The 57,671-nt window shown below is 74.1% G+C and carries 46 protein-coding genes; 30 read left to right on the forward strand and 16 right to left on the reverse strand.

The genetic code is table 11. The features are described 5' to 3' along the window. The coding region (locus ACWERV_RS16305) for a DUF3027 domain-containing protein (protein ID WP_452933307.1) at nucleotides 1–549 on the forward strand (549 nt) is incomplete at its 5' end. Between the two features lie 419 nt (nucleotides 550–968). Then, nucleotides 969–4,172: a sacsin N-terminal ATP-binding-like domain-containing protein gene (locus ACWERV_RS16310; RefSeq protein ID WP_452933309.1), complete on the forward strand. Its 3,204-nt coding sequence runs from the start codon at nucleotides 969–971 to the stop codon at nucleotides 4,170–4,172. A 102-nt stretch (nucleotides 4,173–4,274) separates the two neighbouring features. Here ACWERV_RS16310 and ACWERV_RS16315 read toward each other — a convergent pair whose 3' ends face one another. Both ACWERV_RS16315 and ACWERV_RS16320 read right to left on the reverse strand, forming a co-directional pair. Further along, a complete protein-coding gene (locus ACWERV_RS16315; RefSeq protein WP_452933310.1) occupies nucleotides 4,275–6,686 on the reverse strand; it encodes an HAD-IC family P-type ATPase in 2,412 nt (803 codons plus the stop codon). Nucleotides 6,687–6,746: 60 nt separating this feature from the next. After that, complete coding sequence (locus ACWERV_RS16320; RefSeq protein ID WP_452933312.1) at nucleotides 6,747–7,046, reverse strand: DUF2530 domain-containing protein; 300 nt, start codon at nucleotides 7,044–7,046, stop codon at nucleotides 6,747–6,749. A gap of 190 nt (nucleotides 7,047–7,236) precedes the next feature. On the opposite strand from ACWERV_RS16320, the gene ACWERV_RS16325 reads away from it, so the two are divergent. After that, complete coding sequence (locus tag ACWERV_RS16325) at nucleotides 7,237–8,691, forward strand: NCS2 family permease (protein WP_452933314.1); 1,455 nt, start codon at nucleotides 7,237–7,239, stop codon at nucleotides 8,689–8,691. On the opposite strand, the gene ACWERV_RS16330 is transcribed toward ACWERV_RS16325, so the two are convergent. Continuing rightward, nucleotides 8,661–8,924 (reverse strand): hypothetical protein, encoded by a 264-nt coding sequence (locus ACWERV_RS16330; protein WP_398176762.1) that lies wholly within the window; start codon nucleotides 8,922–8,924, stop codon nucleotides 8,661–8,663. The two genes, ACWERV_RS16325 and ACWERV_RS16330, sit on opposite strands and share 31 nt — an antisense overlap. A gap of 272 nt (nucleotides 8,925–9,196) precedes the next feature. On the opposite strand from ACWERV_RS16330, the gene ACWERV_RS16335 reads away from it, so the two are divergent. Genes ACWERV_RS16335 through thpR form a run of 3 tightly spaced genes read left to right on the forward strand, consistent with a single transcriptional unit; the run spans nucleotide 9,197 to nucleotide 11,757 of the window. After that, on the forward strand, nucleotides 9,197–9,574 hold the full coding sequence (locus ACWERV_RS16335) for a MarR family winged helix-turn-helix transcriptional regulator (protein WP_398177605.1): 378 nt from the start codon (nucleotides 9,197–9,199) through the stop codon (nucleotides 9,572–9,574). Nucleotides 9,575–9,613: 39 nt separating this feature from the next. Then, nucleotides 9,614–11,143: an MFS transporter gene (locus ACWERV_RS16340; protein ID WP_452933316.1), complete on the forward strand. Its 1,530-nt coding sequence runs from the start codon at nucleotides 9,614–9,616 to the stop codon at nucleotides 11,141–11,143. Continuing rightward, nucleotides 11,140–11,757 carry an RNA 2',3'-cyclic phosphodiesterase gene (gene thpR / locus ACWERV_RS16345; protein WP_452933318.1) on the forward strand — a complete coding sequence of 206 codons (618 nt, stop codon included), beginning with the start codon at nucleotides 11,140–11,142 and terminating at the stop codon, nucleotides 11,755–11,757. The genes ACWERV_RS16340 and thpR overlap by 4 nt, the downstream gene beginning before the upstream one ends. Before the next feature lie 136 nt (nucleotides 11,758–11,893). Here the strand turns inward: thpR and ACWERV_RS16350 are convergent, their stop codons facing one another. Further along, nucleotides 11,894–12,889, reverse strand: coding sequence for an aldo/keto reductase (locus tag ACWERV_RS16350; protein WP_452933320.1), 996 nt, complete (start codon nucleotides 12,887–12,889; stop codon nucleotides 11,894–11,896). 112 nt (nucleotides 12,890–13,001) lie between these two features. Next, nucleotides 13,002–13,682 carry a GDSL-type esterase/lipase family protein gene (locus ACWERV_RS16355; protein ID WP_452933322.1) on the reverse strand — a complete coding sequence of 227 codons (681 nt, stop codon included), beginning with the start codon at nucleotides 13,680–13,682 and terminating at the stop codon, nucleotides 13,002–13,004. A 47-nt stretch (nucleotides 13,683–13,729) separates the two neighbouring features. Between ACWERV_RS16355 and ACWERV_RS16360 the strand changes: the two genes are divergently transcribed. Further along, on the forward strand, nucleotides 13,730–14,785 hold the full coding sequence (locus ACWERV_RS16360; protein WP_452933324.1) for a hypothetical protein: 1,056 nt from the start codon (nucleotides 13,730–13,732) through the stop codon (nucleotides 14,783–14,785). Nucleotides 14,786–14,818: 33 nt separating this feature from the next. Here ACWERV_RS16360 and serC read toward each other — a convergent pair whose 3' ends face one another. Further along, on the reverse strand, nucleotides 14,819–15,937 hold the full coding sequence (gene serC, locus ACWERV_RS16365) for a phosphoserine transaminase (protein WP_398176774.1): 1,119 nt from the start codon (nucleotides 15,935–15,937) through the stop codon (nucleotides 14,819–14,821). Nucleotides 15,938–16,079: 142 nt separating this feature from the next. Between serC and ACWERV_RS16370 the strand changes: the two genes are divergently transcribed. Next, complete coding sequence (locus tag ACWERV_RS16370) at nucleotides 16,080–18,980, forward strand: FAD-binding and (Fe-S)-binding domain-containing protein (RefSeq protein WP_452933325.1); 2,901 nt, start codon at nucleotides 16,080–16,082, stop codon at nucleotides 18,978–18,980. A 65-nt stretch (nucleotides 18,981–19,045) separates the two neighbouring features. Here the strand turns inward: ACWERV_RS16370 and ACWERV_RS16375 are convergent, their stop codons facing one another. After that, entirely contained in the window at nucleotides 19,046–20,146 is a 1,101-nt protein-coding gene (locus ACWERV_RS16375; RefSeq protein ID WP_452933327.1) for a citrate synthase 2, read from the reverse strand. 247 nt (nucleotides 20,147–20,393) lie between these two features. On the opposite strand from ACWERV_RS16375, the gene pdxH reads away from it, so the two are divergent. Continuing rightward, nucleotides 20,394–21,032, forward strand: a complete 639-nt coding sequence (pdxH, locus tag ACWERV_RS16380) for a pyridoxamine 5'-phosphate oxidase (RefSeq protein WP_452933467.1) — start codon at nucleotides 20,394–20,396, stop codon at nucleotides 21,030–21,032. 399 nt (nucleotides 21,033–21,431) lie between these two features. Further along, complete coding sequence (locus ACWERV_RS16385; protein WP_452933329.1) at nucleotides 21,432–22,889, forward strand: PAS domain-containing protein; 1,458 nt, start codon at nucleotides 21,432–21,434, stop codon at nucleotides 22,887–22,889. 80 nt (nucleotides 22,890–22,969) lie between these two features. Here the strand turns inward: ACWERV_RS16385 and ACWERV_RS16390 are convergent, their stop codons facing one another. Beyond that, a complete protein-coding gene (locus ACWERV_RS16390; protein ID WP_452933330.1) occupies nucleotides 22,970–23,731 on the reverse strand; it encodes an SIS domain-containing protein in 762 nt (253 codons plus the stop codon). Between the two features lie 137 nt (nucleotides 23,732–23,868). On the opposite strand from ACWERV_RS16390, the gene ACWERV_RS16395 reads away from it, so the two are divergent. The 4 genes from ACWERV_RS16395 to ACWERV_RS16410 all read left to right on the forward strand — a co-directional run bounded on the left by ACWERV_RS16395 (nucleotide 23,869) and on the right by ACWERV_RS16410 (nucleotide 27,419). Continuing rightward, a complete protein-coding gene (locus ACWERV_RS16395; protein ID WP_452933332.1) occupies nucleotides 23,869–24,561 on the forward strand; it encodes a metal-dependent transcriptional regulator in 693 nt (230 codons plus the stop codon). 471 nt (nucleotides 24,562–25,032) lie between these two features. Then, nucleotides 25,033–26,109, forward strand: coding sequence for an alpha/beta fold hydrolase (locus ACWERV_RS16400; RefSeq protein WP_452933334.1), 1,077 nt, complete (start codon nucleotides 25,033–25,035; stop codon nucleotides 26,107–26,109). A gap of 321 nt (nucleotides 26,110–26,430) precedes the next feature. After that, complete coding sequence (locus tag ACWERV_RS16405) at nucleotides 26,431–26,904, forward strand: hypothetical protein (protein ID WP_452933336.1); 474 nt, start codon at nucleotides 26,431–26,433, stop codon at nucleotides 26,902–26,904. A 248-nt stretch (nucleotides 26,905–27,152) separates the two neighbouring features. Then, entirely contained in the window at nucleotides 27,153–27,419 is a 267-nt protein-coding gene (locus ACWERV_RS16410; RefSeq protein ID WP_031514107.1) for a WXG100 family type VII secretion target, read from the forward strand. Between the two features lie 212 nt (nucleotides 27,420–27,631). Here ACWERV_RS16410 and ACWERV_RS16415 read toward each other — a convergent pair whose 3' ends face one another. Beyond that, nucleotides 27,632–32,128: an FtsK/SpoIIIE domain-containing protein gene (locus tag ACWERV_RS16415; protein ID WP_452933338.1), complete on the reverse strand. Its 4,497-nt coding sequence runs from the start codon at nucleotides 32,126–32,128 to the stop codon at nucleotides 27,632–27,634. Between the two features lie 433 nt (nucleotides 32,129–32,561). Between ACWERV_RS16415 and ACWERV_RS16420 the strand changes: the two genes are divergently transcribed. The 10 genes from ACWERV_RS16420 to ACWERV_RS16465 all read left to right on the forward strand — a co-directional run bounded on the left by ACWERV_RS16420 (nucleotide 32,562) and on the right by ACWERV_RS16465 (nucleotide 42,416). Beyond that, nucleotides 32,562–33,329 (forward strand): hypothetical protein, encoded by a 768-nt coding sequence (locus ACWERV_RS16420; protein ID WP_452933340.1) that lies wholly within the window; start codon nucleotides 32,562–32,564, stop codon nucleotides 33,327–33,329. 21 nt (nucleotides 33,330–33,350) lie between these two features. Continuing rightward, nucleotides 33,351–34,151 carry a hypothetical protein gene (locus tag ACWERV_RS16425; protein WP_398176796.1) on the forward strand — a complete coding sequence of 267 codons (801 nt, stop codon included), beginning with the start codon at nucleotides 33,351–33,353 and terminating at the stop codon, nucleotides 34,149–34,151. Beyond that, a complete protein-coding gene (locus ACWERV_RS16430; RefSeq protein WP_398176798.1) occupies nucleotides 34,148–35,455 on the forward strand; it encodes a CpaF family protein in 1,308 nt (435 codons plus the stop codon). The genes ACWERV_RS16425 and ACWERV_RS16430 overlap by 4 nt, the downstream gene beginning before the upstream one ends. Continuing rightward, the gene (locus ACWERV_RS16435) at nucleotides 35,455–36,360 is read left to right on the forward strand and encodes a type II secretion system F family protein (RefSeq protein ID WP_452933343.1); all 906 of its coding nucleotides are present in this window, start codon (nucleotides 35,455–35,457) and stop codon (nucleotides 36,358–36,360) included. The genes ACWERV_RS16430 and ACWERV_RS16435 overlap by 1 nt, the downstream gene beginning before the upstream one ends. A 2-nt stretch (nucleotides 36,361–36,362) precedes the next feature. Beyond that, nucleotides 36,363–37,262 (forward strand): type II secretion system F family protein, encoded by a 900-nt coding sequence (locus tag ACWERV_RS16440; RefSeq protein WP_452933469.1) that lies wholly within the window; start codon nucleotides 36,363–36,365, stop codon nucleotides 37,260–37,262. Between the two features lie 178 nt (nucleotides 37,263–37,440). Continuing rightward, nucleotides 37,441–37,686, forward strand: coding sequence for a hypothetical protein (locus ACWERV_RS16445; RefSeq protein ID WP_398176802.1), 246 nt, complete (start codon nucleotides 37,441–37,443; stop codon nucleotides 37,684–37,686). Between the two features lie 52 nt (nucleotides 37,687–37,738). Next, nucleotides 37,739–38,206, forward strand: coding sequence for a TadE/TadG family type IV pilus assembly protein (locus ACWERV_RS16450; RefSeq protein WP_452933345.1), 468 nt, complete (start codon nucleotides 37,739–37,741; stop codon nucleotides 38,204–38,206). A gap of 158 nt (nucleotides 38,207–38,364) precedes the next feature. Further along, nucleotides 38,365–38,814: a TadE/TadG family type IV pilus assembly protein gene (locus tag ACWERV_RS16455; protein ID WP_452933347.1), complete on the forward strand. Its 450-nt coding sequence runs from the start codon at nucleotides 38,365–38,367 to the stop codon at nucleotides 38,812–38,814. After that, complete coding sequence (locus ACWERV_RS16460) at nucleotides 38,811–39,296, forward strand: pilus assembly protein TadG-related protein (protein WP_452933348.1); 486 nt, start codon at nucleotides 38,811–38,813, stop codon at nucleotides 39,294–39,296. Before ACWERV_RS16455 ends, ACWERV_RS16460 begins: the two co-directional genes overlap by 4 nt. Nucleotides 39,297–39,410: 114 nt before the next feature. Continuing rightward, nucleotides 39,411–42,416 (forward strand): BTAD domain-containing putative transcriptional regulator, encoded by a 3,006-nt coding sequence (locus tag ACWERV_RS16465; protein ID WP_452933350.1) that lies wholly within the window; start codon nucleotides 39,411–39,413, stop codon nucleotides 42,414–42,416. 569 nt (nucleotides 42,417–42,985) lie between these two features. Here the strand turns inward: ACWERV_RS16465 and ACWERV_RS16470 are convergent. After that, nucleotides 42,986–43,570, reverse strand: coding sequence for a CGNR zinc finger domain-containing protein (locus ACWERV_RS16470; protein ID WP_452933352.1), 585 nt, complete (start codon nucleotides 43,568–43,570; stop codon nucleotides 42,986–42,988). A gap of 90 nt (nucleotides 43,571–43,660) precedes the next feature. On the opposite strand from ACWERV_RS16470, the gene ACWERV_RS16475 reads away from it, so the two are divergent. Further along, nucleotides 43,661–44,899 carry an MFS transporter gene (locus ACWERV_RS16475; RefSeq protein ID WP_452933354.1) on the forward strand — a complete coding sequence of 413 codons (1,239 nt, stop codon included), beginning with the start codon at nucleotides 43,661–43,663 and terminating at the stop codon, nucleotides 44,897–44,899. Between the two features lie 221 nt (nucleotides 44,900–45,120). On the opposite strand, the gene ACWERV_RS16480 is transcribed toward ACWERV_RS16475, so the two are convergent. The 3 genes from ACWERV_RS16480 to ACWERV_RS16490 form a co-directional block, all read right to left on the reverse strand. Then, a complete protein-coding gene (locus tag ACWERV_RS16480) occupies nucleotides 45,121–46,761 on the reverse strand; it encodes a transporter (protein ID WP_452933356.1) in 1,641 nt (546 codons plus the stop codon). After that, a complete protein-coding gene (locus tag ACWERV_RS16485) occupies nucleotides 46,758–47,615 on the reverse strand; it encodes an ABC transporter ATP-binding protein (protein WP_452933359.1) in 858 nt (285 codons plus the stop codon). Before ACWERV_RS16485 ends, ACWERV_RS16480 begins: the two co-directional genes overlap by 4 nt. Nucleotides 47,616–47,781: 166 nt before the next feature. After that, nucleotides 47,782–48,504 (reverse strand): bifunctional DNA primase/polymerase, encoded by a 723-nt coding sequence (locus tag ACWERV_RS16490; protein WP_452933360.1) that lies wholly within the window; start codon nucleotides 48,502–48,504, stop codon nucleotides 47,782–47,784. Nucleotides 48,505–48,855: 351 nt separating this feature from the next. On the opposite strand from ACWERV_RS16490, the gene ACWERV_RS16495 reads away from it, so the two are divergent. Together ACWERV_RS16495 and ACWERV_RS16500 are read left to right on the forward strand one after the other, a co-directional pair. Further along, on the forward strand, nucleotides 48,856–50,235 hold the full coding sequence (locus ACWERV_RS16495; RefSeq protein WP_452933362.1) for a transcriptional regulator: 1,380 nt from the start codon (nucleotides 48,856–48,858) through the stop codon (nucleotides 50,233–50,235). 352 nt (nucleotides 50,236–50,587) lie between these two features. Then, entirely contained in the window at nucleotides 50,588–51,991 is a 1,404-nt protein-coding gene (locus tag ACWERV_RS16500) for a hypothetical protein (RefSeq protein WP_452933364.1), read from the forward strand. Nucleotides 51,992–52,045: 54 nt separating this feature from the next. Here the strand turns inward: ACWERV_RS16500 and ACWERV_RS16505 are convergent, their stop codons facing one another. Then, nucleotides 52,046–53,179 (reverse strand): ABC transporter substrate-binding protein, encoded by a 1,134-nt coding sequence (locus ACWERV_RS16505; RefSeq protein WP_452933366.1) that lies wholly within the window; start codon nucleotides 53,177–53,179, stop codon nucleotides 52,046–52,048. Nucleotides 53,180–53,465: 286 nt separating this feature from the next. Here ACWERV_RS16505 and ACWERV_RS16510 point away from each other — a divergent pair, with 286 nt between their 5' ends. Then, the gene (locus tag ACWERV_RS16510) at nucleotides 53,466–53,912 is read left to right on the forward strand and encodes an SCO4402 family protein (RefSeq protein WP_452933368.1); all 447 of its coding nucleotides are present in this window, start codon (nucleotides 53,466–53,468) and stop codon (nucleotides 53,910–53,912) included. Between the two features lie 45 nt (nucleotides 53,913–53,957). Beyond that, nucleotides 53,958–54,836 carry a formyltetrahydrofolate deformylase gene (purU, locus tag ACWERV_RS16515; RefSeq protein WP_452933369.1) on the forward strand — a complete coding sequence of 293 codons (879 nt, stop codon included), beginning with the start codon at nucleotides 53,958–53,960 and terminating at the stop codon, nucleotides 54,834–54,836. Between the two features lie 67 nt (nucleotides 54,837–54,903). Here the strand turns inward: purU and ACWERV_RS16520 are convergent, their stop codons facing one another. Next, entirely contained in the window at nucleotides 54,904–56,253 is a 1,350-nt protein-coding gene (locus tag ACWERV_RS16520) for a maleylpyruvate isomerase N-terminal domain-containing protein (RefSeq protein WP_452933371.1), read from the reverse strand. After that, nucleotides 56,250–56,861, reverse strand: coding sequence for a sigma-70 family RNA polymerase sigma factor (locus ACWERV_RS16525; protein WP_452933373.1), 612 nt, complete (start codon nucleotides 56,859–56,861; stop codon nucleotides 56,250–56,252). The genes ACWERV_RS16520 and ACWERV_RS16525 overlap by 4 nt, the downstream gene beginning before the upstream one ends. Nucleotides 56,862–57,153: 292 nt before the next feature. Here ACWERV_RS16525 and ACWERV_RS16530 point away from each other — a divergent pair, with 292 nt between their 5' ends. Beyond that, nucleotides 57,154–57,528 carry an STAS domain-containing protein gene (locus ACWERV_RS16530; RefSeq protein WP_452933375.1) on the forward strand — a complete coding sequence of 125 codons (375 nt, stop codon included), beginning with the start codon at nucleotides 57,154–57,156 and terminating at the stop codon, nucleotides 57,526–57,528. Nucleotides 57,529–57,671: the final 143 nt, after the last annotated feature.

The following is a 57,671-nucleotide window of genomic DNA, read 5'->3' on the forward strand; positions in this document are numbered from 1 at the left end:
GGGCCGGGCGACCTGCTGCCGACCGAGGCCGACGACCTGCGCCTGGAACCGGGCTGGACGGGCGAGGACGAGCCGCGCGGCGCCGTCGCCGAGCAGGAGTTCCCGGCGGACGGCGAGGACGCCGTCGTGCCGTCCGTGGCCACGATCGCCGCGCTCGCCGGGCAGCTCGGGATGGGCCGCCCGCGGGTGCTGTCCCGCTACGGGCTGCACACCGCCGCCGACCGCTGGGACGAGCAGTTCGGCCCCAAGACGGCGATGGCGCAGGCCGCCCCCGCCAACTGCGCCAGCTGCGGCTTCCTGGTGCCGATCAGCGGCTCGCTGAGCCAGGCCTTCGGGGTGTGCGCCAACGAGTTCTCCCCGGCCGACGGCCGCCTGGTGTCGCTCGGCTACGGCTGCGGCGGCCACTCCGAGGCCGCGGTCATGCCCAAGCCCCCGCAGCCCGCGCCGATGGTCCTCGACGAATTCCACGACACCGACCCGCTCCCGCTGGGCCAGCCGGTCCGGACCGACGCGGGCGACGACGACGGCGAGGCTCCGACGACCTCCTGAGCCCCCGGACCGGCCTCCCGGCGCCGGAGACCGGAGCCGGGCCGCTGAGGGCCCCCGGTGCGCCTCCTGCGGCCTCCTGACCGGTCCCGTGCCGGGCACGCTGCCGCGGGGAGGGCGAGCGTTCCCAGGGGCGCGTGGGGGTCCCTCCCGGGCGAAGCTCCGGGGCAGACTGGAGCGACGAGCCACGGCGGCGGGACGGCCGCGACGCCTGCCGCACCAGGCACCCCGGAGCGCGAAGGGCGCGGCGCCGCCTCCCGCAGACGCGCACGGGAGGGCCCCCGGCGGAGCCCGAGCGCGTCCCGGGCCGCCCGTTCCGGCGGGGCCGTGCGCGGGATGAAGGGCACGCCGAATGGCGGTACGGTCACCGTGCACAGCGCACAGCCCCTGACGGGGCGATCCGGCGAGCGAAGGACCGTACGTTGACCCGCGCAGGCGTAATCCGCACGCCCCTGGAAGGCCACCCCGACCCCTTCCGCACCGCGGACCTGCGCCGGGCGGTCCTGACCGCCTGGACCGCCTCCGCCGCCCGCTTCCGCGAGGACGCCAACGCCGAGGAGGACCTCGCGCTCGGCGGCCACCGCGACCGGCTCGTCGTCGAGCTGGCCCAGAACGCCGCCGACGCCGCCACCCGCGCGGGCGTGCCGGGACGGCTGCGGCTGACCTACCACGAGGCCACCGGCGACGCCCCCGCCGTGCTCGCCGCCGCGAACACCGGCGCCGCCCTGGACGCCGCCGCCGTCGAGTCGCTGTCCACGCTGCGCGCTTCCGCCAAGCGCGACGACGGGCCCGGCGCGGTCGGCCGCTTCGGTGTCGGCTTCGCCGCCGTGCTCGCCGTCAGCGACGAACCGGCTGTCGTCGGGCGCGGCGGCGGGGTGCGCTGGTCACTGGCCGAGGCGCGGGAGATGGCCGCCGCCGTGCCGGGCCTCGACGACGAGCTGCGCCGTCGCGAGGGCCATGTGCCGCTGCTGCGGCTGCCGATGCCCGCGGAGGGCACCGCGCCCGACACGTACGACACCGTCGTGGTGCTGCCGCTGCGCGACGGCGCCGCCGAGGACCTGGCCGGGCGGCTGCTGGCCGCCGTCGACGACGCGCTGCTGCTGGCCTTGCCGGGCCTCGCCGAGGTCGTCGTCGAGACCCCGGAGGGCGTGCGCACCCTCACCCGTACCGCCGTGGACGGCGGTGACGTCGTCGTCGCGGACAGCGCCGCGGCCGCGCCCACCCGCTGGCGGGTGGTGAGCGACGGCGGGGCCCTGACCGCCGACCTGCTCGCCGACCGGCCCGTCGAGGAGCGGCTGCGCCCGGTGTGGTCGGTGACCTGGGCGGTGCCCGTCGCCGCCGACGGCTCGCCCGCCGCGCCGCGCACCGCGGCCGTCGTGCACGCCCCGACGCCGACCGACGAACCGCTCGGCCTCCCCGCCCTGCTGCTGGCCTCGCTGCCGCTCGACCCGACCCGGCGGCACGCCGCCCCCGGCCCGCTCACCGACTTCCTGGTGGCGCGGGCCGCCGAGGCGTACGTGGCTCTGCTCGCCGCCTGGCGCCCGGTGGGGACCGGCGTCGTCGACCTGGTGCCCGGCCCGCTCGGCAAGGGCGAGCTGGACGCCGAGCTGCGCCGCCGCGTCCTGGACCGGCTGCCGCGCACACCGTTCCTGCCGCGGGCCGCGCCCCCGGCCGCCGACGAGGCCGCGGCGCCCGCCGTGGACGCCGACGCGTGGGACGGCGGCGGCCCGCTCGCGGGGGACGGCAAGGCGCTGCGCCCGGTCGAGGCCGAGGTCGTCGAGGGCGCGGGCGCCGAGGCGGTCCGGGTGCTGGCCGAGGTGCTGCCGACGCTGGTCCCGTCCGCGCTGGAGCGCCGCCCGGCGCTGCGGCAGCTCGGTGTCGCCCGGCTGTCGCTCGGCGAGGCCGTGGACCGACTCGCGGGCACCGAACGCCCCGCACAGTGGTGGTGGCGGCTCTACGACGCGCTCGCCGGCACCGACGCCGACGTGCTCAGCGGCCTGCCCGTGCCGCTCGCCGACGGCCGCACCGTGGTCGGCCCGCGGCAGGTGCTGCTGCCCGTGCCGGGCTCGGCGGAGGGCGCCGACGCGCCCGACCCGGCGCTGCTCGCCCGCCTCGGGCTGCGGCTGGCCCACCCGGACGCCGCGCACCCGCTGCTGGAGAAACTCGGCGCCGCGCCCGCGACCCCGCGGGCGATCCTCACCTCGCCGCAGGTACGCGCCGCCGTCGCCGCCTCGCTCGACGAGGACACTGCGTGGGACGTCGAGGAATCCGGACTGGACGCCGACGAGCTGGCCGACACCGTGCTGACGCTCGCCCGCGCCGCCGCCCTCGCCCCCGGCGACGAGCCGTGGCTCGCGGCCCTCGCGCTGCCCGACGACGAGGGCGAGCCGACGCCCGCCGGTGAGCTGGTGCTGCCCGGCAGCGAGCTGGAGGCCGTGCTGCGCGAGGGCGAGCTGGGCACCCTCGACCCGGACCTGGCCGAGCGCTGGGGCGAGCAGCCGCTCACCGCGGTCGGCGTGCTCGCGACCTTCGCGCTGGTGCGCGCCGCCGACGTCGTCCTCGACCCGGACGACCTGGAGCCGCGCGACAGCGACTGGGCCGAGCCGGACGACGTCGGGCTGCTGGACGCCGTCGACGTGTGGTGCGAGGACGTCCTCGACCAGCTGCCGGAGACCGACGTGCCGCCGGTCGCCACCGAGGTCGTCGGCGTCCGCGACCTCGACCTCGTCGACGACGACGCCTGGCCGCAGGCCCTCGCGCTGCTCTCCCGCCCGCCGCTGCGGGACGCCGTGACCGCGCCCGTGCGGGTGCTGCTGCCGGACGGCACCACCGAGTCCGTCCGCCCGTACGCCGCCTGGTGGCTGCGCGACCACCCCGTGCTGGACGGCCGCACCCCGGTGGGCCTGCGGACGGCGGGCGGCGACCGGCTGCTCGCCGGGCTCTACGACGAGGCCGAGACCGACTCCGGCGTGGACGAGCAGGTGCTGCGCGCGCTCGGGGTGCGCACCACGGTCAGCGCGCTGCTGGACGAGCCGGGCGGCGCCGCGGAACTCCTCGCCCGGCTCGCCGACCCCGGCCGGCCCGTCACCCCCGCGCAGCTGCACGCCCTCTACGCCGCCCTCGCACTCCTCGACCCCGACCAGGTCACGCTCCCGGACGAGCTGCGGGCCGTCGTGGACGGCGAGACGGTCGTGGTGGACGCCGCGGACGCGCTGGTCGCCGACGCCCCCGACCTGCTGCCGCTGGCCGCCGGGCTGCCGCTGCTGCCCGTACCGCCGCGGCTGGCCGCCGAACTTGCCGACCTCTTCCAGGTCCGCAGGCTCAGCGAGGCCGTGGAGGCCGCCGTCGTCTCGCAGGGCGAGCCGCACGACGTGCTGCCCGCCGTCCACGACCTGCTGCCGGGCGCGCCCACCTCGTACGTCGAGCACGAGGAACTGCTGCTCAACGGCGACATCGAGGTGGACTGGCGCTACGCCGAGGGAGTCCTGCACGCCGCGACCGTCGAGGGCGTGGCCGCCGGTCTCGCCTGGGCGGCGGGCCGCTGGGAGCGCCGCTTCGAGCTGGCCGCGCTGCTGGAGGACCCGTCCCGTACGCAGGAGCTGGCCCGCGACCGCTGGTTCGACTGACCCGCCTGCCGTACGCGCCGCCCCGGCACATTGCCGGGGGCTCGGCATACTGCCACGCGCTGCACCTATGCCACGCGCTCGGCATACTGCCGAGCCCCCCGGTCAGCCCTCCGTCCGCTCCCGGCGCCGCACCACCGCCCAGCTGACCTCCAGCAGCACCGCGCCCGCCGCCGCGATCCCCACCGCGGCCCAGGGCACCTCGTCCCCGACGAGCTTCAGCGCGAAGAAGTTCTGCAGCCACGGGACGGCGAGCACGAGCGCGAAACCCAGCACCATGGCCAGCACCAGCAGGATCCGCCACCAGGTGTACGGCCGGGCGATGATCGCCAGCACCCACAGCTCCAGCAGGAAGAGCGTCAGCGTCGCCGCGCTGGTCTCCGCGTCCAGCGCGCCGCGGCCGGTGTAGTGGTGACGGGCCACCAGGTAGGCGACGAAGGACGCCGCTCCGCAGATGATCCCGGCGGGTGTGGAGTACCGCATGACCCGGCGGACGAAGTTCGGCCGGGCCCGCTCCTTGTTCGGCGCGAGCGCCAGGAAGAAGGCGGGCACCCCGATGGTCAGCGTCGACAGCAGCGTCAGATGCCGCGGCAGGAACGGGTACGGCACCTGCCAGCACACCACCAGCACCGCGAGCAGCACCGAGTAGACGGTCTTGGTGAGGAAGAGCGTCGCGACCCGGGTGATGTTGCCGATCACCCGGCGCCCCTCGGCCACCACCGAGGGCAGCGTGGCGAAGCTGTTGTCCAGCAGCACGATCTGCGCGACCGCCCGGGTGGCCTCCGAACCCGAGCCCATGGACACGCCGATGTCGGCGTCCTTGAGCGCGAGCACGTCGTTGACCCCGTCACCGGTCATCGCCACGTTGTGGCCGCGTGACTGGAGGGCGCCGACCATGTCCCGCTTCTGCTGCGGGGTGACCCGGCCGAAGACCGCGCCCTCGTCCAGCACCTCGGCCATCGCGTCCCGCTCGGGCGGCAGCCGCCGCGCGTCCACCGGCGCCTGCGCGCCCGGCAGCCCGAGCTTCCCGGCGACCGCGCCCACCGAGACCGCGTTGTCCCCCGAGATCACCTTGACGTGCACGCCCTGCTCGGCGAAATACCGCAGCGTGTCGCCCGCGTCGGGCCGCAGCCGCTGCTCCAGGACGACGAGTGCGACGGGTGTGACGTCCCGCGCGATCTCGGGGTCGTCCAGCGGGCGACCGGTGCGGGCCAGCAGCAGCACCCGCAAGCCCTGGTCGTTCAGCCGGTCCACCTCGCCGAGCGCCGCGTGCCCCGCCGGGAGCAGCACGTCCGGCGCGCCGAGCAGCCAGGCGCTCTCCGTGCCGTCCGGCTCGGTGAAGGCGGCGCCGCTGTACTTGCGCGCCGAGCTGAAGGGCAGCACACCCCGGCCGCGCCAGTCCGCGGCGCCGGACGGGGGGTAGGCGTCGATGATCGCCTGGAGGCTGGCGTTGGGCCGCGGGTCGGAGCCGCCGAGCGCGGCGAGCGCCCGAGCCGCGTACCCGTTGTCCGCGCCGTCCGCGCGGCTCGTGCCGTTTCCGCCGTCCAGCGGGCGCAACTCGGTGACGTCCATGCCGCCCTCGGTCAGGGTGCCGGTCTTGTCCAGGCACACCACGTCGACCCGGGCCAGCCCCTCGATCGCGGGCAGCTCCTGCACCAGGCACTGCTTGCGGCCGAGCCGGACCACGCCGATCGCGAAGGCCACCGAGGTCAGCAGCACCAGGCCCTCGGGCACCATGGGCACGATGCCGCCGACCGTCCGGCGCACCGCCTCGCGCGCGTCATGGCTCTCCACCGTGAACTGGCTGATGATCAGCCCGATCGCGGTCGGCACCATCGCCCAGGTGATGTACTTCAGGATCCGGCTGATGCCGCCGCGCAGCTCGGAGTTGACCAGCGTGAAGCGCGACGCCTCCTCGGCGAGCTGGGTGGCGTAGGCGTCGCGGCCCACCTTGGTGGCGGTGAAGGCGCCGCCGCCCGCGACGACGAAGCTGCCGGACATCACCGGGTCGCCGGGGTGCTTGAGCACCGGGTCGGCCTCGCCGGTCAGCAGCGACTCGTCGATCTCCAGCCCGTCGGCCTCGGCGACCTCGCCGTCCACCACGACCTTGTCGCCCGAGCCCAGCTCGACCAGGTCGCCGAGCACGATCGCGGCGGTGGGGATCTCGACCGTCTCGCCGTCCCTGCGCACCTCCGGGCGGGCCTCGCCGATGACCGCGAGGCTGTCCAGGGTGTGCTTGGCCCGCAGCTCCTGGAAGATGCCGATCGCGGTGTTGGCGACGATGACGAAGCCGAACAGGCCGTCCTGGATCGGGCCGACGACCAGGATGACCAGGAAGAGCCCGCCGATGATCGCGTTGAAGCGGGTCAGGACGTTGGCCCGGACGATCTCCGGCACCGAGCGCGAGGACCGTACGGGGACGTCGTTGACCTGCCCCGCCGCCGTCCGCCGCGCCACCTCGGCGCTGCTCAGCCCCGGCAGCCGCGCCGCCACGTCCGTGAGGTTGCCTTCCGCCATGAGCCGACGGTACGTGCCGCGGACGGCTTTCACCCGTTTCCGGGCGTTTTACGCGCCCGGTTACGCGTCCGGCGCGCTGTCCCCGCCGGATCCGGCCGCGGCGGCGGCGCGGTGCCGGGCGATGGCGTCGCGCCGGGCCCGGACGTACTTCAGGCCGACCAGGCCGAGGCCGGCGCCCGCCGCGCAGGACCAGATGAACCACGTGTGCCCGTGGTCGGAGTACCAGCCGTAGAAGGGGAGCTGCACCACGAAGAGCGCGGCCCAGACGATCGTCCCGACCGTGACGGTCATGACGTCGTTGGCCTCCAGGGGCTCGGGGGCCTCGCGCAGGGGTCCTGGCTGCTTGCTCATGGCGCCCATCGTATGCGGCCGGGGGCTGCCGGACGCGGGCGGGCGGCGGGGGCGCCCGGGGCGCGGAACCCCGGGTGTCTACGCGCGGAGATGGCTTTTTGGGTGGTTGTGTATTCATACTGAAACCAGTCAGTGTTGACTGAAATCATTCGTATGATCGCCCATATGAGGGCGAGCCCCCGCCCCCATGAGGTTTCACATGCCCGCCTCGGCCCCCGCTCCGGTCGACATGGGCCGGTCGTCCGGTCACCCGTCCAGCAACCCGCTGGACCGCTATTTCCGCATCTCAGAGCGCGGTTCCACGATCGCGCGGGAGATCCGCGGCGGTCTCGCGACCTTCTTCGCGATGGCCTACATCATCGTGCTGAACCCGATCATCCTCGGCTCGGCAGTGGACAAGTTCGGCCACCACCTCAACGGTGGCCAGCTCGTCACCGCGACGGTGATCACCGCGGCCTTCACCACGCTGCTGATGGGCGTCATCGGCAACGTGCCGATCGCGCTCGCCGCCGGTCTCGGCGTCAACACCGTCGTCGCCCTCCAGCTCGCGCCCAAGATGAGCTGGCCGGACGCGATGGGCATGGTGGTGCTCGCCGGTATCGCGATCATGCTCATGGTCGCCACCGGCCTGCGCGAGCGCGTCATGACGGCGGTGCCGCTGGGGCTGCGCAAGGGCATCGCGATCGGTATCGGCCTGTTCATCCTGCTGATCGGCCTGGTCGACTCCGGCTTCGTCAGCCGCATCCCGGACGCCGCGCACACCACGGTCCCGCTGCAGCTCGGCGCCGACGGCCACCTCACCGGCTGGCCCGTGCTGATCTTCATCCTGGGCACGCTGCTCACGCTGGGCCTGATCATCCGCAAGGTCGCGGGCGCGATCCTGATCTCCATCGTCACCATGACCGTGCTCGCGGTGATCATCGACGCCGTGGCCGACATCCCGGCGGGGAACTGGGGCCTGACCGTTCCCAAGTGGCCCGGCAACCCGGTCGCCACCCCGGACTTCGGCCTGGTCGGCAAGGTCAGCCTGTTCGGCGGCTTCCACGAGGTCGGCATCCTCACCGGCGTGCTGTTCGTCTTCACCGTGCTGCTGTCGTGCTTCTTCGACGCGATGGGCACGATCCTCGGCGTGAGCGACGAGGCCGGTCTGCTGGACAAGAAGGGCGACCTGCCGGGCATCAACAAGGTCCTGATGATCGACGGTGTCGCCACCGCGGTCGGCGGCGCCACCTCGTCGTCGGCGAACACCTGCTTCGTGGAGTCCACCGCCGGTGTCGGCGAGGGCGCGCGGACCGGCCTCGCCAGCGTCGTCACCGGCCTGATGTTCGTGCTCGCGCTGTTCCTCACGCCGCTGGCCACCATGGTGCCCGCGCAGGCGGCCACGCCCGCGCTGATCGCGGTGGGCTTCCTGATCCTCGCCGGGTCGATCCGGGAGATCGACTGGAGCGACTTCACCATCGCCATCCCGGCGTTCCTGACGATGGTGCTGATGCCGTTCACCTACTCGATCACCAACGGCATCGGGATCGGCTTCCTGACCTTCTGCGTGCTGCGGATCGTCGCCGGGCGGGGCAAGGAGGTCCCGATCGCCCTCTACGCGGTCTCGGCCGTCTTCGCCTTCTACTACCTGATGCCGGCGCTGGGGCTGCTGTAGGGCGGCTGCGGCGGGACGGCGGGCGCCGGAGGAGCCGCGGACGGCGGCTCCTCGCGGCGGCCGTAGAAGCGGTCGGTCTCCTCGACCGCGGCCTTGAAGCGCTCGTCGAAGTCCTCACGGACCAGGGTCGCGACGACGTAGTCCTGTGCGGTCATCCCGCGTCGGGCGGCATGCTCGCAGATCCGGTCCCACAACTGCGCGTCTATGCGCAGACTGAACACTCTCGATGCCATACGCCCACGGTCGCGGGCGAGGGCGGCCGACGGGGCCGCTTTCGCCCGCGACCTCATCCGTTCGGGTGAGATGTGGGCGAGTGGCGCGTAAACGAACCGGGCGGGTCCGGTCGTGCGCCGCCGGAATCCGGCGGGTGCGGCCGGGCCCGCCCGGCCGCGTGGCCCATGTGCGTGCAGATTGTACTTAGGTTAACTAATGAGCTAACCTAAACACCGTGACCGAACTGTCCGAGGACGACCGCGCTGCTGTCAACGAACTGCGCGGCGCCGTGATGCGGCTGTCCCGCCGGCTGCGCAACCAGCGCGTCGACGAGACGCTGAGCCCTACCGAGATGTCGGTGCTGGGCACCCTCGCCCGCTGCGGCTCCGCCACACCCGGCGAGCTGGCCCGCAAGGAGCACGTCCAGCCCCCGTCGATGACCCGCATCGTGGCGATGCTGGAGGCCAAGGGCCTGGTCCGGCGGGAGCCGCACCCCGAGGACCGCCGCCAGGTCGTGGTCAGCCGTACCGAGCAGGCCGACTCGATGCTGGCCGAGAGCCGCAGCAAGCGCAACGCGTGGCTGGCCTCGCTCGCCGAGCGGCTGACCGAGGAGGAGCTGGCGATCATGCGCCAGGCCGCGCCCGTCCTGGAGAAGCTCGCTCACCTGTGACCGAACCGGAAGACCCGAAGAGGGGGAGGCGAGTACCGATTGAGTTCGGCAGCCGGACCACACACCGCAACCGAACCTGACCGTCCCGCGGAGACGAAGACGGGCACCTTCAGCTCGCTCAGGATCCGCAACTACCGGCTTTTCGCGACCGGCGCCGTGGTGTCCAACACCGGCACCTGGATGTCGCGGATCGCCCAGGACTGGCTGGTGCTCAGCATCACCGGCTCCTCCTTCGCGGTCGGCATCACCACCGCGATGCAGTTCCTGCCGATGCTGCTTTTCGGCCTGTACGGCGGAGTGATCGCCGACCGCTACCCCAAGCGGAAGATCCTGCTGTGCACCCAGGCCGCGCTCGGCATCCTCGGCCTGCTGCTCGCCGGCCTCACCCTGGGCGGTGTGGTCCAGGTCTGGCACGTGTACACGATCGCCTTCCTGCTCGGCGTGGTGACCGTCGTCGACAACCCCACCCGGCAGACCTTCGTCGTCGAGATGGTCGGCCCCGACGTGGTCCGCAACGCCGTCTCGCTCAACGCCGCGAACTTCCAGGCCGCCCGGCTCGTCGGTCCGGCCGTCGCCGGTGTGCTGATCACCGCGGTCGGCAGCGGCTGGGCCTTCCTGATCAACGGCCTGTCCTTCCTCGCCCCGCTCACCGGCCTGCTGCTCATGCGCACCGCCGAGCTGCACACGATCGAGAAGGCGCCGCGCGGCCGCAAGGGGCAACTGCGCGAGGGGCTGCACTACGTCGCCGGGCGGCCCGAGCTGATCTGGCCCATCGTGCTGGTCGGCTTCATCGGCACCTTCGGCTTCAACTTCCCGATCTGGCTGTCGGCCTTCGCCAACAAGGTCTTCGACAGCGGCGCCGGCACCTACGGCATCCTCAACTCGCTGATGGCCGGCGGCTCCCTCATCGGCGCCCTGCTCGCCGCCCGCCGCACCCGCACCCGGCTGCGGATGCTGGTCGCCGCCGCCGCGGTCTTCGGCCTGCTGGAGGCCGCCGCCTCGCTCGCCCCGGCCTTCTGGGTCTTCGCGGTGCTGCTGGTGCCGATCGGCGCCTTCGGACTCACCTTCAACACCACCGCCAACGCCAGCGTCCAGCTCGCCACCGACCCCGTCATGCGCGGCCGGGTGATGAGCCTGTACATGATGGTCTTCGTCGGCGGCACCCCGATCGGCGGCCCGGTCATGGGCTGGGTCACCGACACCTACGGCGCCCGCGTCGGCTTCATGAGCGGCGGCCTGATCTCCGCGCTCGCCGCCGCCGGTGTCGGCCTGGTCCTCGCCCGCGCGGCGGGCCTGCGCCCCCAGGTCGACCTGCGGCGCGGCAGCGGCCGTCCGCTCGTCGCCTTCGTGCCCCGCGACCCGGCCGGTGTGCCGGGCGCCCCGGCCGTCCAGCCCGCATCCGCCGTGCAGTCGGTGACGCCCGTGCCCGCCGAAGCGCCGGTGAAGGCCGTCCGGCCCGCGCCGCCCGCGCCCGCCACCTCCGCCGCGCCTGCCGCGTGCGACAACGTGCCCGCCGCTCCCGACGAGGCCGCGCGGCGCGCCAGCAACGCGCCCAGTCCGGCACTGTGAGGCTCTTCGCGGCGCTGCTGCCGCCGCCCGGGGCTGCCGCCGAGCTGACGGCGGCCCTCGGCCCGCTGCACGCGCTGCCGGGGGCCCGTGACCTGCGCTGGACCGCGCCGGACGGCTGGCACTACACGCTGGCCTTCCTCGGCGAGGTGCCCGACACCCTGCGCCCCGACCTCGACGAGCGCCTCGCCCGCGCCGCCCGCCGCCACGAGCCCTGCGCCCTGCGCATCTCGGGCGGCGGGCGGTTCGGCGACCGGGCGCTGTGGGCCGGGGCCGAGGGCGACGTACGGGCCGCGGGCGCGCTCGCGGCCACCGTACGGGCGGCGGCGCGCCGGGCCGGGGTCCCGGCCGACGAGGAGCACGGCTTCCGAGCCCACCTCACGCTCGCCCGCGCCTCCCGGGGCGCCCGCACCGACCTGCGCCCCTTCGCCGCCGCGCTCGACGGCTTCCGGGGCAGCCGGTGGACGGCGGCCGAGCTCAGCCTCGTCGCGAGCCTGCTGCCGCGCTCCGGTATTCCCGGCGAGCGCTCGCACTACACGGTCGTCGGCGCGTGGCCGCTCGGCGGGGGCGCTGCCGCACCGCCGCCCGCGCGCGGGGCGGACGGCGGCGCCGGTTAACCTCGAAGGGTGGACCCCAAGACCCGTACCCGTGTGATGACCGCCGCCCTTTTCCTGATGCTCGTGGTGGTCGCGGTCGCCGCCGCGGTGCGCTGACCGCGGCGGCGTACCGGCGTACCGCCGGGGTGCCGCCCGCCTACCAGGCGAAGGCCTCCGGGGACGGTCCCGGGCCCGGGAAGACCTCGTCCAGCGCCGCGAGGAACTCCGCGGACAGCTCCAGGTCCACCGCCCGCAGCGCCGACTCCAGCTGCTCCGTGGTGCGCGGGCCGACGATCGGCCCGGTGACGCCCGGCCGGGTCAGCAGCCAGGCCAGGCCCACGTCTCCCGGGTTCAGCCCGTGCTTGCCGCACAGGTCCTCGTACGCCTGGATCTGCGCGCGCTGCGCCGGGTCGGCCAGCGAGTCGGCCGCCCGCCCGCCGGTCGAGCGGGACGCGCCGCCCTCGGCCTGCTTGCGTAGCACCCCGCCGAGCAGCCCGCCGTGCAGCGGCGACCACGGGATCACGCCGAGGCCGTAGCCCTGGGCCGCGGGGATGACCTCCATCTCCGCGCGCCGCTCCATCAGGTTGTACAGGCACTGCTCGGACGTCAGACCGAGCGAGCCGCGCCGCCGGGCCGCCTCGTTGGCCTGCGCGATGTGCCAGCCGGCGAAGTTGCTCGACCCGGCGTAGAGGATCTTGCCCTGGGTCACCAGGACGTCGATGGCCTGCCAGATCTCGTCCCACGGCGTGGCCCGGTCGACGTGGTGGAACTGGTAGAGGTCGATGTAGTCGGTGCCCAGCCGCTGGAGGCTGGCGTCCACCGCGCGGCGGATGTTCAGGGCCGACAGCTTGTCGTGGTTGGGCCAGGCCTCGCCGTCCGCGCCCATGTTGCCGTAGACCTTGGTGGCCAGCACCGTCCGGTCCCGGCGGCCGCCGCCCTTGGCGAACCAGGAGCCGACGATCTCCTCGGTCCTGCCCTTGTTCTCACCCCAGCCGTAGACGTTGGCGGTGTCGAAGAAGTTGACCCCGGCGTCGAGGGCCGCGTCCATGATCGTGTGGCTGTCCGCCTCGGTGGTCTGCGGACCGAAGTTCATCGTGCCGAGGACCAGGCGGCTGACCTTGAGACCGGTGCGTCCGAGCTGTGTGTACTCCATGACCTCCAGCCAAGCCCTTGGAGTGCGCTCGAATCAAGGGACCGTCCGGGAGCTGGACCGGACGGCGTACGGCCAGGTGGGGCGCTGCCGGGCGCAGCGGGCACGGCAGGGCTCAGTGCCCGGAGTAGGGCGCTCCGAGGCCCCACGCCTGGTGCATGGCGTCGGCGAAGGCGGCCGCCAGCTTGTGCTCGCCGGCCGCGTTGGGGTGGGTGCCGTCGTAGGTGTCGAGGAGTATGTCGTAGCCGTCCGGGCGGGAGGCCAGCAGCAGCGGCGAGGCGGGCGAGTCGTGCTCGGCGACGGCCTTGGCCAGCAGCGTGTTCAGCTCCGCGCACTGCACGGCGAAGTCCGGGTCCAGGTCGGCGCGGGTGTTGGGTATCACCGGCAGCAGCACCATGCGGATCCCGGGCGCCGCGGCGCGCGCCCCGCTGATGAAGCGCTCGACGTTGGCGAGGGTCTGCCCCGCGTCGGTGTAGAAGCCGAGGTCGATCAGGCCGAGGGAGACCAGCAGCACGTCGGGCCGGTGCTCGCGGACGACGTCCCCTATCAGCGGCGCCAGGTGCAGCCAGCCCTCGCCCCAGCCCGCCAGGTGCCGCCGGGCGTGCGGCGGGAAGGCCGGGTCGGCGTAGTCGGCGGAGACCGCGGCGTCCGCCGCCCGGTCGTACAGCCCGTCGCGCGGCCCGACCACGGCGAAGGGCTCGCCCTGCGCGACCAGGTGACGCCACATGCGGTAACGCCACGTGTAGTCGCCGGAGGCGCCGATGGTCATGGAGTCGCCGACGAAGAGGTAACGCATGCCGGGCATCATCCTCGACCCCCGCGCGACCGGGGACACTGGGGTGCATGCGCGCGTACCTCCCGACGGCCGCCGCCTGCGCCGCCCTCGCCCTGGCGTGGGCGGGCACGCCCGCCGCGGCCCTCGGCAACGGCCCCACCGTGGCCTTCACGATCTCCGACCCGCGGATCGCGGAGGCCAGCGGGCTGGCGGCCAGCCGCCTGCACCCGGGGATCTACTGGACGCACAACGACAGCGGCGACGGCCCCTACGTCTACGCGGTCGACTCGGCCACCGGCAAAACCGTGGCCCGGGTGACGATGCGCGGGATCCACCCCAGGGACGTCGAGGCGATATCGATCGGCCCGGACGGCGACCTGTACGTCGGCGACATCGGCGACAACCTCGACGGCGCCTGGAAGGAGGTGTGGATCTACCGCTTCCCCGAGCCGCAGAAGCTGCGCGACCAGAGCGTCGGCGTCACCCGCTACACCGTCCGCTACGACCAGGGCCCGCGTAACGCCGAGGCCCTGATGGTCCAGCCGAAGACCGGCCGGGTCTACATCGCCAGCAAGAAGCAGTCCGGCGGCGGCCTCTACCAGGGCCCGGCCGAACTCTCCGCCCACCGCGTCAACACCTTCCGGCGCATCGCCGACGTGCCGTGGGTGACCGACGGGGCCTTCTCCCCCGACGGCAGCCGCCTGGTGCTGCGCGGCTACTTCTGGTCGGCGGAGTACCGCTGGACGGGCGGTGTGCCGAGCAAGATCGCCGACCTCGACGTCCCCATGCAGGCACAGGGCGAGGGCGTCACCTTCACCCCGGACGGCCGGGCGCTGATGTACGGCAGCGAGGGCCGCAACAGCCAGGTGTGGCGTGCCCCCCTGACGGACTCCCAGCTGCCCGACAGCGTGCCCCCGCTGCCCCCGAAGCAGACGCCCGGGAGCGGGACGGCGGGCAAGGGCGCGACGACGGCGCCCGGCGCGCGGACGGGCGGTGCCGGGGCGGAGGCGGCCGGGCAGGGATCCGGCGGCGCGGGCGGCCGGACGGTGGGCCTCGGAGCGCTGGCCGTGGCCGTCGCGCTGGGCCTGGGGCTGCGCGCGGTGCTGCGCCGCCGCCGGGGCTGAGCCCCGGCGGCGGGATGCCGTGCGGTCAGCCGGTCAGAGCTTGCCGATGACGTAGTCGATGCACGCCGTCAGCGCCTCGACGTCCGACGGCTCGACGGCCGGGAACATCGCCACGCGCAGCTGGTTGCGGCCCAGCTTGCGGTAGGGCTCGGTGTCGACGATGCCGTTGGCCCGGAGCACCTTGGCCACGGCCGCCGCGTCCACACCGTCGGCGAAGTCGATGGTGCCGACGACCTGCGAACGCTTCGCCGGATCGGTGACGAACGGCGTGGCGTAGGAGGACTTCTCGGCCCACCCGTACAGCCGCGACGAGGAGTCGGCGGTGCGCTCGGTGGCCCACTTCAGGCCGCCCTGCCCGTTGATCCACTCCAGCTGCTCCTTGAGCAGGAAGAGCGTGCCGACCGCGGGGGTGTTGTACGTCTGGTTCTTCACCGAGTTGTCGATGGCCGTCGGCAGGTCGAAGAACGCCGGGATGTGCCGGCTGCTCGCGGCGATGGTGGCGGCGCGCTCCAGGGCGGCCGGGGAGAACGCCGCGATCCACAGGCCGCCGTCGGCGGCGAAGGACTTCTGCGGCGCGAAGTAGTAGACGTCCGTCTCGGTGATGTCGACCGGCAGGCCGCCGGCGCCCGAGGTGGCGTCCACCAGGACCAGCGCGCCGTCGTCCGCGCCCGCGACACGGCGGATCGGGGCGGCGACGCCCGTCGAGGTCTCGTTGTGGGTGAACGCGTAGACGTCCACACCGCCCTCGGCGACGGGCTCCGGGTGGGTGCCCGGGTCGGACTTGACGACCGTCGGCTCGTCCAGCCACGGCGCGAGCTGCGCCGCCTTGGCGAACTTCGACGAGAACTCGCCGAACGACAGGTGCTGGGACTTGGCCGTGATCAGGCCGTGCGTGGCGATGTCCCAGAACGCGGTGGACCCGCCGTTGCCGAGGACGACCTCGTAGCCGTCCGGCAGGGAGAACAGCTGCTTGACGCCGTCGCGCACCTGGCCCACCAGGTTCTTCACCGGCGCCTGCCGGTGGGAGGTGCCGAGCAGGGACGTCCCGGTGGCGGCCAGGGCGTCGAGCGCCTGGGTGCGCACCTTGGAGGGGCCCGACCCGAATCGACCGTCGGCGGGCTTGATGTCAGCGGGAATCTCGATATCGGCCACGGACGCAGGGTAGCCCGTTACGGGCCTGTTTCAGGGGGCGTCCCATCGGGTGAGACGGTCTTTTGACGCATCCCGGCGACGCCCGGCGCCTCCGCGCGCCCCTTGGATGCGCCGGTCCGCGCAGACGTGCAAGGTGGGGGCCATGACAGGTGGCGGCAGGGCGGGCGGGACCGCCGGACTGGAACGGGCGCTGCGCGCCGCGGTGCGCGGGGACGTGGCCTGGGACGCGGGCGCGCGGGCGCTGGTGACGATGGACGCGTCCAACTACCGGCGGGTGCCGCTCGGCGTGGTGGCCCCCGCGGACGCCGCGGACGTGGCGGCGGCGCTCGCGGTGTGCCGGGAGCACAGCGTGCCGGTGACGGCCCGGGGCGGGGGCACCTCCATCGCCGGGCAGGCCACCGGCACCGGGGTCGTGCTGGACTTCACCCGGCACATGAACCGGCTGCTGGAGATCGATCCCGCCACGCGGACCGCTCGTGTGCAGCCCGGCCTCGTCCTGGACGACCTGCGGCGGGCCGCCGCCGGGCACGGGCTGACCTTCGGCCCCGACCCCTCCACGCACAGCCGCTGCACCCTCGGCGGCATGATCGGCAACAACGCGTGCGGCGCGCACTCGGTGGCCTGGGGCACCACCGCCGACAACGTCCGGGCACTGGACGCCGTCACCTACCGCGGCGAGGCCGTCCGGCTCGGCACCGACGGTCTGGCGGGCCTTCCCGCGCGGCTGCGCGACGGCATGACCGCGCTCGCCGACGGCAACCTGGCACTGCTGCGGACCGGTTTCCCGCAACTGCCGCGCCGTATCTCCGGATACGCGCTCGACCGGCTGCTGCCCGAGCACGGCAGGGACGCGGCACGGGCCTTCACCGGCAGCGAGGGGACGCTCGCGGTGCTGACGGAGGCGACCGTGGCCCTGGTGCCCGCGCCGGCCGCACGGGCGCTCGCGGTGCTCGGCTACCCCGACGAGAGCGCGGCCGCGCAGGCCGCGCACCTGCTGCTGCCGCTGCGGCCGCTGACGGTGGAGGGGATGGCGGCCGACCTGGTGGGGGAGGCGGCCGCGGCCGAACTCCCGCGCGGCGGTGCCTGGCTGTTCGTCGAGACCGGTGGGGACGGCCCCGACGAGGCGGAGGCACGCGCGCGGGAGATCTGCCGGGCGGCCGACGGCGCGACCGGTCACGCCGTCGTCGCCGACCCCGCGCGGCAGCGCGCCCTGTGGCGGATCCGGGAGGACGCGGCCGGAACCGCCACCCGTATGCCCGACGGGACGGAGGCATGGCCGGGCTGGGAGGACTGCGCGGTGCCTCCCGCCCGGCTGGGCGGCTATCTGCGGGAGTTCCGGGCCCTGCTGGCCGCGCACGGGCTGCGCGGCGCGCCCTACGGCCACTTCGGCGACGGATGCGTGCACGTGCGGATCGACTTCGACCTCGTCGCACCGGACGGCGTCGCACGCTTCCGCCGCTTCTCCGAGGACGTCGCCGACCTGGTGGTGGCGCACGGCGGATCGCTGTCCGGCGAGCACGGCGACGGGCAGGCGCGCGCCGAGCTGCTGCCGAAGATGTACGGCCCGGAAATGATGGCACTCTTTTCAGATTTCAAGGATCTCTGGGACCCCGACGGCGGGATGGGACCGGGAACGCTTGTGCGACCCGATCCCATTGATAGCAACCTCCGCTTCGCCGTGCTGCCTTCCAAAAACGCAGGTTTGATCCCGGTGGCCTTCACCTATCCGGGTGATGGTGGCGATTTCGTTGCCGCCGTCCGGCGCTGCGTCGGGGTGGCCAAATGTCGCTCCTCGGCAGCCGATTCCGGTGGTGGTTCCGGTGTCATGTGCCCGTCCTTCCGGGTCACCGGGGAGGAGCGGCATTCCACCCGCGGCCGGGCGCGGCTGCTGCACGAGATGCTCGCCGGGGAGATCGTCACCGACGGCTGGAGATCGACGGAAGTCAAGGAGGCGCTGGATCTGTGCCTTTCCTGCAAGGGCTGCCGATCGGACTGCCCGGTCGAGGTGGACATGGCGACCTACAAGGCGGAATTCCTCCACCAGCACTACCGCGGGCGGCTGCGGCCGCGCACCCACTACGCGATGGGCTGGCTTCCGCTGTGGCTGAAAATCGCTCGCAGGTTCGCCCGGCCGCTCAATTTCCTTGGCCGGAGGCGGTCAACCGCATGGCTGGCCAAACGATTCGCCGGGATCGCAAAGGAGCGCGAACTGCCCGAACTGGCGACCGAGACATTCACCCGTTGGGCGCAACGCGACACCCCGGACGGCGTAGAGCGGATTACTCCGTCCGAGTGGTCCTCCACCGGACCGCGCACGGTCGTGCTGTGGCCCGACACGTTCACCGACCACCTCGCGCCCGCCGCGGGCCGGGCGGCCGTGCGGGTGCTGCGGGCGGCGGGGCTGCGCGTCGTCCTGCCGCGGGCTTCCGTCTGCTGCGGGCTGACCTGGGTCTCCACCGGGCAGCTCGACCGCGCTCGGGCGGTGATGCGGCGCACCCTCGACCGGCTGGAACCCGCCCTCGACGCCGGGCTGCCGCTCGTCGTGCTCGAACCGAGCTGCGCCGCCGCGCTGCGCGCCGACCTGCCCGAACTGCTCGGCCCCGGCGAGCCGCGGGCCGCCCGGCTGGCCGCCGCCGTACGCACCTTCGCCGAGGTGCTGGAGGAACTCGCGCCCGACTGGCAGCCACCGCGCCTGGACCGCACGGCGGTGGGTCAGACGCACTGCCACCAGCACGCCGTGCTCGGCGACGCCGCCGACCGCAGGCTGCGCGCCCGCGCCGGACTGGCCGGTGAGCTGACCGGCGGCTGCTGCGGGCTGGCCGGCAACTTCGGCTTCGAGGACGGCCACTACGAGGTGTCCGCCGCCTGCGCGGAGGAGGCGCTGCTGCCTGCGCTGCGGGCGGCGGACGGCGACGCGGTGGTCCTGGCCGACGGCTTCTCCTGCCGCACCCAGATCGCCCAGCTCGCGCCCGGCACGACCGCCCGGCACCTCGCCGAGGTCCTGGCCGAGGCACTGGACGCGGCCCCGCCCGGCTCCCGCTGAACGGGGGCCGGGCGGGGCAAGCGGGGCGCGGCGCCCACCGGTCAGGCAGCGGCCCGGCCCGTGGCTCAGGACGTCGTCGTCGGGTCGCCCTCGATGGTGTGCAGGCTGCGGGCGCCCGGACCGGTGTAACGGGCGGAGGGGCGGACCAGGCGGCCGGTGCGCTTCTGCTCCAGGATGTGCGCCGACCACCCCGCGGTGCGCGCGCACGTGAACATCGACGTGAACATGTGCGCGGGGACCTCCGCGAAGTCCAGCATGATCGCCGCCCAGAACTCCACATTGGTGGCCAGGACGCGATCCGGGCGCCGCTCGTGCAGCTCGGCGAGGGCCGCCTTCTCCAGCGCCTCGGCCACCTCGTAGCGCGGCGCGCCCAGTTCGCGGGCGGTGCGGCGCAGGACGCGGGCCCGCGGGTCCTCGGCGCGGTAGACGCGGTGCCCGAAGCCCATCAGGCGCTCGCCCCGGTCGAGCGCGCCCTTCACGTAGCCGGTGGCGTCGCCCGTGCGCTCGATCTCCTCGATCATGCCGAGGACGCGGGAGGGGGCGCCGCCGTGCAGCGGCCCGGACATGGCGCCGACCGCGCCGGAGAGCGCGGCGGCCACGTCGGCGCCGGTCGAGGCGATGACGCGGGCGGTGAAGGTGGAGGCGTTCATGCCGTGCTCGGCCGCCGACGTCCAGTACGCGTCCACCGCCGCGACGTGCCGGGGGTCCGGCTCGCCGCGCCAGCGGATCATGAACCGCTCGGTGATGGACCGCGCCTTGTCGATCTCCCGCTGCGGCACCATCGGCTGGTGCTGGCCGCGCGCGGACTGGGCGACGTACGACAGCGCCATCACCGCGGCACGTGCCAGGTCGTCGCGGGCCTGCCCGGCGTCGATGTCCAGCAGCGGGCGCAGCCCCCACACGGGCGCGAGCATGGCCAGCGCCGACTGGACGTCGACCCGTACGTCACCGGAGTGCACCGGGATCGGGAAGGGCTCGGCGGGCGGCAGCCCGGGGTCGAAGCGCCCGTCGACCAACAGGCCCCAGACGTTGCCGAAGCTCACGTGCCCGACCAGTTCCTCGATGTCGACCCCGCGGTAGCGCAGCGACCCGCCCTCCCGGTCGGGCTCGGCGATCTCCGTCTCGAACGCGACGACTCCTTCGAGTCCGGGTACGAAGTCGGACATGCGGCGGCTCCTTCGATGCTGTCGGCAGTCGGGCGGCGGTACGGCTCTCCGGTCATGCCCCGTCATGCGGGAGCCCACCCTGCTCCATTCGGACCAGCCATTCTCCCGGTATGTGGACATGTCAGAGCGCGTGAGATGCCGCACACCGCCCGGTATCGGCCGCGGGCACGAACCTTCCCTCCCCTGGAAGGATGTGCGCGTGCGAGAACCCCACGACCTCCTGCGGGACGGGCCCGACCCCGCCGCCATGCGCCAGCGCTACCGCTCCGTCGGCCTCACCGAGGACGCGCTGGCTCCCGAGCCGTACACGCAGTTCGCCCGCTGGTTCACCGACGCCGTGGCCGCGGCCGCGGACGGTGTGATCGCCGAACCCAACGCCATGGTGCTGTCCACCGCGGACGGCGACGGCCTGCCCACCTCCCGCACGGTCCTGCTCAAGGGCTACGACCTGGGCGGCTTCGTCTTCTACAGCAACTACCAGTCCCGCAAGGCCCGCGCCCTGGCGGCCAACCCGCGCGCCTCGCTGCTCTTCCCGTGGCATCCGATCACCCGCCAGGTCATCGTCTCCGGCACCGTCGCCCGGGTGACGCCGGAGGAGACCGCCGCCTATTTCCACAGCCGCCCGCACGGCTCGCAGATCGGCGCCTGGGCGAGTGAGCAGTCCACGGTCGTCGCCTCCCGCGAGGCGCTGGAGAAGCGGTACGCCGAACTGGCCGCGCGCTGGCCGGAGGGCACCGAGGTGCCCGTGCCGTCCTTCTGGGGCGGATTCCGGGTCGCCCCGGTGAGCGTCGAATTCTGGCAGGGCCGGGAGGACCGGCTGCACGACCGGCTGCGGTACGTCCGCGACACGGCCGGCGGCTGGTCGGTGGAGCGGCTGGCGCCCTGAGACCCGCTGCGGCCCGGCGGGAAAGGGCCGCGGACCGCGCGCCGGGAAGAACCCGGCGTGGCCGGAAACCGACCGGCAATATGTGCGCGCCGGGCGCGGCGATATGCGGCGGGAAAAGGAACGACCCGCGGGCTGCCCTCCGGAGCCTGGCGGCTCCGGACACCGGCCGGACAAGTCCGGCGAGCCCGCGGGTCGGGTGACTGCGTGGGATTGGCGCGCAACGCGCACGCCCAGTGCGCGGAGCTAGCCCGCGGTCACCTCACGTGTCCGACTGCAAACCATGCTTCAGACCACCTCCCTTCGTGTGTGCCGCCACATTAGGAAACCGTCCGGCGGCCGCACAACTGATTTACGGAAAGTGCGTGTGACCCACCCCACACAAGGGTTGAATGTGGTGGCGTGCAGCCTTTCGACGCGCAACCGAAACCGCTGGGCAACGGCAGCGGCGATGACGACACCGGCGGTCCCGCGGGAACGGCGGAACCGGCCGGAGGTGGGACGGACGCCGCTCCCGGCGGCGAGGCGCACGGCGGTGGCGAGCGGCTGCTGGCGGCGCTCCTCGACGGCATGGAGGCGGGTTTCGCCGCCTTCGACGACGACGGCGTGGTCACCCACTGGAACGCCGAGGCGGCACGGATCCTCGGCTGGACGGCCGACGACGCGATCGGACGGCACGGCTTCGCCGGATGGGCGGCGCGCGCGGCCGACGCGGTGGAGGCCGAGGAGTGGCTGCGCCGGGTGATGGGCTCGCCCGGCCGTCACGTCCACGAGTTCGCGCTGCTGACCAAGGACGGCCACCGGGTGCTGGTCCGTACCCAGTCCGCCGCGGTGCCCGGCCCGGACGGGCGGCCCACGGGCGTCTACTGCGCCTTCTCCGAGGTGCACGCGCAGATCGACCTGGAGCGCTCCATCGCGCTCAGCGAGGCGCTCTTCGCGGGCGCCTCCTGGGGCGTGGTGCTGATCGACGCCGACCTGCGGCCCGCCGTCGCCAACCCGACGGCCGCGCGGATGCTCAGGACCGGCCGTGACGAGGTGCTGGGGCGCCCGCTGGGGAGTCTGCTCACCCAGGGCGTCGAGGAGCTGGAGACGGCGCTCCAGCACGTACTGGCCGAGGGCCCGCCGCCGGCCACCACGGACCTGTGGGTGGCCCTGCGCGCCGACCCGGAGGGCAGGCGGCGCTGCTGGCGCTGCGGCTTCGTACGGCTCGGCTCGCCGCTCGGCGAGGAACCCGCACCGCTGGGCGTGGGCTGGCTCTTCATCGACATCACCCGGCAGAAGACCGCGGAGACCGAGGGCGCGCAGGTCCGCTTCCGCTACCAGCAGCTGCACCGCGCCGACCGCGCCGCCGCCGAGTGCGGCAGCGCCCTGGAGGCCGCAGCGCTGCACCTGGACTTCGCCCTCGCGGGTTTCGCCGACCACGCGCTGCTCGACCTCGCAGACGACGCCGAGCGGCTGATACGGATCGCCGCCACGCCCGCGGGAGAGCCGGGCCCCTGCCGGCTGCTCCTGGACTCGGCCGAGAGCGGCATCCCCGTCGGCTACCCCGCCACCCACCCCGCGCTCCAGGCCCTGGAGCGGATCGGCACCGTACGCACCAGCTACGGCCCCGAGGTCCCCGGGGACCACGCGGCGGAGGCCGGGCCGCGGGCGTGGGCGGCAGCGCGCCGCTGGCCGCCCGGGACGGCGCACGGGCTGGTCACCGTGCTGCGCAGCCGCGGCCGTACGGTCGGGGCGCTGACCTTCCTGCGCGGCCCGGGGCGCCGCCTGTTCGACCGCGCCGACGCCGCCTACGCCGAGGACGTGGCCGCGCGCGTGGCCATGGCCCTGGACCTGGCGGGGCTCGCCGGGGAGCGGTAGCCGGGCGGCGGCCCGCGGCATGGCGCGGGGACCGGCCGTACGGCGCCGTGACGGGGCGGGTCCGGCGGTCCGCCGCGCCCTCAGTGCCGGTAGAAGATCCGGTCCCGGTACTGCTCGAAGACCTGCACGTTCCAGTCGTGCCCGCCGTCCACGTTGCCCGAGCGGAGCATCGGCGGGGTGACCCCGCGCGCGGCCAGGTCGGCGGCCGCGGTCGCGACGACGGCCTGCATCAGGGCGCTGGTCACGACGGTCGAGGCCGGGGCGAACGGCGCGGGAATCGAGTCGTCGGACAGCTCGGCGTCGCCCACCGCGATCTTGGAGTCCAGGACGATGTCGCAGTGGTCCCGGAGGAAGGTGCCCGACACGTGCCGGGACGCGGTCTGCTCGGCGTAGGCGACCGATGTGACGCCGACCACCGTCGCGCCGAGCGTCCGGGCCTTCTGCGCCATCTCCACCGGAAGGGCGTTGCGGCCGGACAGCGAGATCACGAACAGCACGTCGCCGCGCCGGACCGGGCTGGTGTCCAGCACCACCCCGGCGAGCCCGTCGATCTGCTCCAGCGCGCTGCCCAGCGTCGCGGGCCGCACGTCGATGCCCACCACGCCCGGCACCACGAGCAGGTTCATCAGGGCGAGGCCGCCCGCGCGGTAGACGACGTCCTGTGCGGGCAGCGAGGAGTGGCCGGCGCCGAAGGCGAAGACCCTGCCGCCTGCCTCGACGGCGTCGGCGACGGCGGCCGCGGCGGCCCTGATCGCCGGGCCCTCCTCGTCGCGCGCCCGGCGCAGCAGGCCGATGGCGGCGTCGAAGTACCGGTCCGACAGATCCTCGGCTGGCTCACTCATGCGGATCACCGTGCTGCCCTGCGCCGCCGGTGTCAAGGAGAGCCCGTCGCGGGCGGACACTCCACTTGGGGGCCGGTTGTCGGTGGCATGCGTCAGAATTGGTCGAGGGCCACGCACGATTCACATGAGGGGCGCGCATGTCCGGACTCATCGACACGACGGAGATGTATCTCCGCACCATCCTGGAGCTGGAGGAGGAGGGCGTGGTCCCGATGCGCGCCCGAATCGCCGAGCGCCTCGACCAGAGCGGACCGACGGTCTCCCAGACGGTCGCACGCATGGAGCGGGACGGCCTGCTGCATGTCGCGGGCGACCGGCATCTGGAGCTGACCGCCGAGGGCCGCCGCACCGCGACCCGGGTGATGCGCAAGCACCGCATCGCCGAATGCCTGCTGGTCGACGTCATCGGCCTGGAGTGGGAGCAGGTGCACGCGGAGGCGTGCCGCTGGGAGCACGTCATGAGCGAGGCGGTGGAGCGGCGGGTGCTGGAGCTGCTGCGGCATCCCACCGAATCCCCGTACGGCAACCCGATCCCGGGCCTGGAGGAGCTGGGCGAGGAGCGGGAGACCGACCCCTTCCTGGAGGAGGGCATGGTCAGCCTGAGCGATCTGCGGCCGGGCGACTCCGCGGCCAGCGTCGTCGTGCGGCGGATCGGCGAGCCGATCCAGACCGACGCCCAGGTGATGCACACGCTGCGGCGGGCGGGCGTGCAGCCCGGCGCCGTGGTCAGCGTGACCAGCTCCGCCGGGGGCGTCATGGTCGGCAGCGGCGGTGAGGCCGCCGAGCTGGACGCGGAGGTCGCCTCGCACGTCTTCGTCGCCAAGAGCTGAAAGAGCCACGAGAGCGACAAGAGCCCAAAGAGCTGGACGGGAGCCGATCCGCACACCGGGTCGGTGCGAAACGAAAGGCCGCCCCGGCGTCGTCACGACGCCGGGGCGGCCTTTTCCCTCCCGGCCCCCACCCGCGCCCCTCCCTGCCCTCCCCGACCCCCCGCCCCTCCTGCTCCCGCCGCCCGTGCGGCTGCGCACCGCGCCCTCCCCCGGGACCGGGCGGGACCCGCGGAGGCGCCGGGACCCCGAGCTTCCCGGTACCTCCCCGCGACCCGCTTCCCCTTCGCGCCGCGCCCCGCTCAGAGATCTCCCCTCGGCCCGCGCAGCCAATCCTTGAGCGTTGTCACTCGAAAGAGCGGTGTTGGGTGCGTGAGCCCCGTGTTCGAATAAAAGTTCGATAGCGTGGTCGGAGACGGGATCCAGCGACAGCACCGGGACGGACGACGACCGGGGAGGAGGGTGGTGAGGCGTATGGAGCAGCAGACGGAGCAGTACCGGCCGCGCCGCTTCGAGGTCACGGGGGCGGACGGTGTCCGCCTCGTGGCCTGGGACTACGCGGCGGCGGCCGCCATCGCGGCACCGCGCCGGACGCGGGAGCCCGGATCCGGGACCGGCCCCGTGCCCGGCCCGGCGCCCGCCGTCGGCCCCGCGTCCGGGACGGGCTCCGGGACCGGCGCCGGGGGTGGTCCCGGGGGTGGTCCCGGGGGTGGTCCCGGCGCGGACAGCAGGCCCGCGGTCCTGCTGCTGCACGGGCTGCTCGGCCGGGCCTCGCACTGGGCGGAGACCGCCCGCCGCCTCGCACCGCACTACCGCACCGTCGCGCTCGACCAGCGCGGCCACGGTCACAGCGGCCGCCCGCAGGGTCCGTCCGCGCCCGAGGCCTATGCGGCGGACGCCGCTGCGGTCGTCGAGCAGCTCGGGCTCGGCCCGGTCAGCGTCGTCGGCCATGGCACCGGCGCGCTGACGGCATGGCAGCTGGCGGCGCACCGCCCGGATCTGGTCGCCGCGGTCGTGATCTGCGAGATGCGGGCGGCGGCGCCGGGGGAGGCGCTGCGGCGCGCGTGCGAGGAGTGGGCGCAGTCGTGGCCGGTGCCTTTCGCGACGCTCGCCGACGCCCGCCGCTGGTTCGCCGAGCACGATCCGTTCGCCGATCCGCCGAGTCCGGCGCGCGGGGAGTTCTTCGCCGAGGTGATGGCGGAGGAGGACGACGGCTGGCGGCCGCGGTTCGCCACCCAGCTGCCGGGGCCGGGGGATCCGTGGATACGTGACGCGCACTGGGACGAGCTGGCCGGTGTGGGCTGTCCCGCCCTGGTGGTGCGCGGCCTGGACGGGCAGCTCGGGCGGGCCGAGGCGCACGAGATGGTCCGGGTGCTGCCGCAGGGCCGGTACGCCGAGGTGCCGGACGCCGGGCACCTGGTGCCGTGGGACCAGCCCGACGCCTGGTGCGCCCTGGTCGGTGACTTCCTGCGGGAGGTGGCGCCGCGGCGCCCGGTGACCGGCCGCGGGTGCGGGACGTGCAACGCCGAGGTGGGGGTGACGCGCAGGTGAGAGTGGCGCCGAGGGGGGACTGGCACGGAGGTGGGAGTGACGCCGAGGTGAGAGTGGTGTGAGAGGTCGGTGACAAACAGCGGGGCCGGACGGGCTGTGGCGGACTGCTGCGGCAGGCGGGGCGACCGGGCGGTGCGGCCGCGGGCTGCGGGGCGGTGCGGCGGCGCCCGCCCGCGGGGCCCCCGGGGGCCGTGATGCGAGCGCACACATCCTCATAACGCCTGCTGGTAGCTTGCGGTCGGCCGGATTCGTATCGCGTCATGGGGGAGCAGGGTGCGTCATAGAGTGATGAGAGCGGGAATCGCCGTGGTGGCGGTTGCCGTGGCACTGGCACTGGGCGGTTGCGGCAGCAGCGGCGGTGGCAAGGACGACGCGACGGCCAGTGCGACCGGGCAGCCCGACTCGCCCTCGGTGAGTCCGTCCGCGGACGCCTCCGCCGAGCCGGCCACCTCGACGGCGGCCGCGCCCACCGCCTCCGTGACGGATCCCACGCAGACGGCCGGTACGGACGGCGGCGCCGCCGACACCGTCGAGGGCGTGTGGCTCGCGGAGGAGGGCGCGACGAAGGTCCAGCTCGTCCTCGGCGCGGGCAAGGCGGGGCTGACCAGCACTCATCTCTGCGGCGGCACCTACACCGGCAAGGACGCCATCGCCATCACGCTCACGTGCATGGACGGCGACACCCAACGTGCCACCGGGCACGGGCAACTGGCCGCAGACGGCAAGACGCTGACCGTCACATGGACGGACGGGACGACCGACGTCTTCGCGCGCACGGGCCTGCCCAGCGACTGACCGCACGTCACCGGCCCCGGCCCGGCTCCCCTCGGCTCCGGCCCGGTCCCGCACAGGGCGTCCGGGGCCGCTGCGGGCCGCCCCCGGGCCCGCCCCGCAGGTCGCGATCGTGTCTTCCCTTCGCAACAACTGTGTAGTTGGTGTCAGAGGATGGGGGTGATCTACTGCAATCGGGTGGCTGGTGCGCTAGCGTCCCGAGGGCGGGCGAGGGGCCCGTGAACGTCCTTGAGGTAACGGGGAGGCTAGATATGTCCATCCATGGTGCTGATATCCAGCAGTTGCGCGACCTGTCCGGCAAGTTCAGCACTGAGGCGGGCAACCTCGGCACGCTGATCGGTCACCTGCAGAGTGCCACCTCCAGCAGCGAGAGCTACTGGAAGGGCCCGGCGGCCGAGCGCTTCCGCAGCGAGTGGGCGCAGCTCAAGCCCACCTTCGACAAGTTCGTGGCCACGCTGCACGACGCCCAGAAGTCGGCCAGCACGAACGCGGACAACATCGAGGCCGCGACGCGCTGACGCGCGAGCGCCTGACCGCGTGACCACCCCTGGGGGGAACGCGACGCAGCGAGGGGCCGGACCGGGATCACACCCGGTACCGGCCCCTCCGTCGTTCCCTGCCAACGCCAACGCCAACGCCAACGCCAACGCCAACGCCGACGCCGACGCCGACGCCGACGGCCCGGCCCGCGCCCGCGGGGTCCCGGCGGCCGGGACCCCGCGGTCACCGGCTACCCCAGGGCCACGCCCTGCACCTGCACCATCTCGCCGCCCCGGATGAGCAGCCCGCGCCCGACCGGCCCGCCGCCCACGTCGCGCGGCAGCCGGACGTTGAACAGGTCGCCCTCGCTCGCGCCCTGCGGCGACAGCAGCAGCCCGCTGCGCGAGCGCCGCGCCTCGACGAGGAAGCCGCGGTACTGCGAGCCCATCTGGTCCGCGGACCCGGCGGCGATCAGGCCGTGCTCGCCGTCCAGACCGGACTTGACGACCGTCTCCAGCGCGGAGTCCAGCGGGGTGTCGTAGATCAGCTCGCCGTCGTCCACGACCACGACGTAGGGCGCCCCGGCCCCCGCGAGGTCCGTCAGCTCCTTGAGGTCGTCGCCCGTCGCCTCGCCCGTCAGCAGTCCCAGCACCCCGGGTTCCCCGGCCAGTTCGCGCAGCGGGGAGCGGCGCGGGCTCACGAGGATCACCGGCACCCCGGCCGCGGTCAGCGAGCGGGCCGCGGCGATGAGGGTGGTGGAGCGGCCCGACTTGGGCGGCCCGGCGATGACGAAGCCCGGCCCCGACTCGCGCAGGTCGATGCCCACCGGCATCAGTTCGTCGCCGCCCACGCCGAGCAGCGCCCACAGCGGCGACGGCGGCGCGAACTCCGGGTCCAGCGCCAGCGCCTCGCTGACGGTGATGCGCGGCGGCAGGGCGTCCACCCGCATGGGCCGGTTGACGCGCGGCGAGCCGCGGTGGAGCTCGACGGCCTCGCGTCCGATCCGCTGCAGTGCCTCCACCTGGGCCTGGCCGGACGGTTCCGCGGCGAGCAGCGCGATCTGGCTCTCCTGCACCCCGTGGTCGGTGGGCCGCAGGGCCCGCCCGGACGGCATGGACTTGGGCACCTCGCGCACCGCGAGGCCGCCGGTGGTGTAGTCGTTGGGGTCGGCCATCCGCAGGATCAGCTTGTCGGCGAAGACCGACGAGATCTGCCCGGAGAAGCCGCTGCGGTCGGAGGTCATCACGATCTTGAGGCCGGCCGCGGCGCCCTCGCGGAAGAGCCGGTTGGCGGCCTCGACGAGCTTGCCGTAGTTGTACGACTCGAAGGTCGAGACGTAGCCCTCCCAGCTGTCGAGCAGCAGCACCATCCATGGCAGCCGCTCCTCCGGCGTGGCGGCCATGGCGCGCTGCTCGGCGGCGCTGGAGGCGCCGCGCAGGGCGAGCAGCTGCTGCCGCCGGGAGACCTCCGCGGCGAGCCGGTCCAGCAGCCGCTGGAGGCGTTCGGGCTGGTCGCGGGTGACGACGGCGCCGCAGTGCGGCAGTCCCACCAGCGGCAGCAGGGCGTTGGCGCCGCAGTCGATGCCGTAGAGGTGGACGTCCTGCGGGGAGGCGATCTGCGCCAGCGAACCGGCGAAGGTGCGCAGCGCGGTGGAGCGGCCGGAGCGCGGGCCGCCGACGATGAGCACATGCTCGCCGTGCACGATGTCGACGGCGAGCGGTGCCCGCGCCTGCTGCGCGGGCAGGTCGGTGAGGCCGTAGGGGATCGGCGGTACGTCCTGCCAGTCGCCCGCGGCGGCGGGCGCCGCGCCGTGGCCGCCGCCGACCGCCGAGGCGGCCAGCTGCGCGACGGTGACGGTTTCCGGCAGCGGGTCCAGCCACGGCTTGCGCGGGGCGGGCAGGCCCATCAGGTCGGAGGCGGCGGCGATGGCGTCGACCAGCACGGCGAGGTCGGTGACCATGGTGCCGTCGTCCTCGTCGCCGCTCGCGCCGCGCGGCAGCGGGCGGCCGAGCGCGGTCCAGCCCAGTGACTGGACGCCCGCCTTGGCGCGGGTGCCGCCGACCGCGGGGCGGCGGCCACCGATGCGCGCGGACTGCACGCCGACCAGCGACTGGGCGCCGGAGCGCACATAGGCGCGGCCGGGTGTGGACTTGGCGATGGCGCCCGCGTCGGGGGCGTCGATGACGTCCCGCGACTCGTCGGCGTCGGTGACGCGCAGCGCGATGCGCAGGTTGGTGTTGGCGCGGATGTCGGCGCTGACCACACCGGCGGGCCGCTGCGTGGCGAGCACCAGGTGCACGCCGAGGGAGCGGCCGCGGCGGGCGATGTCGACCAGGCCCGCGACGAAGTCGGGGAGTTCGGCGACCAGCGACGCGAACTCGTCGATGATCAGCACCAGCCGGGGCATCGGCTCCAGTTCGGGCCGCAGCCGCCGCGCGTCGCCGTAGTCCTCGATGTCCTTGGTGGCGGCGTTGAAGAGGATCGTCTCGCGGTGGTGCAGTTCGGCGGCGAGCGAGGCCAGGGCCCGTTCGGTGAGGTGCGCGTCGAGGTCGGAGACCATGCCGACGGTGTGCGGCAGCCGGGAGCAGTCCAGGAAGGCGCTGCCGCCCTTGTAGTCGATGAGGACGAAGTTGAGCGCGTCGGGCCGGTTGGCGACGGCGAGCGAGGTGATCACCGTCTGGAGCAGCTCCGACTTGCCCGCGCCGGTGGTGCCCGCGACGAGCGCGTGCGGGCCGTCGCGGCGGATGTCGAGCACGAAGGTGCCGTCGGCGCCGATGCCGATGGGCGCCGCGGTGCTGGAGCCGCCGCGCTGCCAGATGCCGGCGACGTCCGGCCCGGCGGGGTCGGGCATGCCCAGCAGGTCCAGCAGCCGGGCGGAGGTGGGCAGCGCGCTGTCGGCGTCGTCCCGGCTGACGTCCCGGACGGGCGCGAGCGAGCGGGCGACCAGCTGGCACCAGTCGCCGCCGACCTGGTCGGCCAGCACGTCGCCGAGCGCCTCCAGGCCCGCGCCGCGCAGGTGGACGCGGGCGTTGTCCTGCGGCGACCAGCACACCGCGGCCCGTACCTCCTCGGGCAGCAGCCGCTCGTCGGCGTCCAGGCACAGCGCGAGGATGCCGAACCGCGGGCCCTCCTGGAGCAGTTGCGGTACGCCCGGGGTGCGCCGCAGCAGCCGGGCGCCGTCCAGGACGACCAGCACGAACGGGTCGGGCCGCAGGCCGCCGCCCCCGCCGGAGGAGACCGCCTCGGCCTTGCGCCGCTCCAGCTCCTGGAGCAGCTCGTTGATCCGGCGGCCGGTCGTCTCGCCGTCGGTGCCGACGAGCGAGACGCAGTCCTGGCCCTGCTGCGGGGCCAGGTGCGGCAGCCAGTGCGCCCAGCCCCACGCCTGCCCGGCGTCGTGCTCGGACGACAGCAGCACCATCGACAGGTCGCGCGGGCTGTGCAGCACGGCCGCCTGCGCCACCAGCCAGCGCGCGGTGGCGAGGGTGCGCTCGCGCAGTCCCGCGACGCCGACGACGCCCAGCTCGGGCAGCGGCAGCGGCACCGGCACGTCGTTGACCTTCGGCGGCACCGGCTGCGGCGAACCCTCCTGCACATGGCCGCCCTTGGGCAGCAGTTCGATGTCGGCGAGCAGGTCGGCGACGCCGATGCGCAGCCGCAGCACGTCGTGGTCGGTGAGCCGGCGCTCCCACAGCCGCATGCGCGGGCCGGTGGCCCACAGCAGGATCTGCGCGGCGTCCGGGAAGGCGGCCCGGCGCTCGGCGCGGTCGGTGAGCCGCGCGCTCTCCAGGGCCATCTCGTGCTGGGCCAGTTCGGCCTTGAACTGCTTGGCGGTGGTGCGGTCCTTGCGCTTGCCCTCGCGCGACTCGCTGAGCCACTGCCCGGCCAGCATCATGGGGCTCATCAGGCAGAAGAGCAGCATGTAGATCTGGTGCACCATGAAGAACATCGCCAGGCCGAAGATCAGCGGCACCAGTGCGGCGATGTACTGGAAGCGGGCGCCCTCGCCCTTCTGCGGCGGCTGCGGCACGTACAGCCGGGGGCGCGGCGGCAGCGACTTCAGGCGCGGCGGGCGGTTGTAGGCCAGGCCGCCCTCGCCCATCGGCGACAGGTGCGCGTCGGGCTCGCTCGGCACGTCCAGCACCACGACGGTGTCACCGGCGCGTATCTGCGCGCCCAGCGGCCACTCGCGCTCCCCGGTGACCGGCTCGCCCTCCAGGGTCAGTTCGGCGCCCGGCTCCACGGCCAGCGTGACCGTGCCGTCCGCGGCGACCGACACCCGGGCGGCGGCCTGCGGGAGCAGCGGGTCCGGCACCGAGACCGTGCAGTGCTGCCCCGCGCCGATGGTGGCCTTGCCCAGGCCGAGCCGGGCGACCCGGCCGGCACCGGGGCCGCCGCACACCCGCAGCTCGACCCGCCCGGAGGGCTCGCCGGTGCGCATGAAGGGGCCGATGGAGTCGTCGGTGGTGACGCGCATGCCGTCGCGCAGCACCGCGCCGGCCGGTGCCTGCGGGTCGCACAGCAGGCCGTCCGCCCACAACCGCGGCGCGCCGGGGGCCGCCTCGCGGGTGCCGGGGAAGGCCAGCACCGTGCCGCCGCCCACCGCCGCGGCGTTGAGCTGCGGTGTTCCGCCGCCCGCCGCCTGGGCCAGCGCGGCGGCCACGTCGCCGGCCGAGGCCCCGTCGTCCGCCGCGACGACGACGTCGCGCGCTTCCTCGCCTTGCTGTACGACCGTCACGGTCACCCGCATGGGATGTTCCCTCCCCCGCCGCGGCCGGCCGGCCCGAACCTCACGCTCCGGCCCCGGCCCCGGGCGCACGTACCTGTCCCAGGAGGCTATCCGCCTCCGGAAACCTCACGTAACCCCCTCCCGGCCGGGCCGGTTGTGAGCAAACCGTGAACATCGCGCCGGACATCCCGGTACAGGTCCCGGTCCGGCACGGCCAACGGTGCCCGTACGGGGCCGTGTTACCCGGCAATACAGGCTGCGACCGGCGGTGACGCGGTGCGGAACTGTTGCACGGCTGTGGTCCGTCTGTCGCCCAACGTCCTTGAGGGCCTTTGACGGGCGCTGGTAGCGTCCCGGTGACTTGACATTGGAAAGCGGTTCGGCAGCCAGGCACCCCGGTGACGGCCCGTCCGCGAACGACCGTAAGTCGCGTATGAGCGACGGGGGCAGTCACGTGAGGACCAGGGATCGTTCCAGCGGCGGCGGTGGCGGACACCGCCAGGCCGGTATGCCCGCACCCGCCATGGGTGTGCCGGGCGGCGGTGAGCGGCTGCCGACGGCGCCGCGCGAGCGCAAGCCGGCGCTCGCGGCGCTCGCCGTGCTGCTCATCCTGCTCGGCGCGTTCGGCGCCGTGCTGACGGTGGTGCGGGCGAGCCACAAGGACTCGTACGTCGAGATCACCCAGTCCGTCGCGGCGGGTGACCCGATACCCGAGTCCGCGATCCGCTCGGTGGACCTGTCCGACGACTCCGGGCTCGGCCTGATCCGCTGGGAGCAGCGCGGCGACCTGCTGAACAACTACCGGGCCGCGGTCACGCTGGTGCCCGACTCGATCCTGTCCGCCAACATGATCACCAAGAAGGACAACGTCCTGACGCAGGGCAAGTCCCTGGTCGGACTGTCCCTCCAGGACGGGCAGTTCCCCCGCAATTCGCTCAGCGTCGGCGACACGGTGGCCGCGTACCTCGTCGGTGACAGCGCCACCAAGGACAGCGGCGACGACTCGTCCAGCAGTGGCAGCAGCGGCGGCGGCTCCCAGCAGAGCACCCTGATCAGCAACAAGCTGATCGTGAAGTCCATCGACGTGGACACCTCGGGCAACGGCAGCGGCAACACCTACGTCACCGTCCTCGCCGACACCGCGGACGCCGGTCCGCTGACCAACGCGGCCTCGGCCGGCAACGTCACCCTGGTGCGCATCGCGCCCGCCAGCGGGAACTGAGCGAGCGGCGGCACCTGACCCATGGCACTGATCGCCCTCGCGGCCGACAAGGGCTCGCCCGGCGTCACCACGACCGCGCTCGCGCTGGCCGCGGTGTGGCCGCGGCGCGCCCTGCTCGCCGAGACCGACCCGGCCGGCGGCGACCTGGTCTACCGCTCGCGGGCTGCCCACGGCGGCATGCTCGACCCCAACGTCGGCGTGCTCTCGCTCGCCGCCACCGCCCGCCGCGGCCTGGCCGCCGAGCAGGTGTGGGAGCACACCCAGCCGCTCGCCGGCGGCTTGGACGTCCTCGTCGGACTCGGCGGCTCCGAGCAGGCCGCGGGCCTGACCGGGCTGTGGCCCGTCCTCGGCGAGGTCTTCTCGATGCTCGGCCAGTCGCCGAGCGGCGCGGCCGACGTCATCGCCGACTGCGGCCGCATCAGCGGCGACTCGGCGTCCCTCGGCCTCTTCCAGCACGCCGCGCTGGTGCTGCTGGTGGCCAGGACCGAGGCCGAGCACCTGGCCCGGGTACGGGACCGGGCCGGCGCGCTGTCGGCGAAGCTGCACGGCTCGCAGCGCGGCGCCGGCGCCCTCGGCCACCCGCCGATCGGCGTGCTGCTGGTCGCCGACCCCGGGCACAGCGCCCGGATCGCCGGGCAGGCCAACGACATGCTGGTCGCCTCGCAGATATCCGCCCGGGTCGTCGGCACCGTCGCGCACGACCCGGCGGGCGCCGAGATGCTCACCGGGCGGCGCCGCGGCCGGCTCGACAAGTCCCTGCTGATCCGCTCCACACGGCAGATCGCCGGCGACGTGCCGAACCGGTACGGGGTCTTCCGATGAGCGAGATCGACCACCAGCTGGTCAAGCGCTTCCGGGAGCAGGCCGGCGACCGGATCGCCGAACAGCGCAGGCTGGACCAGGTCTCCGGCGCGCCGGCGATGAGCCCGGAGGACGAGCGGCAGTTCGCGCGGGCGATCATCGCCCAGATCCTGGAGGACTACGCCCGCCGGGAGATCAACGCCGGCCGCACCCCGCTGGACGCGGTCGCCGAGGAGGCGTACGCGGCCGCCGTGCACGCGGCGCTCTTCGGCGTCGGGCGGCTGCAGCCGCTGCTGGACGACCCGGACGTCGAGAACATCGACATCAACGGCTGCGACCAGGTCTTCGTCGGCTACTCCGACGGCCGCGAGCTCCAGGGCGAGCCGGTCGCCGAGAGCGACGAGGAACTGATCGAGCTCATACAGGTGCTGGGCGCCTACTCGGGCCTGTCCTCGCGCCCCTTCGACTCGGCGAACCCGCAGCTCGACCTGCGGCTGCCGGACGGCTCCCGGCTCTCGGCCGTGATGGACGTGACGCGGCGGCCCGCGCTGTCCATCCGCCGCGCCCGGCTCGGCAAGGTCTTCCTCGCCGACCTGGTCGGCAACCGCACGATCACCCCGGAGCTGGCCAGCTTCCTGCACGCGACCGTCATGGCCCGCAAGAACGTGATGATCGCCGGCGCCACCAACGCCGGCAAGACCACCCTGCTGCGGGCGCTGGCCAACGTCATCCCGGCGCACGAGCGGCTCATCACCGTCGAACGCGCCCTGGAACTCGGCCTCGACCAGTTCCCGGAACTCCACCCCAACGTGGTGGCGTTCGAGGAGCGGCTGCCCAACTCCGAGGGTCTGGGCGCCATCTCCATGGCCGAACTGGTCCGCCGCTCGCTGCGTATGAACCCCTCCCGGGTCATCGTCGGTGAGGTCCTCGGTGACGAGATCGTCACCATGCTCAACGCGATGTCGCAGGGCAACGACGGCTCGCTGTCCACGATCCACGCCAACAGCTCGGCCGAGGTGTTCAACCGCATCTCCACCTACGCGCTGCAGGCCAGCGAACGGCTGCCGATCGAGGCCTCGCAGATGCTCGTCGCGGGCGCCATCGACTTCGTGGTCTTCATCCAGCGCCGCAACGACTTCCAGCACGGCGGCACCCTGCGCCGTATGGTCACCTCGGTCCGCGAGGTCAACGGCGTGGACGGCAGGGTACTTTCCAGCGAGGTCTTCGCCGAGGGCAGGACCGGCGCGGCGATGCCGCACGCGCCGATCGCCTGCCTCGACGAACTCCTCGCCAACGGCTACCAGCCCACGGGGGTGTGGCGGTAATGACCGGTGTCTTCTCCTTGACCGTGATGTACGGGCTGCTGGCCGGCGCCGTCGTCGGCGGCGGCATCGCGCTGCTCGTGGTCGCGATCCGCGGCTGGGCGCCCAAACCGCTCGCACCCGGTGAGGCGCCTGCCGAGAAGGCGGGCGAGATGATGCGCTTCCTGTCGCAGCGCGGCTCGATCGCCGCCGTCGCCGGGATCGCGATCATCGCGCTCACCCGCTGGGCGGTGCTCGGCATCGCCACCGCGCTGCTCGTCTTCACCTGGGACAAGCTCTTCGGCGGCGCCGCCGACGAACGCGCCGCGATGAAGCGGGTGGAGGCGCTGGCCGGGTGGACGGAGTCGCTGCGCGACACCATCGCCGGCGCGGTCGGCCTGGAACAGGCCATCCCCGCCTCGGCCCGCGCCGCCGCGCCCGCGCTGCGCACCCACCTGGAGTCGCTCGTCGACCGGCTGCGGGCCCGCACCCCGCTGCCGGACGCGCTCCAGCACCTCGCCGACGAGATCAACGACGCGTCCGCCGACATCATCATCGCCGCGCTCATCCTCAACTCCCGGCTGCGCGGCCCGGGTCTGCGCGAGGTCCTGGGCGCGCTGGCCAAATCGGCGCGCGAGGAGGTCGACATGCGGCAGCGCGTGATGGCGCAGCGCGCCAGCACCCGGCGCAGCGTGCAGATCGTCGTCATCGTCTCGGTCGTCGTGGTGCTCGCGCTGGCCATCTTCAACCGCGGCTTCGTCAAGCCCTACGGCACCCTGCTGGGGCAGATGGTGCTGCTGATCGTCTGCGCCCTGTTCGGCGCCGGCTTCTGGTGGCTGCGCAGCCTGTCGAAGGTCGAGACCCCGGCCCGCTTCCTCGTCCACTCGCCCGAACTCCACGCCCAGCGGCAGGAGGTGCTGCACCGGTGAACATGCTCGCACTGGCAGGACTGCTCGGCGCCGTCACCGGTATCGGCATCTACGCCCTCGTCCGGGCGCTCGCCCCGAGCCGCAGCAGCGCCGCGGCCACCGTCGCCCAGATCGACGCCCTGCGCGCGCAGGGCCCCGTGGCCGGTCCCGCCCCGCGCGCGACCGACCTGCGCGGCCGGATCGGGCAGCGGGTCGCCGCCTTCTACCTCGAACAGGGCTGGGAGCTGCGCTCGATGCGCGCCGACCTGGCCGTACTGGACCGCAGCTGGGAGGGCTTCCTCGCGACCAAGCTGCTGCTCGGCGCGGCCGGCCTGGTCTTCGGGCCGTTCCTCTACGCGCTGGTCTGGCAGCTCGGTTTCGGCATCAGCCCCATCGTCCCGGTGTGGCTGGCGCTGGCCTGCGCGGGCCTGTTCTTCATGCTGCCCGACCTCGAAGTGCGCCGCGACGCCACCGAGAAGCGCAAGGACCTGCGCCGGGTGATCGGCGCCTACCTGGACCTGGTGTCGATGAACCTGGCGGGCGGCCGCGGTCTGCCCGAGGCGCTGATGGCCGCGGCCGAGGTCAGCGACGGCTGGGCGCTGGTCCGTATCCGCAGCTGCCTCAACGACGCCCGGATCACCGGCATCAGCCAGTGGGTCGCGCTCGGCAGGCTCGGTACGGAGCTGGGCGTCGAGGAGCTGCAGGACCTGTCCGTCGCGCTCGGTCTGGTGGCCGACGACGGCGCCAAGATCCGCGAGTCGCTGGCCTCCCGCGCGGAGACCATGCGGCACCGCGAGCTCGCCGAGATCGAGGGATCCGCGGGCGAGAACTCGCAGTCCATGCTCGTGGCGCAGCTGATGCTCGCCGCGGGGTTCCTGGTCTTCCTGATGTTCCCGGCCGCCATGCGCGTCTTCCAGGCGTGAACCGGCACCACCTCGGACGCGTCCCACCGACCGGGCGGCAACGGCGCCGCGGGCCGGACGCACGACGCCCGACGCACGACGTATGAAGCACACGCACCACGCACCACGCACGACGCACGACATGCACCGCACGACCGACAACCCGACTGAGAGTCGTCCGCCAGAAAGGATCCGGACCATGAACCGTCCCAACCCCCTCGCCAAGGCGACCACCGCGGTCGCCGGGCTCGTCCGCCGCCGTATCGCCTGGGCACGCAACGAGGGCCGCAGCATCGGCGCCTCCGCCGTGGAATGGGTGATCATCTCGGCGATCGTCGCCGCGCTGGTCGCCGGTATCGGCGTGACCATCAGCAAGGCGCTGAACAAGAAGACCGGCGACGTCAAGAGCTGCATCCAGAATTCGAGCACCACGACGAAGTGCTGACGCCCGCCGGACACCGGCGGACGGCAGGACAGCGGAAAGGACGGGGGAGACGATGAAGGCGGTGGGCCGCGTGCTGCGCGACCGGTTCGCCGCCGCGCGCGGCGACAGCGGCGTGGGGCGGCGCAGGGCGGACGACCGCGGGATGACCGCGATCGAGTTCGTCTTCCTGACGCCGTTGGTCTTCGGGGTCATCATCATCACCGTGCAGTTCGCGATGTACTACTTCGCCACGCACGTCGCGATCGCCGCGGCCCGCGCGGGTGCCCGGGAGGCCCGTACCCAGGCGGCCGTGAGCGGCAGCGACTGGCAGGGCAGGGCGCAGAAGAAGGCCGGCTCCTACATCGACGGGCTCGGCGGCAGCCTGCTCACCAGCCCGAAGGTCACCGTCCAGCGGGTCGCGGGGCACCGCGACCGGGTCAGCGTCGAGGTGTCGGGCCACGTGCCGTCCATCCTCGGCATCGGCATCACGGTGGACCGCAAGTCCGAGGGCCCGATCGAGCAGTTCATGCCCAACGGGTGAGGGAGCGGCCCGGCATGACGGCAACGGGGACGGCACGCGAGGCACGCGTGGCACGCGAGGCACGCAGCGCGCGTGCGGCGCGGAAGACGACGGGGACGACGGGGAGTTCGGGGACCTACGGGGATGACCGGGACGGGGACAGTGAGGACGGCGGGACGGTGACGTACAGGACGGCGACGGCCGCCGCGGGGGAGGAGCAGGGCGCGGGGGAGAGGGCCGGGGACGCCGGGATCTCGACGATCGAGGTCGTGATCATCGCACCGGTGCTCATCCTCTTCATCCTGGTGCTGGTCGCCTTCGGGCAACTGGCCGACGCCCGCGGTGAGCTGGACGGCGCCGCGCGCGACGCGGCACGGGCCGGTTCGCTGCACGGCAACCACGCCAAGGCCAACACCGCGGCCCGGCAGACCGCGACGCAGGACCTCCAGCACATCTGCTCCGGCCCGATCCGCATCACCCACGACAACACCCGGTGGGCCCCCGGCGGGGTCTACACCGTCCAGGTCTCCTGCTCGGTACGCGGCCTGTCCGATCTCGGCCTGCCCATCACCACCACCCTGAGCAGCGAGTTCGCCTCGCCCCTCGACCCCTACCGGAGGTTCGAGTGAAGCACCTGCTGCGCGCCCGCCTGCGGGCGGTACGGGAGGCGTACGGCCGGGCGTACGGTCGGGCGGGCGACCGCGGTTCGGGCGCCATCGCGCTGCTCATCTTCGCGCTGCTCTTCGTCACGCTCGCCGCCTTCGTCGTCGACGGCGGCCGGGTGCTGTCCACCCGCGAGCGCGCCGCCGACCTCGCCGAGCAGGCCGCCCGTGCGGCCGCGCAGGACATCGACGTCAACGCCCTGCGCTCGGGCGCGAACCTGGGCAAGACCGCGCCGATCCTCTACGGCAACTGCCAACGGGACATCACGCGGTACCTGCTGTCGGCCGGCGTCAGCAAGCAGGACGTCGGCCGGGCCAGCTGCCACGGGAACGCCCGGCGAATCACCGTCACCGTCAAGATCAGCTTCCAGCCCATGGTGACCAGCCTCTTCGCGCTCGACCACCACACGGTCACCGGAACGGCCACCGCGGAGGCACTCACGCAGTGACCGCGGTGCCGTGCCGGGGCAGGGCACCGCGCACACGTATCGCGCCACCCGGCGCGTCGCATAACGTCAGGACCGCACAGCACGCAACGGAGCAGAGGAAGCAGGGCAGCAGCGATGGCACGCTCCACCGCCACGGGACGCCACCAGTCGCAGGCGCGGCCGGGGCCGGGGCAGCACCCGGGCCGGCCGCCGCGCAGGCAGCGTACGTTCGGCGACGTCGTCCGCGCGCTGGGCGCCTTCGTGGTGCTCGCCGCGCTCGTGGTCGGCGTGCCCGGAGCGCTGCTGCACTTCATCGGCTCGCCCTTCCCGCACCACTTCGACTCCGACGTGCTGCGGCAGCCCATCACCACCGAGACCTTCGTCAACTGCCTCGCGGTGCTGGTGTGGATCGCCTGGGCGCAGTTCACCGCGTGCGTGCTGGTCGAGGGCAAGGCGGCGTTCTCCGGTGTGGGCGTGCCGCGGCACATACCCGGCTCCGGCGGCAGCCAGCTGCTGGCCCGCCAGCTCGTCGCGGCGCTGCTGCTGCTCGGCGTCGGCGCGGCCACCCTGTCGCCCGTGCTCGGCCAGCACGGCACCCACCACCAGGCCGAGCACCAGGGCCGTCCGGGCGCCGTCGCCGCCGCGCAGCAGACCCCGGGCGTCCCGCACCAGGGCTCCTCGAACGTCGTCGCCCCGCCGGAGGGCGGCGCGGGCCACGCCGGGACCGTCCGCAGCGTCGAACACGCCCAGCAGGACACGAAGTTCTACCGGATCCAGCCGCCCGAGGGCCGCCACCACGACTCCCTGTGGGACATAGCCCAGCGCCACCTCGGCGACGGGCGCCGCTACAAGGAGATCTACTCCCTCAACAAGGACCGTGTGCAGCCCGACGGTTCAAAGCTCTCGCAGGCCAGCCTCATCCGGCCCGGCTGGATCATGGAGATGCCCGGCGACGCGACCGGCGGCGAGATCGTCGACATGCCGGCCGCCGGGGCGCAGCAGGTCCAGCACGTCGCCCACGACATCCAGCACTACGCCGAGCACGGCGGCGCCAAGGACACCGCGGCCGAGGGCGCGGGCGGCGGCGCCCACCAGGCCCCGCACCAGACCCCGGCGCACACCCCCGCGCCCGACCAGCACCAGTCGCCCGCCGCGCCCGGCCCCGCCCCGGCCCCCGAACAGGCCGGCGCGCACGGCCCCGGGCACGTCCCCACCGTCCACGCCGCCGCCCACCACGGCGGGCTCTCCCAGCTGCCCGAGGCGCTCATCGCCGCCCCGCTGCTGGCCGCGGGCCTGCTCGCCGCGCTCGGCAGGCGGCGCCGCACCGAACTGTGGCAGTCCGTCGCCGAGGGCATCCTGCGCGTCCCGCGCACCCCGCAGGGCCCCGCCGCCGACGCCGACGACGCGCTGCGGATCGGCGCCGACCCCGAGACCGTCGCCTTCCTCGACCGGGGCCTGCGCGCGCTGTCCGCCCAGCTCGACAGCGAGGGACGGCAGCTGCCCACCGTCTACGCCGCCTGGCTCACCCCCGACGAACTGCACCTCCAGCTCGCCTGGTCCGAAGGAACCCCGCCCGCGCCCTGGGTGCTGGGCCAGGACGAGACCTTCTGGCGGCTCGCCCGCACCTCGCTGCCCGCCGACGCCGACACCGCGGCCGCCGCCCCCTACCCGGGCCTGGTCACCCTCGGCACCCTCGACGAGGCACGGCTGCTGCTCAACCTCGAAGCGGTGCCCGGCGTCGTCTCGCTCGCCGGCGCCAAGGCCGACCGCGACGCCGTCCTCGCCTCCATCGCCGCGGAGTTGGCCACCAACGGCTGGTCCGACCGCATGACCGTGACCCTCGTCGGCTTCGCCGAGGACCTCACCGCCCTCGCCCCCGGCCGGGTACGGCACGTCGCCGACGTCTCCGAGGCCATCGAGACCATGACCGCCGAGACCGAGCAGCGCCGGGCCGCGCTCCAGGCCGCCGGGCAGGACAGCGTCCTCACCGGCCGCGCCGGGCGCGCCCAGCACAGCCACTGGGCACCCCACCTGGTGCTCGTCGCCGACCGGCCCGACGACCCGCAGACCCAACGGCTCGCCGAACTCGCCGCCGACGCCGGACGGCTCGGCCTCGGCTACCTCCTCGCCGCCGACACCACCGCCGTTCCCGGCGCCGCCTGGGAGCTGGAGATCAGCCCCGCGGGCCGGCTCACCGCCCCGCTGCTCGGCCTCGACCTCGCCGCACAGCGACTGCCCGCCGCGCAGTACGCCGCCGTCCTCCAGCTCTTCGCCCAGGCCGGGGCGGGCGACGGCAGCGACGACGGGCGCGACCCCGACCCCGGCGCCCCCGCCTTCCTCGTCGACCTCAGCGACCGCGGCCGCCCCGGCGTCTACGCCCGCCTCCTCGGCGCCTTCGAGGTCAACGGCGTCCCGGCCCCCGAAGCCGACCGCGGCCCGCTCCTCCACGAAGCCCTCGCGCTGCTCCTGCTGCACCGCGAAGGCGTCCACCCGCGCGTCCTGGCCTCCGCGCTGTGGCCGCGCGGCGTCACCGAGGACGTCCGCGACGGACTCGTCGACCGGCTCCGCGACTGGCTCGGCACCGACCCCGACGGCACCCCCCGGCTCACCCACGACGAGACCGGCCGCATCGTGCTCGCCCCGTCCATCGTCTCCGACTGGGACGTCCTCCAGACCCTCCACCACCAGGCCGAACAAGGCGTCGGCGCACACGACCCCGCCGCCCGCCGCCGACTCCTCACCGACGCCCTCTCCCTCGCCCGCGGCCGCCTCCTCGACGACCGCGCCGCCGGCCGCTACGGATGGCTCTCGCACGAGATCGTCGAGGCCCAGCACCCGGTACTCGTCGCCGAGATCGCCCTCGCGCTCGCCACGCTGCACCTCGACGCGGGCAAGCCGAAGGCGGCGGTCGCCGCGGTGGAGACGGCCATGGGCGTCGCCCCCCAGGACGAGCGCCTCTGGCTCGCCCTGCTCCGTGCCGCCCACGCCACCGGCGACCCGGCCCGCCTCGAATTCGCCGCCGCGTCCCTCCTGAGCCGCACCACCACCGCCGGCCCCGCCCGAGGCCTCCCCCCACGCGTCGAGGCCCTCCTCGACGACCTCCACCCCGCCTGGCGCCAGTCTCTCGCCGAGCTGGCATAAACCGCCCCACGCTGCCGAGCCCTCGTTCTGCGCTGCCGCGCGGGGCCCTCTTTTCGAGCTGCGGCTGCGCTGCTGGGCCCACGCTCTTCGGGCCGCGCCGACGCCGCGGGGCACCTGTTTCGCGCTGCCGCGCGGAGGGCCCGTTTTTTGGGGCTGCGCGTGCCCGCGCGGGGCGAGCGTTTTGGGGGTGCGCGTGTCGCGCTGGGGACCCGTTTTTTCAGGGGCGCGGGGAACTGCGCGGCCCGCCCCCACCGGGGGCGCGGGTAGTCACCGCCCGAAAGGGGCAGTTGCTGTCGTGTCCGGACCACCGGCCGGTGGTGGGTTGCGCGCGCAGTTCCCCGCGCCCCTAAAAAACGGGTGCCCCGCAGCGCAGGCGCAGCCTGAAAACGGGTGCCCCGCAGCGCAGGCGCAGCCTGAAAACGGGTGTCCCGCGGTGCAGGCGCAGGCTGAAAACGGGTGTCCCGCGGCGTAGGCGCAGCCTGAAAAACGAGTGACCGGTGGCGCAGGCGGAGCCTGAGTGCGCGGCCGCGCGGAGGGGGAACGGGGTGAGGCCCCGGGAGAGGCGCGGGTCAGGTACGGGCGCGGTAGGTGGACTTTTTCGCACGGTTGCCGCACACATCCATCGAGCACCACCGCCGCGTCCCCGGACGCGACGCGTCGAGGAAGACCGCCCCACAGTCCGCGGCAGCGCATTCGTGGAGGCGGGCCAGAAGCGCGGGCTCCGCCGCGAGTTCGAGGGCGTCGCGTGCGACGAGGGCGAGGACGGCGCCGACGGGCTCCTCCGCCCGCCACCGCAGCTCGCCGTCGGGGGCCAGGCGCGGTACGGGGACGGGCTGCGCGGCGGCGCGGTTGAGGCGGGTACGGACCGAGGGCGCGGCGGCGGCGCCGTCCCCCGCGCGGGCGGCGGCGATGAGCGCGTACACCGCCTCCCGCAGGGCGCGGGCCTCGCGGACGGCCGCGTCGGTGGGCTCCGCCGCCGAGCGGGACGTGTCGAGCGCGGGCCCGCACTGCCGTACCCACGCGGCGAGCGCGGCGCCGTCCGCCAGTTCCTCCTGCGCGCGCGGCGTCCCGCGGTACCGCAGGGTGCGCAGGTAGTCCAGGCAGAGCCGCCCGGCCCCCTGCCGGAAGCGCGGCGGCGCGGTGGTGTCCGTCATGCGGGCCAGCGTACCCCCGGAACCGGTATGACTGGTACCGTCATCGCACCGGTTATACCGGTGCCGTGAACTCCGCTCAGTGAGGTGACGATGTCCCAGCCGAACGGCCCCGCAGGCCTCGCGAAGCTCGCCCGGGGAAGCGGGCACCGCCCGGCCCCGGCGGCGGCGCCGCAGGACGGCCCGCCGCGCCGCCTCGTGGTGCTGCTCGCCGTCGCGTGCGGCCTGACCGTCGCGAACCTCTACTACGCGCAGCCGCTGCTCAGCGAGCTGCGCCGGTCCTTCCACATCGGCACGGTCACCGCGGGCAGTCTGGTGACCGCCGGCCAGCTCGGCTACGCGCTCGGGCTGCTCCTCGTCGTGCCGCTCGGCGACGTGCTGGAGAAGCGGCGGCTGGCCACGCTGCTGCTCACCCTCACCGTTGCCGCGCTCGCCCTGGCCGGCCTCGCACCGGACTTCGGGGTGCTGCTCGCCGCGTCCCTCGTGCTGGGCTGCACGCTGACGGTCGCCCAGATCCTCGTGCCGTACGCCGCCGATCTCGCGCCCGACGCGAGCCGCGGACGCGTCGTCGGGCAGGTGATGAGCGGGCTGCTCACGGGCATCCTGCTGTCCCGCACGGTCGGCAGCCTGATCGCCGACGCCACGAGCTGGCGCGCCGTCTACCTCGGCTCGGCGGCGCTCATGACCGTCCTCACGCTGGTGCTGCGCTCCGCCCTGCCGCCGCGGCAGCCCGCGGCGGCGCTGCCGTACGGGGCACTGCTGCGCTCCACGCTGCGCCTGCTGCGGGTTCATCCGGCGCTGCGCCGCCGGGCGCTGTACCAGGCGGCGATGTTCGGGGCGTTCAGCGTCTTCTGGACGACGATCTCCTTCGTCCTCACCGCCGCGCCCTTCCACTACAGCCAGTGGCAGGTCGGGCTGTTCGCCCTCGCGGGCGCGGGCGGCGCGCTCATCGCCCCGCTGGCCGGGCGGTGGGCCGACCGCGGCCTGGTCCGCCCGATGACCGCCGCGGCGTTCGTCGCCGCCGCGGCCGCGTTCGGCCTCGCGGCGGCCGGGCGGCACAGTGTGCTCGCGCTGGGCGCGGCGGCGGTGGTGCTGGACATGGCCGTCCAGACCACGCTCGTCCTGGGCCAGCATGTCGTCTACGCCCTCGACGGCGGCGCCCGTGCCCGCCTCAACAGCGCGTACATGGCCACGTTCTTCGTCGGCGGGGCGGTGGGCTCCCAGGCGGGTTCCGCCGCGTACCACCTCGGCGGCTGGCCTCTGACGACGGCCCTGGGCGCCGTCCTCCCCCTCCTGGCCCTGGCCTCCACACTGCGGCTGCGCCGCGGATGAGCACTTCCCAGCCGCGCCGGGCGGCCGTTTTCAGGGGCGCGGGGAACTGCGCGGCCCGCCCCCACCGGGGGCGCGGGTAGTCACCGTCCGAAAGGGGCAGTTGCTGTCGTGTCCGGACCACCGGCCGGTGGTGGGTTGCGCGCGCAGTTCCCCGCGCCCCTAAAAACGCGTGCCCGGCAGCGCAAGACGCTCGCCCCCGGCGAAGGGGGAAGCCCCGCCGGCTAGAGGCGGACCGCGGCGAGGATTTCGGGGAGGCGGACGAGGAGGCGGGGCGCGGCGAGGCGGAGGGAGAGGGCGGCGAGGGCCCCGCCGTAGAGGATGCCGACCGGGAGGGCGAGCCAGAGCAGGCCGTGGTGGCCGGTCACGTGGAGGACGACGACGGGCACGAAGACGGGCACGCACAGCACCGCCGCGGCGAGTGTGCCGCCGAGCAGGTTGAGGCCGGCGAGGCTGCTCTGGCCGGGTGCGGCGGAGCCGAACGGGTTGTCGTGCGGGAGCGCGTACGGGTAGCGCACGCTCGCGGCGCACCCGGTGGCGACGAGGGCGCCGAGGAACGCGTACGACACCCCCAGTGTCTCGGCCAGCGAACCGGCCTGGCCGAGGACGAGGGCCGCGCCGACCGTCACCACGGTGACGTAGGGCAGGGCTATCGCACCGACCGCGAGGGCCCGTCCGCGCAGTTCCAGTTCCGCGTCGCGGCGGTCGGCGATCGTGGCCGCGACCGTCCAGAAGGCGGAGCCGTCCGTGCCGAACAGGTTGAACATCTGGACGCCGAGCAACCCGGCGGCCCACAGGCACTGGTAGACGCTGCCGTGCTGGAAGACGGCGACGGCCGGCAGCAGCAGGCCGATCGCGAGTCCGGTCACCATCGAGGCCTTGGCGCGCGGTTCGCGCCACATGTAGCGGAACTGCCGCTGCACGACCGTGCCCGTCCGCCCCTCGGGCAGCCGCGGCCAGGGCAGCCGCCGGGTGCGTCCGGCGCCGTCCGCGCGGCTCGCGGACTCCTCCGGGGCGGCGGAGATCGTGGACGCGTCGGGGGAGACCATGAGCCGCACCAGGCTGTGGTGCCACCAGCGCAGCACCGCGGCCAGCACCACCGCGGTCAGGGCGAGTTGCAGGGCCGCCAGGCCGTACGCGCCGCGGTCGGCGGAGCGGACGGCGTCGACGGCGGTGCCGGGCGGTATCCAGCGGACCACGGACAGCGCGGAGTCGGCGTGGTCCAGCCCGTTCCCGCCGGACAGCGAATCCGCGCCTATCCGCACCAGTTGCGCGCCTATCGCCACGAAGACGCCGCTGAGCACCGCGAGGTCGCGGCCCTTGCGGCTGGTCAGCAGCCGGGTGTTGGCCGCGGCGACGGCCCGGGAGAGGGAGACGCACAGGGCGAGGAGCAGCAGCGCGGCGGGTACGGCGACGACGGCGGACGCGGCCCCGTACGCGAGGGACACGACGGCGCCGGCGATGAGCAGCGCGGTGAGCAGCGGGCCGACGCCGACGAGCGAGGAGACGAGCAGCGCGGTCAGCAGCGGGCGCGGGCGCAGCGGCAGCATGGTGAGGCGGGTCGGGTCGAGGGTCTCGTCGCCGCCGAAGAAGAAGAGCGGTACGACGGCCCATCCCACGGCGAGCACCACGGCCACGGTGACGGCGACGGCCGGGGCGTGCTCGCTGTGCCGCAGCGAGAGCAGGGCCGCGGTGTTGGCGAGGGTGAAGACGAGGGCCAGGCCGACGCCGGCGCACCAGCCGACCGTGCGCCCGGTGGACTGCCGCAGTCCGTTGCGCAGGAGCGTCAGTTTGAGCCGGACGAAGACGGCGGTCACCGGCGTGGCGGCCGCGGGCGCGGGCGGGGGAGCGGTGGTGGCGGTCATCGCGCGCCGCCGCCCAGCCATTCCAGGCCCTCGCCGCCGGAGCGGTTCGCGCCGACCAGCGACAGGAAGGCGTCCTGGAGGCTGCCGGACCCGCCGCGCACCTCGGCGAGGGTGCCGCGGGCGACGATCCGGCCCGCGGCCATGACCGCGACCCAGTCGCACAGGCTCTCCACCAGCTCCATCACGTGCGAGGAGAAGACGACCGTGCCGCCGCCGCCGGTGAAGCGCTCCAGCACCCCGCGGATGACCTGCGCGGACACCGGGTCGACGCCCTCGAACGGCTCGTCGAGGAAGAGGACGTCGGGGTTGTGCAGCAGCGCCGCGGCCAGGCCGATCTTCTTGCGCATACCGGTCGAGTAGTCCACCACCAGCTTGTTCTGGGAGCCGGTCAGGTCCAGCACGTCCAGCAGCTGGGCGGCGCGCCGGTCGGTCTCGGCGCCGGGCAGGCCGCGCAGCCGTCCGGTGTAGGCGAGCAGTTCGCGTCCGGACAGCCGCTCGAAGAGCCGCAGGCCCTCGGGGAGGACGCCGATCCTGGCCTTGACCGCGACCGGGTCCGCCCACACGTCGTGGCCGTGGATCTGCACCAGGCCGTCGTCCGGCCGGAGCAGTCCGGTGATCATGGAAAGGGTCGTCGTCTTCCCCGCCCCGTTCGGCCCCACCAAACCGACGAACAGGCCCGCGGGCAGGTCGAGATCGACACCGGCCACGGCGGCCTGGGTGCCGAACTGCTTCCACAGCCCGCGCACCCGCACCGCGGGGACGGGCCCTTCCTCCTGCCCGCCGGCCCCCTCCGCGCGGTTGCCGTAGTACGGCAGCGGTGTGCCCCGCTGTGCTCCCTGCTCCGACTCGGCCATGACCTGCCGCCTCCCCCTGCCCCGTGCCCTGCGCCGCGGCTCCCCACGGACAATGACACCCTAGACGGGGCCACTGACAGTGACCGTTTCTCGCGCTGGGTGACGGCCAGCCGGGGTCGGCGGCCGGACCGGGGAGGTCGTGGAACCGCCCCCGTCCGGCGGGAGTTCAGCGTCCCCGCGGGGGCGCGGCAGCGGTCCCGGCGCCGGCCGGCGGCCGGTGGGCGGGGGCGGTTCCGGCCCGCGCGGCGTCCGTCGCCTCGCGGGCGCACGCGTAGGCGAGCGCGCCGAGCGCCTGGGTGGCGTCCGGCAGCCAGCGGTTCGCGGGGACGGGGCGGCGGGCCCACACCACCGCCCCTGCAGGAACGGTTCTGGTGGGCGGGGCGACGACCCAGCTGCCCCGGCCGCGGACCGAGAGGTCGAGCGTCGAGGGCCGGCAGCCGAAACGGCGCAGCGTGTCGGGCACCTTGTCGCCACTGCCCGGCAGGACGAAGAACATTATCCGGCGGCCGGGGGCGCCGAGCACCGGTCCGAGCGGCAGGTCCATCCGCTCGCTTCGGGCCAGCGCGAGGCAGCCCGCGTCCTCCGACACCTCCAGGACGTCGAAGGAGCGCCCGGTGGGCAGCAGGACGGAGGAGCGCGGCTGTTTCTGCCACATGTGCCGCACCGCCGCGACCGCGCCGCTGGCCCCCGTCGCCCAGTCGGGGCGCGTGGGGTGTGCGCCGGGCGCCGGACAGTCGGGGGAATTGCAGGAGCAGCAGGGCGCACCGGTGGGGTCTGCCTCCAGCCAGGTGCCGGGCAGGACGTCCCACTGGCGGTCCTCGGCGTAGCGGACAGCCGCCTCGGCCAGGTCGCCCGTGAGCCGGGGCGGGGGTGGGTTGCTTTTGTCCACGCGGTGCTCAACACCCCCTCGTGGCCGGGGGTTACGGGCGGTCGCGGGCTGGGTCATGGCAGGCGCACGGATGCACTAACGGGGGCGCGCGCGAGCGCCGGGGCCTGGTGACGGGTAGTCAGTGGGAGCAGGCATCGGCGCTTGCCGGTGAAATCCCGCAAAGCGGGGCATTTCCCGGCCACGGACTGGGAAAGTATCGCCCAGCGGAGCCGCACAGCCATGCGGGACGTGCCACCGGGCGATGCGAACGCCCGCCGGGCACACCGCAGTCGGGCCGCGGCGCAGCGCACCGCGGAGCCGTAAACGGACGTCGGTCACCGGGACGGGTCGACGAGGACGAGGGGGACAACCATGGCCGCACGACCACTTGTGGCGCGCCAGCCCAACGAGCGGCTGCAGTCGCTCATCCAGGAGGCCGGCTGCTCCAACGCCGGGCTCGCCCGCAGGGTCAACATGTGCGGGGCCGAACACGGCCTCGACCTGCGCTACGACAAGACGTCGGTGGCGCGCTGGCTGCGCGGGCAGCAGCCGCGCGGCAGGGCGCCGGGCATCGTCGCCGAGGCGCTCGGCCGCAAGCTCGGCCGTGCCGTGTCGATCGAGGAGATCGGCATGGCGGACGGCAAGAACCTGGCGACGGGCATCGGCCTGCACTTCGCGCCGACCGTGCTCGGCGCGATCGAGCAGGTCTGCGAGCTGTGGCGCAGTGACGTCGGCCGCCGGGAGTTCCTGACCGGCTCCACGGTCGCCGCCTCCGCGCTGGTCGAGCCCAGCAGGGACTGGCTGATCACCCGCCCCGACCAGGGTGTGGCCCGCAACGGCGGCGCCAGGGTGGGTGCTTCGGACGTCGAGGCGGTCCGCGCGACCACCCAGGCGCTCACCGACCTGGACCACCGCTTCGGCAGCGGCCACGTCCGGCCGGTCGTCGTGCACTACCTCAACAGCGTGGTGTCGGGCCTGCTGGCGGGCAGTTACCGGGAGTCGGTGGGCCGCGAGCTGTTCTCCGCGGTGGCCCGGCTGACCGAACTGGCCGGGTACATGGCGGTGGACACCGGCCAACCGGGCCTGGCGCAGCGCTACTACATCCAGGCGCTGCGGCTCGCGCAGGCCGCGGGCGACCGCGGGTACGGCGGCTACATCCTTGCGGCGAGCATGAGCCACCTCGCCGCGGCCCTCGGCAATCCCCGGGAGATCGCCCAACTCGCCCGCGCCGCCCAGGAAGGCGCCAGGGGCCAGGTCGGGCACACCGCGGAGGCGATGTTCTACGCCGCCGAGGCGCGCGGCCACGCGCTGCTCGGCGACGCGCGTACCTTTGCGACGGTCGCGGGCCTCGCGGTGGGCGCCATGGAGCGCTCTCAGCCGGACCAGGACCCGGCGTGGATCGCGCACTTCGACCACGCCTACCTCGCGGACGAACTGGCGCACTGCCACCGCGACCTGGGCCAGGCCGCGCCCGCCGCCCGGCGCGCGGAGGAGGCGCTGGCCGCGCACCCGGTCAGCCGCACCCGGCGGCGGGCCATCGACATGCTGCTGCTGGCCGACGCGCAGGTGCAGCAGCGGGAGATCGAGCAGGCCTGCCACACCGGCACCCAGGCGGTGGCCCTGCTGTCGGGGCTGCGCTCGGACCGCGGCGCGGAATACCTGGAGGACTTCCGCCGCCGTCTCGACCCCTTCTCGGCCGAGCCGTCGGTACGGGAGTTCGGCGCCCGGCTGGAGGCACAGGAGGCGGCGTGAGTCAGAGCCGGACGGCGCCGGAACACGCCGCGTGAAACGGTGAACGGGCCGGAGCACACCGAATCGTTACCGTACCGACACCGTTTTCACCGGCGCGTCCAAAGCGCTGGAAATCCCGGCGCCGCGGCCCTCCGCGGCGCTGCGGACCACCGGTCCGCGGCCATGCCAGGCGCTCACCCGTTCGGGTTCGTGGCCCCCCTCCAGGTTGACCCGGTAGCGTGTGCGCTCGTCCGACACTTGGTGAAGGCGGGAGTCAACGGCGATGCACAGCAGCGGACGCGGCGAGGAAACGCCCGAACCGTACTCAGGCGCCGTCCAGCCCACCGGGCAGCCGCAGACGTACGGAGGGCACGTGCAGCCCGCTGCGGGCACCCCGTGGGGTGAACCGGCCGGAGCCCCCGGCATGCCGCCGCAGCTCCCCCAGCAGCCCGTGGAGGCCGCGGACGCCACGCAGATGCTGCCGCCCTACCCGGCCGCGGGCCCCGCCGCCGCCCCGCCGCCCGTACCCGCGGCCCCGCCGCAGGCGCCCGCCCAGCCCCCCGCGTCCTTCCCCGGCCAGGCCCCCCAGCCGCCCGCGCAGGGCCCGTTCCCCGGCCTGGCGCCCCAGCAGTCCGCCTTCCCGGGCCAGGCGCCGCAGCAGCCGCTGGAGCCCGCGGAGGCCACGCAGATGCTGCCGCCCTACCCGGCGGGCGGCCCGGGTGAGCCCGCGCCCGCCGAGGCGACCCAGCCGCTGGCGGTCTTCCAGGAGCAGCAGGGCTACGACCAGTACGGCCACGGCGCCCCCGCCCCGCAGCAGTTCCCGGAGCAGGCCGGCTACCCCGGGCAGGCGCCGTACCCGGACCAGCAGTCGTACGGCGGCCAGCAGCAGTACACCGACCCGGCGGCCTTCGAGCAGCCCGCGCAGCCGGACAGCGACTACGACCACCTCTTCCGCAGCGACGTCCCCGCCCCCGAGCCGATGCGCCCGCGCATCCTCCAGCCGCACGACGGCCGGGACCGGCAGCAGGGCGGGCAGCAGCAGTGGCAGCAGGGTCCCGGCGGCGACGGCTACCAGGGCTACGACGGCTACGACGGCTACGCGGACGACGACGACCACCGCGGCCGCCGCATCTCGCCCAAGGTGCTCATCGGCATCGTCGTGGCGGGCTGCGTGGTGGCCGGCCTCGTGGTCGGCGGGATGATGAGCGGGGGCGGCGGCAAGACGAAGTCCGACGCCGGCAGGCCGTCCGCGACCGCCGCGAGCGCCCCCGGCGGCACGGCCGACGGCGACGGCAAGAAGGCCGGTGCGGGCGCCGACACCGCCGAGGCGCAGGCCAAGGCGCTGGACGCGCTGCTGGCCTCCAGCGGTGCGAGCCGCAGTTCGGTGGTCAGCGCGGTCGAGTCGATCAGGGGCTGCAAGAACCTCCCCGGCGCCGCGGCCGACCTGCGCTCGGCCGCGTCCCAGCGCGACGGCCTGGTGACCCAGCTCGACGCCCTCAAGGTCGACAAGCTCCCCCAGCACGACGAGCTGACCACGGCGCTGACCAAGGCCTGGAAGGCGTCCTCGTCCGCCGACGGCCACTACGCGGCGTGGGCCGACCAGGCGGCGAGCAACGGCAGCGTCTGCAAGGGCGGCCACGCCCGCACCACCGCGGAGGCGCAGGCGGGCAACAAGGAGAGCGGCACGGCGACCGCCCAGAAGAAGACCGCCGTGAAGCTGTGGAATTCCATCGCGGCCACGTACAACCTCACCAAGCGCCAGTACAGCCAGCTCTGACCCTTGCCGGTGCGGCCCGTGCCCCGGGCGGGCCGGACCGAGCCCGCGGGGGCGTCAGCCGAGGGCGGTCGCCGTCCGCAGCGTCGGCGCCATGTCCACGAATCCGGGCTTCTGCTGCACCAGCTTGCCGCCGGTGATCACCTGGTAGGTGACCTTCGCGTTGCTCAGCCGGACGTGGTCGGGCAGGTTGAGCAGGTCGTTCTCGGTCCAGCCGAGGTCGGGGGTGAGCCCGCCGGTGGAGAGTCCCGAGGTGCGGTCGAAGGCCCGCTCGACGCTCGCCGAAGTGACCGCGGTGCCCTTGTCCATCGCCCTGACCACCTTGGTGAAGGCGGTGTAGGCGATCCAGGTGGTCTGCACGCCGGGGTCGGCGACATCGATGCGGTCGTCGGAGAAGGCGTACTTGTCGACGACCGACTTCATCTCCGCCCACTTCGGGTCGGACGCCGGCGGGTACCAGTCCGTGACGAGGGCGTTCTCCAGCGGGCTGTTCGCACCGCCGGTGGCGTTCACCAGGGACTGCTGCACACTGCCGATGACCGACGACAGCCGCACCTTGGGCCTGTCGTCGCCCAGCCGGCGCAGCGAGTCGAAGAAGGTGCTGGTGTGGTCGCCGAGCACCGCCGACACGCAGCCGCTCGCCTTGTTGTCGCCCACCGCCTGCTCGGCGACCTCGGAATACTCCGAGGCGTCGTCCTTGGCGAGCAGGTCGCGCGCGGGCGCGTGGCCGCCGGACTTCAGACCCTGGTCGAGGAAGATCGGGAACTGGTCGCCGGTGATCGAGTCGGGGCGCACCAGCGCCACCTTCTTGCAGGTCTCGGCCAGTTGCTCGCCGCTGCCCGCGAGCAGCGCCGGCAGCCCGCCGTTGACCGGGTACGACAGCGGGCTGAGGTACTCGTCCTGCGTGATGCCGTAACCGCCGATGTACGGGATGTCGGTCGAGGCGAGCGCGGTGGTGAAGGCCCGGCCCTGTTCGCTGTAGGAGCCGACGACGGCGACCGCGTGCGCGGCCGCGGCCTGCTGCACGCAGTCGGACACGGCGACGGCGTCGTTGCGCTCGTTGCACGTGAGCACCTTGAGCTTGCGGCCGTTCAGCCCGCCGTTGTCGTTGACGTACTTCTCGTACGCCTGGGCCATGGCCACCATGCCCGGCATGTTCGTGGCCTTCGTACCCTGTGGTGCCCATGTCATCACCACGACGGGACCCGTCGAGCCCCCCGAGTTCCCGGGGAGCACGCCGCAGCCGCTGAGCAGCGCACTTGTGGCCAGCAGCGGGACGACAACGTGGCGAACCCTGCGTATGCGCCGTTCGGTCATGGTTACGGAAGATGGTGGTCCGCGCCCAACGTCAGGGTGATCGCACCCAAACGGGCGGTCACTTTCAGGTGAATTACAGGTGGCGCAGTTCGATTGCGTACGATGACCGGCCGTGCAAGGTTCCGAGAAGTCTTCCCGCCGCGGCCGTGTCTCCTCCACGATGGGAGGCATGCCTGTCAACGACATGCCGTGGTGGCGCTGGCGCAGCAACGTGCGCTCGGCGCTGCACATGATCAGCGATCCGGTCTTCCAGCGCGAGGTGTGGCAGGCCGGCCGTCCGGGCTACGGGGACGTCACCGACGCCGTCTACCGGCTGGTCGAGGACACCTGGCTCGACAACTGGTCGGCCGACAAGTACGTCGGCACCATATTCCGCGACGCACAGGAGGCGGCGCTGGTCGACGTCGCGGTGCTGCGGGTGCTGAAGATCCTGCACCAGGTGGGCGCGGACGCGCCCGTGACCGCCTACCTGGAGCACGCCGGATGGCCCGACGCGGTCCGCGCGGCACGGGACGCGCACGTCCTCATGGCCCGCGCGGACGGGGAGGATCCGGAGATCGCGCCGCGCTCGCTGGAAGTGCTCGCCATCTACACCAGGTCCGCGTGACGGACACAGCGGCGCGCCGACGGCCCGGTGTGCGAGGCTGACCGGGTGACCGATCAGCCGCCCCGGCAGCCCGCCGACCCGCAGTACGTCCTGACCCTGTCCTGCCCGGACAAGCAGGGCATCGTGCACGCCGTGTCCAGTTACCTGTTCATGACCGGCTGCAACATCGTGGACAGCCAGCAGTTCGGCGACCGCGGGACCGGTCTGTTCTTCATGCGGGTGAGCTTCTCCGCCGAGCCGCCCGTCGATCTGGAGAAGCTGCGCGCCAGCTTCGCCGCGATCGCCGACGCCTACCACATGGACTGGCAGATCCACCCGGCCGCCGAGCGCATGCGCGTCGTCCTCATGGTCAGCAAGTTCGGGCACTGCCTCAACGACCTGCTGTTCCGGGCGAGCATCGGCGCGCTGCCGGTGGAGATCGCCGCCGTGGTCTCCAACCACACCGACTTCCGCGAGCTCGCGGGCTCCTACGGGGTGCCCTTCCACCACATCCCGGTCACCCGCGAGACCAAGGCGGAGGCCGAAGGCCGGGTCCTGGAACTGGTGCGCGAGCTAGGCGTGGAGCTGGTCGTCCTGGCCCGCTACATGCAGGTGCTCTCGGACGGTTTGTGCCGGGAGCTGTCGGGGAAGATCATCAACATTCACCACTCGTTCCTGCCGAGCTTCAAGGGCGCCAAGCCGTATCACCAGGCGCACGACCGCGGGGTGAAGCTGATCGGTGCGACCGCGCACTATGTGACGGCCGACCTCGACGAGGGCCCGATCATCGAGCAGGAGGTCGAGCGAGTGGGCCACGCGGTCACCCCGGAGCAGCTGGTCGCCCTGGGGCGGGACGTGGAGTGCCAGGCGCTGGCCCGCGCCGTGAAGTGGCACAGCGAGCGCCGGGTGCTGCTCAACGGCAGCCGCACGGTGGTCTTCGCCTGAGACCGGGGCGCCCCGCCCGGACCGGCCGGTCCTGTCCTGGAACCGGTCGGGTCGGCCCTCGGGCCGGTCAGAGCCGGGAGAGCGACGCCGCCGCGTAGAGCACGTCCCGGACGACCTCGCGGTCGCCGTGCAGCCCGATCGCGATCCGCTCCGGATCCAGATGGCCCGCCGCGAGCTGGCAGAACTCGACACCGTCCATCGCCACCTCGGCGACGGCGTGGTCCTGCGAGGCGACCGCGCCCGGCGAGTCCAGCGGCAGGCACCACCGGCCGCCGCCCGCGCCGTCGATCTGCAGCAGCAACGAGCGCCCCGGCGCGCCCGCGTCGGCCAGCCGCGCCTGGGAGGCCGCGAGCCCCTGCCGCCGCCGGGCGGCCAGCGCGCCCGGCAGCATCCGCGCGGCCAGGTCGATGATCCGGTTCAGGTTGCGCGGCGCCGGAGGGTCGTACGGGTACGCCACCGCCTCCGCGATGTCCGCGGCGTGGATCCAGCACTCGAAGGCCCGGTCCACGAAGGCGTCCTGCAAGGGCATCGTGCACGACCCGAAGTCGACGGCTACTCCGGCGGCCCCGGCACCCGCGAAGGACACCGTGCGCAGCAGGGTGTGGCTCTGCTCCCGCCAGGTGTCGCGCAGCGCGGCCGACCGGGCGGCGTGCGCGCCGGGGCTCTCGGCGGCCGCGGCCCGCTGCGCCGCCCACAGCGCCTCGGTGCGGCCGACCGCGTCGAGCGGCAGCTCCGCGCCCTCGCCGCCCTCCGCCCCGTCGGCGCCCTCGGCGTTCGCCCCGTCCGGCAGGCGCGCGTCCGACAGGTCGAGGGCGACCGCGACGAGGCCGTCCACCGACGTCAGATGGGCGATCACCTCGCCCACGGTGGCCTTCCTGGTGACCGGCCCGTTGTCGTACCAGCGCAGCGCGACCGGCTCCTGCCAGGACGTCTCGCCCAGGTCGCGCAGCAGCGCGTCCAGCCGGGCCGCCTCGGCGTCGTACGGTCCGGCCCACTCGGGCACCGGGATACGGGCCGGACGGCGGCCCAGGCAGCCTTCCAGCACCCGGGCCCGCAGCAGCGGGTCCAGATCGAGCGGCTCCTCGTGGTGCAGCAGGCCGACCGCGTCCCGCAGCCGCAGCGCCTCCTCCGCGCACGCGGCGCAGTCGGTGAGGTGCACCTCGACCGCGAGCGCCTCGTCGCGCGAGCACGCGGTGAGCGCCCAGGCGCCGAGCAGCGACTTGAGGGTGCCGTGGTCGTACAGCGGCAGCCGCGACTCCGGCTCCGGTTCGGGCCCGTACGCGTCGTACGGGCCGGGCGGCTGCGGCAGGGGGCGCGCGGCGCCCTGCTGGTCGCGCTGCTGCGGCACGCGGGGCAGGCCGTCGCCCTCGCCGCCGCCGTGCGGGCCGCCGCCGTTGCTGTAGGCCGCGCCGCTCACGGCTGCCCCCGGTGGTCCGACGCGGGCACACCGGGCGCGCCGCGGGTGCCGGGCGCCTCGGGGAGGCGGGTCTGCCGGGCGTCGCCGGGTTCCATGGCCGTGGACAGCAGTTGCAGGCCCAGCCGCAGCCGGCGCCGCGACTCGTCGGCGCTCACCCCGAGCCCGGCGGCGGCGTCGCGGTAGTCCAGCCGCCGCCGGTAGGCGAGTTCGAGCGCGTCACGCAGCGGGGCGGGCATGGAGGTCACGATGAAGTCGGCGCGGGCGGCGGTGTTGGCCTCGCGGACGCGCGCCTCGACCTCGTCGGAGGTGGAGTGGCCGCGGCTGGCGTACTGCCGCAGCCGGTGCACGGACTGGCGCTGGGTGAGGGCGGCGAGCCAGGAGCGCAGCGAGCTGTGCTTGGGGTCGAAGTCGTCCGGATTCTCCCAGACGTAGCCGAAGACCTCACGGGTGATCTGGTCGGCCGCGTCGTCGTCGTCGAGCACCCGGTAGGCGAGGTTGTGCACCATGGAGGCGTAGCGGTCGTAGAGCTCGCCCAGCGCGGCTTCCTCGCCGCGCGCCAGCCGCTGCCGCATCTTGCGGTCCCAGCGCGGTGGTGCGGGTGTCGCCATCTGCCGCCCCCTTCGCCTCGCCCCTGCGTCGCAGCCGCCGTACCGGCCCAGGTGGCCGCTCCTCCCGACCGTACCCGCCGGGTGCTGTGGCATGCGTCCCTTTGCACCAAGCTGGCCCTTCATGTGATCGCTTCTGTCGGTCTGTTATGCGGGTGTGACCGGAAGATTGCAGGGTTACGGCTGTGAACGGGCATAGGGTCCTTGTGATGACGAATCCGATACCGAAGCCGGCACCCGCGGTGCGGTCGGCAGTGAGGCCGGCCCCGCCGGCCGCGCGGAGAGGTGTGCCCTTGTGCTGGTGACCCGGGCCGAACACGACGGCTGGGCGGTGATGACGGTCACGGGCGAGATGGACCTGGTCTCGTCCCCCGCGGTACGCCAGCAGGTGCACGACGCGGTCGCGGACGGGCGTCGCAACGTTGTCCTCGACCTGACCGGCGTGCGCTTCTGCGACTCCAGCGGCGTGGGCGTGCTGATCGGCGCCCGGCGGCTGATGCGGTCGTGCGCCGGGCGGCTGCGCATCGTGCTGCCCGCCGGCGGCCCGGCCGCCGACGAGGGCGCGCACGTCAACCGGGTGCTCGCGGCACTCGGCGTGCGCCGGCTGTTCGAGGTCTACCCCGACCTGGCCGCCGCGACCGACGACTCCGCCCAGCCGCTGAGCGCCTGAGAAAGCCCTGCCCGCTGCCCGTGACGTCCGATTACGGAGCGTCCGCTCGGAGTTGTGTCCGATGCGTGACTTGTTACACCGTGGAGTCGGCTGCCGCCTCGGGTACGCTCCATCGGGTGCGCGTACGTCCCTGGTCCCGGACT

The organism is Streptomyces sp. NPDC004031, assembly GCF_053604375.1.

Bases quoted from the DNA above. Each gene is read 5' to 3' on its own strand.
- ACWERV_RS16330 (WP_398176762.1), bottom strand. From the start codon at position 8,924: ATGGCATCGAGAGTGTTCAGTCTGCGCATAGACGCGCAGTTGTGGGAC.
- pdxH (WP_452933467.1), top strand. From the start codon at position 20,394: ATGCGCCAGCGCTACCGCTCCGTCGGCCTCACCGAGGACGCGCTGGCT.
- ACWERV_RS16440 (WP_452933469.1), top strand. From the start codon at position 36,363: ATGCTCGCACTGGCAGGACTGCTCGGCGCCGTCACCGGTATCGGCATC.
- ACWERV_RS16445 (WP_398176802.1), top strand. From the start codon at position 37,441: ATGAACCGTCCCAACCCCCTCGCCAAGGCGACCACCGCGGTCGCCGGG.
- ACWERV_RS16495 (WP_452933362.1), top strand. From the start codon at position 48,856: ATGGCCGCACGACCACTTGTGGCGCGCCAGCCCAACGAGCGGCTGCAG.
- ACWERV_RS16360 (WP_452933324.1), top strand. From the start codon at position 13,730: ATGCGCGCGTACCTCCCGACGGCCGCCGCCTGCGCCGCCCTCGCCCTG.
- ACWERV_RS16370 (WP_452933325.1), top strand. From the start codon at position 16,080: ATGACAGGTGGCGGCAGGGCGGGCGGGACCGCCGGACTGGAACGGGCG.
- ACWERV_RS16465 (WP_452933350.1), top strand. From the start codon at position 39,411: ATGGCACGCTCCACCGCCACGGGACGCCACCAGTCGCAGGCGCGGCCG.
- ACWERV_RS16425 (WP_398176796.1), top strand. From the start codon at position 33,351: ATGGCACTGATCGCCCTCGCGGCCGACAAGGGCTCGCCCGGCGTCACC.
- ACWERV_RS16395 (WP_452933332.1), top strand. From the start codon at position 23,869: ATGTCCGGACTCATCGACACGACGGAGATGTATCTCCGCACCATCCTG.
- ACWERV_RS16505 (WP_452933366.1), bottom strand. From the start codon at position 53,179: ATGACATGGGCACCACAGGGTACGAAGGCCACGAACATGCCGGGCATG.
- ACWERV_RS16400 (WP_452933334.1), top strand. From the start codon at position 25,033: ATGGAGCAGCAGACGGAGCAGTACCGGCCGCGCCGCTTCGAGGTCACG.
- ACWERV_RS16315 (WP_452933310.1), bottom strand. From the start codon at position 6,686: ATGGCGGAAGGCAACCTCACGGACGTGGCGGCGCGGCTGCCGGGGCTG.
- ACWERV_RS16415 (WP_452933338.1), bottom strand. From the start codon at position 32,128: ATGCGGGTGACCGTGACGGTCGTACAGCAAGGCGAGGAAGCGCGCGAC.
- ACWERV_RS16320 (WP_452933312.1), bottom strand. From the start codon at position 7,046: ATGGGCGCCATGAGCAAGCAGCCAGGACCCCTGCGCGAGGCCCCCGAG.
- ACWERV_RS16435 (WP_452933343.1), top strand. From the start codon at position 35,455: ATGACCGGTGTCTTCTCCTTGACCGTGATGTACGGGCTGCTGGCCGGC.
- ACWERV_RS16430 (WP_398176798.1), top strand. From the start codon at position 34,148: ATGAGCGAGATCGACCACCAGCTGGTCAAGCGCTTCCGGGAGCAGGCC.
- ACWERV_RS16335 (WP_398177605.1), top strand. From the start codon at position 9,197: ATGCGGCTGTCCCGCCGGCTGCGCAACCAGCGCGTCGACGAGACGCTG.
- ACWERV_RS16475 (WP_452933354.1), top strand. From the start codon at position 43,661: ATGTCCCAGCCGAACGGCCCCGCAGGCCTCGCGAAGCTCGCCCGGGGA.
- ACWERV_RS16480 (WP_452933356.1), bottom strand. From the start codon at position 46,761: ATGACCGCCACCACCGCTCCCCCGCCCGCGCCCGCGGCCGCCACGCCG.
- ACWERV_RS16450 (WP_452933345.1), top strand. From the start codon at position 37,739: ATGAAGGCGGTGGGCCGCGTGCTGCGCGACCGGTTCGCCGCCGCGCGC.
- ACWERV_RS16375 (WP_452933327.1), bottom strand. From the start codon at position 20,146: ATGTCCGACTTCGTACCCGGACTCGAAGGAGTCGTCGCGTTCGAGACG.
- ACWERV_RS16525 (WP_452933373.1), bottom strand. From the start codon at position 56,861: ATGGCGACACCCGCACCACCGCGCTGGGACCGCAAGATGCGGCAGCGG.
- ACWERV_RS16410 (WP_031514107.1), top strand. From the start codon at position 27,153: ATGTCCATCCATGGTGCTGATATCCAGCAGTTGCGCGACCTGTCCGGC.
- ACWERV_RS16355 (WP_452933322.1), bottom strand. From the start codon at position 13,682: ATGCGTTACCTCTTCGTCGGCGACTCCATGACCATCGGCGCCTCCGGC.
- ACWERV_RS16390 (WP_452933330.1), bottom strand. From the start codon at position 23,731: ATGAGTGAGCCAGCCGAGGATCTGTCGGACCGGTACTTCGACGCCGCC.
- ACWERV_RS16485 (WP_452933359.1), bottom strand. From the start codon at position 47,615: ATGGCCGAGTCGGAGCAGGGAGCACAGCGGGGCACACCGCTGCCGTAC.
- ACWERV_RS16510 (WP_452933368.1), top strand. From the start codon at position 53,466: ATGGGAGGCATGCCTGTCAACGACATGCCGTGGTGGCGCTGGCGCAGC.
- ACWERV_RS16350 (WP_452933320.1), bottom strand. From the start codon at position 12,889: ATGGAGTACACACAGCTCGGACGCACCGGTCTCAAGGTCAGCCGCCTG.
- ACWERV_RS16325 (WP_452933314.1), top strand. From the start codon at position 7,237: ATGCCCGCCTCGGCCCCCGCTCCGGTCGACATGGGCCGGTCGTCCGGT.
- ACWERV_RS16470 (WP_452933352.1), bottom strand. From the start codon at position 43,570: ATGACGGACACCACCGCGCCGCCGCGCTTCCGGCAGGGGGCCGGGCGG.